The organism is Bradyrhizobium sp. MI1.10 (assembly GCF_055811035.1).
Genome location: NZ_JBVVPN010000002.1, coordinates 288220 through 339118, shown reverse-complemented (window position 1 = coordinate 339118; position 50899 = coordinate 288220). Strand labels below are relative to the sequence as shown.

General features: G+C 64.5%; 50 protein-coding genes (1 of these 50 cut by a window edge). 12 read left to right on the top strand and 38 right to left on the bottom strand.

Annotation, left to right across the window (positions count from 1 at the left end; genetic code table 11):
• Positions 1–215: 215 nt before the first annotated feature.
• From tatC to AC0L3K_RS03670, 9 genes are all read right to left on the bottom strand, one after another.
• Positions 216–1028, bottom strand: coding sequence for a twin-arginine translocase subunit TatC (gene tatC, locus AC0L3K_RS03710; protein ID WP_219683152.1), 813 nt, complete (start codon positions 1026–1028; stop codon positions 216–218).
• Positions 1025–1600: a Sec-independent protein translocase protein TatB gene (tatB, locus tag AC0L3K_RS03705; protein WP_007590657.1), complete on the bottom strand. Its 576-nt coding sequence runs from the start codon at positions 1598–1600 to the stop codon at positions 1025–1027. The genes tatC and tatB overlap by 4 nt, the downstream gene beginning before the upstream one ends.
• Before the next feature lie 88 nt (positions 1601–1688).
• Positions 1689–1925, bottom strand: coding sequence for a twin-arginine translocase TatA/TatE family subunit (locus tag AC0L3K_RS03700; protein WP_007590656.1), 237 nt, complete (start codon positions 1923–1925; stop codon positions 1689–1691).
• Between the two features lie 167 nt (positions 1926–2092).
• On the bottom strand, positions 2093–2845 hold the full coding sequence (gene scpB, locus AC0L3K_RS03695; RefSeq protein WP_007590655.1) for an SMC-Scp complex subunit ScpB: 753 nt from the start codon (positions 2843–2845) through the stop codon (positions 2093–2095).
• A gap of 21 nt (positions 2846–2866) precedes the next feature.
• Positions 2867–3706 (bottom strand): segregation and condensation protein A, encoded by an 840-nt coding sequence (locus AC0L3K_RS03690; RefSeq protein WP_007590654.1) that lies wholly within the window; start codon positions 3704–3706, stop codon positions 2867–2869.
• Positions 3703–4731, bottom strand: coding sequence for a beta-N-acetylhexosaminidase (gene nagZ / locus AC0L3K_RS03685; protein ID WP_007590653.1), 1029 nt, complete (start codon positions 4729–4731; stop codon positions 3703–3705). The genes AC0L3K_RS03690 and nagZ overlap by 4 nt, the downstream gene beginning before the upstream one ends.
• 45 nt (positions 4732–4776) lie before the next feature.
• The gene (locus AC0L3K_RS03680) at positions 4777–6351 is read right to left on the bottom strand and encodes an SPOR domain-containing protein (protein WP_007590652.1); all 1575 of its coding nucleotides are present in this window, start codon (positions 6349–6351) and stop codon (positions 4777–4779) included.
• 139 nt (positions 6352–6490) lie between these two features.
• Positions 6491–8281 (bottom strand): arginine--tRNA ligase, encoded by a 1791-nt coding sequence (gene argS, locus AC0L3K_RS03675; RefSeq protein WP_473365479.1) that lies wholly within the window; start codon positions 8279–8281, stop codon positions 6491–6493.
• A 9-nt stretch (positions 8282–8290) separates the two neighbouring features.
• Positions 8291–9487, bottom strand: a complete 1197-nt coding sequence (locus AC0L3K_RS03670; protein ID WP_246649028.1) for a deoxyguanosinetriphosphate triphosphohydrolase — start codon at positions 9485–9487, stop codon at positions 8291–8293.
• A gap of 146 nt (positions 9488–9633) precedes the next feature.
• On the opposite strand from AC0L3K_RS03670, the gene erpA reads away from it, so the two are divergent.
• A complete protein-coding gene (gene erpA / locus AC0L3K_RS03665; protein ID WP_007610737.1) occupies positions 9634–9963 on the top strand; it encodes an iron-sulfur cluster insertion protein ErpA in 330 nt (109 codons plus the stop codon).
• Positions 9964–9969: 6 nt separating this feature from the next.
• Here erpA and AC0L3K_RS03660 read toward each other — a convergent pair whose 3' ends face one another.
• Entirely contained in the window at positions 9970–12300 is a 2331-nt protein-coding gene (locus AC0L3K_RS03660; protein ID WP_035992616.1) for a hybrid sensor histidine kinase/response regulator, read from the bottom strand.
• A 134-nt stretch (positions 12301–12434) separates the two neighbouring features.
• Here AC0L3K_RS03660 and xth point away from each other — a divergent pair, with 134 nt between their 5' ends.
• Complete coding sequence (gene xth, locus AC0L3K_RS03655) at positions 12435–13232, top strand: exodeoxyribonuclease III (RefSeq protein WP_007590647.1); 798 nt, start codon at positions 12435–12437, stop codon at positions 13230–13232.
• 15 nt (positions 13233–13247) lie between these two features.
• Here the strand turns inward: xth and AC0L3K_RS03650 are convergent, their stop codons facing one another.
• The 3 genes from AC0L3K_RS03650 to AC0L3K_RS03640 form a co-directional block, all read right to left on the bottom strand.
• Positions 13248–14069 (bottom strand): tetratricopeptide repeat protein, encoded by an 822-nt coding sequence (locus AC0L3K_RS03650; RefSeq protein WP_007590646.1) that lies wholly within the window; start codon positions 14067–14069, stop codon positions 13248–13250.
• The gene (gene ilvD / locus AC0L3K_RS03645; protein WP_007590645.1) at positions 14056–15780 is read right to left on the bottom strand and encodes a dihydroxy-acid dehydratase; all 1725 of its coding nucleotides are present in this window, start codon (positions 15778–15780) and stop codon (positions 14056–14058) included. The genes AC0L3K_RS03650 and ilvD overlap by 14 nt, the downstream gene beginning before the upstream one ends.
• A 1310-nt stretch (positions 15781–17090) precedes the next feature.
• Positions 17091–17489 (bottom strand): MerR family transcriptional regulator, encoded by a 399-nt coding sequence (locus AC0L3K_RS03640; protein WP_007590644.1) that lies wholly within the window; start codon positions 17487–17489, stop codon positions 17091–17093.
• Between the two features lie 84 nt (positions 17490–17573).
• Between AC0L3K_RS03640 and AC0L3K_RS03635 the strand changes: the two genes are divergently transcribed.
• Together AC0L3K_RS03635 and AC0L3K_RS03630 are read left to right on the top strand one after the other, a co-directional pair.
• Complete coding sequence (locus AC0L3K_RS03635) at positions 17574–18026, top strand: hypothetical protein (RefSeq protein WP_007590643.1); 453 nt, start codon at positions 17574–17576, stop codon at positions 18024–18026.
• Positions 18026–18241, top strand: coding sequence for a hypothetical protein (locus tag AC0L3K_RS03630; RefSeq protein ID WP_007590642.1), 216 nt, complete (start codon positions 18026–18028; stop codon positions 18239–18241). The genes AC0L3K_RS03635 and AC0L3K_RS03630 overlap by 1 nt, the downstream gene beginning before the upstream one ends.
• 25 nt (positions 18242–18266) lie before the next feature.
• Here AC0L3K_RS03630 and AC0L3K_RS03625 read toward each other — a convergent pair whose 3' ends face one another.
• The 5 genes from AC0L3K_RS03625 to AC0L3K_RS03605 form a co-directional block, all read right to left on the bottom strand.
• On the bottom strand, positions 18267–18845 hold the full coding sequence (locus AC0L3K_RS03625; RefSeq protein WP_007590641.1) for a hypothetical protein: 579 nt from the start codon (positions 18843–18845) through the stop codon (positions 18267–18269).
• A gap of 125 nt (positions 18846–18970) precedes the next feature.
• A complete protein-coding gene (locus AC0L3K_RS03620; protein ID WP_245285850.1) occupies positions 18971–19168 on the bottom strand; it encodes a hypothetical protein in 198 nt (65 codons plus the stop codon).
• Between the two features lie 194 nt (positions 19169–19362).
• Positions 19363–19575, bottom strand: a complete 213-nt coding sequence (locus tag AC0L3K_RS03615; RefSeq protein WP_007590639.1) for a hypothetical protein — start codon at positions 19573–19575, stop codon at positions 19363–19365.
• A gap of 148 nt (positions 19576–19723) precedes the next feature.
• Entirely contained in the window at positions 19724–19900 is a 177-nt protein-coding gene (locus AC0L3K_RS03610; protein ID WP_007590638.1) for a hypothetical protein, read from the bottom strand.
• Positions 19901–20004: 104 nt separating this feature from the next.
• Entirely contained in the window at positions 20005–21741 is a 1737-nt protein-coding gene (locus tag AC0L3K_RS03605; RefSeq protein ID WP_007590637.1) for an adenylate/guanylate cyclase domain-containing protein, read from the bottom strand.
• A 323-nt stretch (positions 21742–22064) separates the two neighbouring features.
• Here AC0L3K_RS03605 and AC0L3K_RS03600 point away from each other — a divergent pair, with 323 nt between their 5' ends.
• Positions 22065–24254: a lytic transglycosylase domain-containing protein gene (locus AC0L3K_RS03600; protein WP_007590636.1), complete on the top strand. Its 2190-nt coding sequence runs from the start codon at positions 22065–22067 to the stop codon at positions 24252–24254.
• A gap of 448 nt (positions 24255–24702) precedes the next feature.
• Here AC0L3K_RS03600 and AC0L3K_RS03595 read toward each other — a convergent pair whose 3' ends face one another.
• A complete protein-coding gene (locus AC0L3K_RS03595) occupies positions 24703–24891 on the bottom strand; it encodes a hypothetical protein (protein WP_007590634.1) in 189 nt (62 codons plus the stop codon).
• 729 nt (positions 24892–25620) lie between these two features.
• Here AC0L3K_RS03595 and AC0L3K_RS03590 point away from each other — a divergent pair.
• The 3 genes from AC0L3K_RS03590 to AC0L3K_RS03580 all read left to right on the top strand — a co-directional run bounded on the left by AC0L3K_RS03590 (position 25621) and on the right by AC0L3K_RS03580 (position 29196).
• Positions 25621–28056, top strand: coding sequence for a PAS domain-containing sensor histidine kinase (locus tag AC0L3K_RS03590; RefSeq protein ID WP_007590633.1), 2436 nt, complete (start codon positions 25621–25623; stop codon positions 28054–28056).
• Complete coding sequence (locus AC0L3K_RS03585; protein WP_007590631.1) at positions 28053–28724, top strand: response regulator transcription factor; 672 nt, start codon at positions 28053–28055, stop codon at positions 28722–28724. Before AC0L3K_RS03590 ends, AC0L3K_RS03585 begins: the two co-directional genes overlap by 4 nt.
• Before the next feature lie 85 nt (positions 28725–28809).
• Positions 28810–29196 (top strand): response regulator transcription factor, encoded by a 387-nt coding sequence (locus AC0L3K_RS03580; RefSeq protein ID WP_007590630.1) that lies wholly within the window; start codon positions 28810–28812, stop codon positions 29194–29196.
• A gap of 32 nt (positions 29197–29228) precedes the next feature.
• Here AC0L3K_RS03580 and AC0L3K_RS03575 read toward each other — a convergent pair whose 3' ends face one another.
• The 16 genes from AC0L3K_RS03575 to eno all read right to left on the bottom strand — a co-directional run bounded on the left by AC0L3K_RS03575 (position 29229) and on the right by eno (position 46008).
• Positions 29229–30197, bottom strand: coding sequence for a tripartite tricarboxylate transporter substrate binding protein BugD (locus AC0L3K_RS03575; protein WP_007590629.1), 969 nt, complete (start codon positions 30195–30197; stop codon positions 29229–29231).
• Positions 30198–30284: 87 nt separating this feature from the next.
• Entirely contained in the window at positions 30285–31526 is a 1242-nt protein-coding gene (locus AC0L3K_RS03570) for a threonine synthase (protein WP_354128852.1), read from the bottom strand.
• A 130-nt stretch (positions 31527–31656) separates the two neighbouring features.
• Positions 31657–33075 (bottom strand): dihydrolipoyl dehydrogenase, encoded by a 1419-nt coding sequence (gene lpdA / locus AC0L3K_RS03565; protein ID WP_007590627.1) that lies wholly within the window; start codon positions 33073–33075, stop codon positions 31657–31659.
• Between the two features lie 17 nt (positions 33076–33092).
• Complete coding sequence (locus AC0L3K_RS03560) at positions 33093–33320, bottom strand: hypothetical protein (RefSeq protein ID WP_473365478.1); 228 nt, start codon at positions 33318–33320, stop codon at positions 33093–33095.
• A gap of 20 nt (positions 33321–33340) precedes the next feature.
• Positions 33341–34690: a pyruvate dehydrogenase complex dihydrolipoamide acetyltransferase gene (locus AC0L3K_RS03555; RefSeq protein ID WP_007590625.1), complete on the bottom strand. Its 1350-nt coding sequence runs from the start codon at positions 34688–34690 to the stop codon at positions 33341–33343.
• Between the two features lie 61 nt (positions 34691–34751).
• Positions 34752–35204 carry a nucleoside deaminase gene (locus AC0L3K_RS03550; RefSeq protein ID WP_007590624.1) on the bottom strand — a complete coding sequence of 151 codons (453 nt, stop codon included), beginning with the start codon at positions 35202–35204 and terminating at the stop codon, positions 34752–34754.
• Positions 35205–35206: 2 nt separating this feature from the next.
• Positions 35207–35509: a DUF5076 domain-containing protein gene (locus tag AC0L3K_RS03545; RefSeq protein ID WP_007590623.1), complete on the bottom strand. Its 303-nt coding sequence runs from the start codon at positions 35507–35509 to the stop codon at positions 35207–35209.
• A 3-nt stretch (positions 35510–35512) separates the two neighbouring features.
• Entirely contained in the window at positions 35513–36895 is a 1383-nt protein-coding gene (locus AC0L3K_RS03540) for a pyruvate dehydrogenase complex E1 component subunit beta (protein ID WP_473365477.1), read from the bottom strand.
• A gap of 29 nt (positions 36896–36924) precedes the next feature.
• Positions 36925–37947, bottom strand: coding sequence for a pyruvate dehydrogenase (acetyl-transferring) E1 component subunit alpha (gene pdhA / locus AC0L3K_RS03535; protein WP_007590620.1), 1023 nt, complete (start codon positions 37945–37947; stop codon positions 36925–36927).
• Positions 37948–38214: 267 nt separating this feature from the next.
• Positions 38215–39732, bottom strand: a complete 1518-nt coding sequence (gene adh / locus AC0L3K_RS03530) for an aldehyde dehydrogenase (RefSeq protein ID WP_007590619.1) — start codon at positions 39730–39732, stop codon at positions 38215–38217.
• 294 nt (positions 39733–40026) lie between these two features.
• On the bottom strand, positions 40027–40989 hold the full coding sequence (locus AC0L3K_RS03525) for a helix-turn-helix domain-containing protein (RefSeq protein WP_007590618.1): 963 nt from the start codon (positions 40987–40989) through the stop codon (positions 40027–40029).
• Between the two features lie 167 nt (positions 40990–41156).
• Positions 41157–41474: an FtsB family cell division protein gene (locus AC0L3K_RS03520; RefSeq protein WP_007590617.1), complete on the bottom strand. Its 318-nt coding sequence runs from the start codon at positions 41472–41474 to the stop codon at positions 41157–41159.
• 236 nt (positions 41475–41710) lie between these two features.
• Positions 41711–42262 (bottom strand): NADPH-dependent FMN reductase, encoded by a 552-nt coding sequence (locus tag AC0L3K_RS03515; protein WP_219682164.1) that lies wholly within the window; start codon positions 42260–42262, stop codon positions 41711–41713.
• A 174-nt stretch (positions 42263–42436) separates the two neighbouring features.
• Entirely contained in the window at positions 42437–43435 is a 999-nt protein-coding gene (locus tag AC0L3K_RS03510) for an MBL fold metallo-hydrolase (protein WP_007590615.1), read from the bottom strand.
• A 121-nt stretch (positions 43436–43556) separates the two neighbouring features.
• Entirely contained in the window at positions 43557–44690 is a 1134-nt protein-coding gene (locus AC0L3K_RS03505) for a zinc-binding dehydrogenase (protein WP_007590613.1), read from the bottom strand.
• Between the two features lie 34 nt (positions 44691–44724).
• Positions 44725–46008 (bottom strand): phosphopyruvate hydratase, encoded by a 1284-nt coding sequence (gene eno, locus AC0L3K_RS03500; protein ID WP_007590612.1) that lies wholly within the window; start codon positions 46006–46008, stop codon positions 44725–44727.
• 123 nt (positions 46009–46131) lie between these two features.
• Between eno and queF the strand changes: the two genes are divergently transcribed.
• Together queF and AC0L3K_RS03490 are read left to right on the top strand one after the other, a co-directional pair.
• Complete coding sequence (gene queF, locus AC0L3K_RS03495; RefSeq protein ID WP_007590611.1) at positions 46132–46608, top strand: preQ(1) synthase; 477 nt, start codon at positions 46132–46134, stop codon at positions 46606–46608.
• 16 nt (positions 46609–46624) lie between these two features.
• Entirely contained in the window at positions 46625–47410 is a 786-nt protein-coding gene (locus AC0L3K_RS03490; protein ID WP_007590610.1) for a substrate-binding domain-containing protein, read from the top strand.
• Positions 47411–47474: 64 nt separating this feature from the next.
• Here AC0L3K_RS03490 and AC0L3K_RS03485 read toward each other — a convergent pair whose 3' ends face one another.
• The 3 genes from AC0L3K_RS03485 to AC0L3K_RS03475 form a co-directional block, all read right to left on the bottom strand.
• Positions 47475–48683 carry an MFS transporter gene (locus tag AC0L3K_RS03485; protein ID WP_473365476.1) on the bottom strand — a complete coding sequence of 403 codons (1209 nt, stop codon included), beginning with the start codon at positions 48681–48683 and terminating at the stop codon, positions 47475–47477.
• The gene (gene kdsA / locus AC0L3K_RS03480) at positions 48683–49546 is read right to left on the bottom strand and encodes a 3-deoxy-8-phosphooctulonate synthase (protein WP_035992609.1); all 864 of its coding nucleotides are present in this window, start codon (positions 49544–49546) and stop codon (positions 48683–48685) included. The genes AC0L3K_RS03485 and kdsA overlap by 1 nt, the downstream gene beginning before the upstream one ends.
• Positions 49547–49671: 125 nt before the next feature.
• On the bottom strand, positions 49672–49998 hold the full coding sequence (locus AC0L3K_RS03475; RefSeq protein ID WP_007590607.1) for an NIPSNAP family protein: 327 nt from the start codon (positions 49996–49998) through the stop codon (positions 49672–49674).
• Positions 49999–50195: 197 nt separating this feature from the next.
• Between AC0L3K_RS03475 and AC0L3K_RS03470 the strand changes: the two genes are divergently transcribed.
• Together AC0L3K_RS03470 and AC0L3K_RS03465 are read left to right on the top strand one after the other, a co-directional pair.
• A complete protein-coding gene (locus tag AC0L3K_RS03470; RefSeq protein ID WP_007590606.1) occupies positions 50196–50870 on the top strand; it encodes a response regulator transcription factor in 675 nt (224 codons plus the stop codon).
• On the top strand, positions 50867–50899 hold the beginning of the coding sequence (locus tag AC0L3K_RS03465; protein WP_354128685.1) for a sensor histidine kinase. It continues 1344 nt past the right edge of the window; only the first 33 of its 1377 coding nucleotides appear in the window; it begins with the start codon at positions 50867–50869; its stop codon lies off the right edge, out of view. Before AC0L3K_RS03470 ends, AC0L3K_RS03465 begins: the two co-directional genes overlap by 4 nt.

Sequence of the window (50899 nt, the reverse complement as noted above, 5' to 3'; positions counted from 1 at the left end):
CCGGGCCCGGGGGGGGGGCCCCCCCCCAAAAAACCCCCCCAACCGGTTGTACCCCCCCCGCCCCCCCCCCCCCCTGGCCCCCCCCCCCCACCCGGGCCCGATCCAGTATTCCAGAGACGTCAGTGATTCCCCCGAGAGGCCGCGGCGTACTGGATTCCCCGCCCCAGGGCGCAATTGCGCACAAGGCGGGGAATGACAGCGGAGGTCAGGGCGCCCTACTCCGCCGGATTAGCCGGCGTCGATACGTCAGTGCCGGTGGTGGCCTTTGAAGTTGCCGCCTTCTTCTCCACAATTCCCACCGCGATGATCGAGCCCTCGTAGAGCGCGAGCAAGGGGATCGCGAGCGAGCACTGGCTAAGCACGTCGGGCGGGGTCAGAACGGCCGCGATGACGAAGGCGACGACGATGAAATAGCGGCGCTTCTCGCGCAGCATTTTTGACGTGACGATGCCGATGCGCCCGAGCAGCGTCAGGATCACCGGAAGCTGGAAGGCGATGCCGAAGGCGAAGATCAGCGACATCATCAGCGACAGGTATTCACCGACCTTGGGCAGCAGCTGGATCTGCGCGGTCTCGTCGCTGCCAGCCTGCTGCATGCCGAGCGAGAAGCGGACCAGCATCGGCAGCACGACGAAATAGACCAGTGCTGCGCCCAGCACGAAGAAGAACGGGGTCGCGACCAGATAAGGCAGAAAGGCCTGCTTCTCGTGCTTGTAGAGGCCCGGAGCGACGAACTTGTAGATCTGCGTCGCAACGATCGGGAACGAGATGAAGCCGGCGCCGAACAGCGCGAGCTTGAGCTGAGTAATGAAATATTCCAGCAGCGCAGTGTAGATGAATTTCGAGTTCTCGGGACCCGCGACCCACACGAACGGCCAGACCAGCACGTTGTAGATCTGCTTGGCGAAGAAGAAGCAGAAGATGAAGGCAACGCCGAAGCCAAGGAGCGCCTTGATCAGCCGCGAACGCAGCTCGATCAAATGGTCCATCAGGGGAGCTTTGCTGGCCTCGATATCGGCGGCGCTCATGACGCTTTGGCGTCCTTGATCGCCTCGGCCGGCGCAGTGTCCTGGATGACCGAATCTTGCGTGACCGAACCTTGAGCGACCTGCGCCTGCTCGACCTCACGGGTGATGGCGAGCGGCTCGTTCACCGCCGCATGTGCCTCGGCCTCTACGAAGGTCTCGGGCGTCGGCGCTTCCGGCGTGGTGGGCGTCGCCGGCAATTCGCTTGAAGTCGCCAGCGCTTCGCTTGAAGTCGCCGGCGGCTCAACAGCGGCGGTGGTCGAGGTCTCGGCCGGCTTGTCCAGCGCATCGACGCGGAGCGCGTCGCTGACGTCTTTCTGAAGCGAGGTCATCAGATTGTTGCCGGCGAACCCGGAAGCCGCTTCCTTGACCTCGTCGAAGCTCTTCTTGAGGTCGGCCATTTCGGCCTCGCGCATCGCCTCCTGGAATTGGCCCTGGAATTCGGCGGCCATCTTGCGCGCCTTGCCCATCCACTGCCCGACCATACGCAGTACGCCCGGCAGCTCTTTCGGGCCGATGGCGATCAGGGCCACGACCCCGATCAGGACCAGTTCACTCCACCCGATATCGAACATGAGGTCTTCCGTTCACGCCAGCCGCAGCCAGCCCAATCCCTCGCGCGCAGGATCGGGTCCGCTACCCGCGTCTCGCGTGCTCTCTGGCTCAGACGGCCTTGCTGCCGATGTCGGACCGTGCCGCGGTCGGCGCGGCATTGTTGTGCTCGATGGACTTGGCCGGCTCGGGCTTGTCGGCGACCTTGTCGTCGTCCTGCATGCCCTTCTTGAACGCCTTGATGCCCTGCGCCACGTCGCCCATCAGATCCGAAATCTTGCCGCGACCGAACAGCAGCAGGACCACTGCGATCACCAGGACCCAGTGCCAAATGCTGAGTGAACCCATCCTGCAACCCTCCAAACGCGCATGGCCGGGGACCCGGCCGATCTTCACCGAAACCTAGGCTTGGCAGGTGTCAAAAACAAGGACCAAGGCAGCGCCAATTCGCTGTTGGCGCTACGTAATTTTGCTAGTGTTAACTGGTCGCAGGTGGCCGGTAGAAGGCCGGGACGTCAGTCCTCGCTACCGCCCTCGCCGCCCTCATTGCCGCCTTCCGGCGGCGTCTCGGGCTCGACCGCAGGCGCCAGCGCGAGATCAAGGTCCTCGCCAGGTTCCAGCGGATCCTCGTCCTCACGCAAAGTCGGGTCATCCGACGGCGTCGGCACGCTGAATCCGGTCGGCAGACGCGAATCCAGAAGGCCCGTGCCCTTGAGCTCCTCCAAACCCGGCAGATCGCCGAGCTGTTCCAGAGTGAACTGCGACAGGAAGTCCTCGGTGGTTCCGAAGGTCAAGGGACGGCCCGGCGTCTTGCGACGGCCGCGCGGCTTGATCCAGCCGGTTTCCAGCAGCACGTCCAGCGTGCCTTTCGAGGTGACGACGCCGCGGATCTCCTCGATCTCGGCGCGCGTCACCGGCTGGTGATAGGCGATGATTGCGAGCACCTCGATCGCGGCGCGCGACAGGCGGCGGGTTTCGGTGCTCTCGCGGGTCATCAGCCAGGCGAGATCGCCCGCCGTGCGGAAGGTCCATTTGTTGGCAACCCGGACGAGATTCACGCCGCGCAAGGAATAGTCGGCCTGCAACTGCTCAAGCGCGGCCTTCACGTCCACGCCCTCGGGCATGCGCTTGGCCAGCGTCGCGGTGTCCAGCGGTTCATTCGAAGCGAACAGCAGCGCTTCCAGCAGCCGCAATTCTTCGGGACGTGCCTGGGACTCGTTCTCCATCGGCTCGGCCTCTTCTACCCGCACTTCAGCCAGGCTTGCCATGGCAGATTCTCCTTGTTGCACTTAAGCGACCGGCGCATCGGGCGCAGGAGCTGCGTCCATGACCGGCTTGGGGCGCCCCTTCCGGAAATAGATGGGCGCAAACGCCTCTTTCTGATTCAGCTCGAGCTGACCTTCGCGCACCAGTTCGAGCGCAGCCGCGAAACTCGAGGCGAGCACCGTCGCGCGCTGCGTCGGATCGGCGACGTGCTGCAGCAGAAAATCGTCGAGAACGCCCCAATCGTCTTGCTCGCTGATGCTGCCGACCAGCCGCTCCAGCGTGGCGCGCGCCTCCGCAAGCGACCACACCGTGCGCTTGGCGAGATGCACGCTCGCCAGCACGCGCGACTGGCGCTGCGCGGCATAGGCGGTGAGCAGGTCATAGAGCGTTGCGGTGTATTTCGGATGCTTGATCTCGGCGATCTGCTCGGGCTCGCCGCGCGGGAAGATGTCGCGCAGCAATTGCTGCCGGTTCATCAGCCGGTTGGCGGCTTCGCGAATGGCCTCCAGCCGGCGCAGGCGGTTGGCGAGCGCCGTCGCCATCTGCTCGGCGCTCGGGCCTTCCGCACTCGGCGGCTCCGGCAGCAGCAGGCGCGATTTCAGAAAGGCGAGCCAGGCCGCCATCACGAGATAGTCGGCGGCAAGCTCGAGGCGGATCTTTCGCGCGGCTTCGATGAAGTGGAGATACTGGTCGGCGAGCGCCAGGATCGAGATCTTGGCGAGATCGACCTTCTGCTGCCGCGCCAGTGCGAGCAACAGGTCGAGCGGACCCTCATAGCCCTCGACGTCCACCACCAACGCCGGCTCACCCTCGGCGAGCTCTGCGGGCCGCCCGGTTTCAAACGATAGGATTTCTGCGGTCATGCCGATGCCGTGTTTGCCCGTGCGATCAATGCGTCCAGTTCGGCGCGTGCGGCCGCGCGATCGAACGGTTGCGGTCCTCGACGCGCCGCGAGCGCGGCGTTCGCCCGCTCCAGCGCCCTGCCCGCCAGTTCGGGTGTCTGGCCGGCGACCTCACGCATCTCCTCGATCTTGCCGTTGCAATGCAGGGCCATGTCGCAACCGGCCGCAAAAATCGCGCGGGTCCGCTCGGCGATATTGCCCGACAGCGCGTTCATCGACACGTCATCACTCATTAACAAACCCTGGAACCCGATTGTGCCGCGAATCACCTCAGCGATCATTGTCGCAGATGTCGTCGCCGGATGGGCGGGGTCGACCGCGCTAAACACAACATGTGCAGTCATGGCCATCGGCAAATCCGCCAAAGGCATGAACGCCGCGAAGTCGGTGCGCTCCAGTTCGTCTCGCGACGTGTCGACGGTCGGCAGATTGAAATGGGTATCGGCCGTAGCTCGGCCATGGCCGGGGATGTGCTTGAGCACCGGCAACACGCCCCCCTCTTCCAGGCCCTCGGTGACCGCGCGGGCGATCGCGGCGACTTTTCCCGGTTCGGTGCCGTAGGCCCTGTTCCCGATGACGGCGTTGGCGCCAGCCACCGGCACGTCGGCCAGCGGCAAGCAATCCACGGTAATGCCGAGATCCCCGAGATCGGCCGCGATCAGCCGGGCACTGAGGCGCGCCGCGGTCAGCCCGAGCGCCGAATCAGTATCGTAGAGACCCGCGAAAATAGCGCCCGGTGGATAGACCGGCCAAAGCGGCGGCCCCAGGCGCTGCACCCGTCCACCCTCCTGGTCGATCAGGACAGGGGCATCAGCGAAACCCGCGACCGCCCGCAATTCCGCAACGAGTGCAGCAACTTGAGCTGGCGTCTCGACGTTGCGCTTGAAGAGGATGAAGCCCCATGGGCGTTCGCTGCGGATAAACTCCCGCTCGGCGGCAGTTAGTTCCGTTCCGGAAACGCCGGTAATGAAGGCCCGCGTGCTCATACGGCCGATTAACCCTGACCCGCGAGACGGTCAAGGAAACGGCCGTTAATTCCTCTGGACGAAGCAGGCAGACAGGCCCGCGGATTTCAAACTGTTGCAGGCCTGGTTCGCCTCTTCGAGCGATCCGTAGGGCCCAGCGAAGGCGCGGTAGACGATTCCCTTGCCCTTGTCGGTCAGGTCGACCCGCTTGACCACCGGAGCGCGGGAGCCCAGCACGCTGCCGTACTTGCTCTGAAGCACCCGGTAGGAGGCGTGGGCGCTATCCTCGGTCTGCTGCGAGGAGACCTGCACGACGTAGCCACCGCCACCGCTGCTCGCGGGCGCAATTTGCGTCGGATTGGTCGCAGCCATCCGCTGCGGCGGCTCCGCAGCCGGCGCCGATTGCGGCGCCAGCGAGAGCGGCTGATTGGCACTGGCATTGGCCGAGGTCGGCGGCGTGCGTGGTGCAGCGGGTGCCGCAACGGGCTTCAGTGGAGCTGCCGGCTTCGCGACGGCGGCGGCTTGCGACGCGGTGGCGTCGGTCTGATCGCCCTTCACGGCCACGGTCCTGATCGCGCGCGGCGAATTGTTCGGCAGCGTGCCGTTACTCGGATTCGGGCCCGCACTCGATAGCGGAATGCTGGACGGCGACACGCTCGCCACCGGCGGCGGGTTCGCGTTCTGGTTCAGCGGCGGGAACACCACGCGGGGACCTCCCGCCTTGGCGTTGACGTCGACAGGCGCCTCCTCGCGCGGCACGATCTTCTCAGCGCCATCACCGGTGACCATGCGGTCCGGCACCTTGGCCGAGGAGTCCGACGGCGCCGGCACGATTTTGGTCGGCGTGTTGTCGGCCTTGATGATGGGCGGCTCGCCGCTGCGGGGCGAGCCCACATAGGTCTTGTAGGCGAACGCAGCGCCGGTCCCGACCACGGCAAGCGCCAGGATCGCCGCGACCGTCATCATGCCGCCGCGCTGCTTCTTGGGCTCGTCGAGATCGGCCTCGGGATAGTCGCTCTGGAATGCGTAAGGATCGTCGGGATAGGCGGCATCGCGCTGGTAGTCTTGTTCGCCCGCCTCCAGCCGTCCGTAGAGCGCATCGTCGTAGCGCGCCGGATCGGGCTGCTGCTGATAGGCTTGTTCCTGATAAGCCTGATCGTGCTGCTGGTAGGCCTGATCCTGATAGGCAGGAGCTTGATAAGCAGGAGCTTGATAGCCCTGATCCGGATAGGCCTGCGGCTGACGAAAATCAGGTTCGGGCTCGGGCGCAGTCGGCTGGGCTGAATAACGATGCAGTGGATGAACCGGGTTTACGGAAGCGGGATAGGCAGGCTCAGCTGGCGCCGTCTGCGGCTGCACATTGGCGCGCCGCATCCATGAGGGCGGTCCGGGCGGCGGCGGAGGAGCCTGCTCGGCATAGTCCTGCGGGTCATCGTCCTGGCGATAGTCGTCGTCCTGATAGCTCTGGGCAGGCGCGGGCGCTGCTGGCGGGTGCGCACCCGGCCGCCCTTGCGCCGCAAACGGATCGGTCTGCCCGATCAGGCGGGCGAGTTCGGCCAAGGGATCGCCGCTCCCATGCTGATCGCCACCGCGACCATAGTCATCGGAAGGAAACGGTCTGTCCTGATATCGTTCGGCCATCGTGATGATGCGTCCCTTCGGGAAAGCCGCGCGCCCCTCGGCCAAGGCACGGCTTTCGACCCACAAGGCTTTCAACCAAGTCTAAGCGATCCGGCTTCTGCCGGTTACCCCCGAAATCCCTTAAGTAGTTCGCCCCAAACTACCGCATCTCGTCCGGAGCATGGACGCCGAGGATGGCGAGGCCCGATGCCAGGACAGAGACGACGCCCTGGACCATGGCCAGCCGCGCCTTCGTTAGATCTGCATCATTATTGATAATGAAGCGTAAATAGGGCAAATCGCGCCCCTTCGTCCAAAGTGCGTGAAATTCGCTCGCTAAGTCATAGAGATAGAAAGCAATTCGGTGCGGCTCGTGGGCGCTTGCCGCCGCTTCCAGCATGCGCGGAAAAATTGCGAGCCGCTTAAGAAGGTCGAGCTCAGCCGGGTCTGACAGCCGTTCCACCGCCGACTCACCGAGCCAGGCGATGCGCTTTTCGGTTTCCTCGGGGAGTTCCGGGAACACCTCGGCCCGGGCGTTGCGGAAGATCGAATGGCCGCGGGCGTGGCCGTACTGGACATAGAACACGGGGTTGTCGCGCGACTGTTCCATGACCTTGGCAAGGTCGAAGTCGAGCACCGCGTCGTTCTTGCGGTAGAGCATCATGAAGCGGACGGCGTCCTGGCCGACTTCATCTACCACCTCACGCAAGGTGACGAAGTCCCCGCTCCGCTTGGACATTTTCACCGGCTCGCCGTTGCGCAGCAACTTCACGAGCTGGACGATCTTGACGTCGAGCGCCCCCTTGCCGGAGGTCGTCGCCTTCACCGCCGCCTGCATGCGCTTGATGTAGCCACCATGGTCGGCGCCCCAGACGTCGATCATTTCCGCAAAACCACGGTCGAACTTGTTCTTGTGGTAGGCGATATCGGCGGCGAAGTAGGTATAGGAATTGTCCGACTTGATCAGCGGGCGATCGACGTCGTCGCCATAAGCAGTCGCCTTGAACAGCAACTGCTCGCGATCTTCCCAATCCTCGGCCGGGGCCCCTTTTGGCGGCGGCAGACGGCCCTGGTAGACGTCGCCCTTGGCCTTGAGGAAGTCGATGGTCTCGGCGACCTTGTTGTTGCCGGCGTCCTGCAGCGAGCGCTCCGAGAAGAACACGTCGTGGCGGATGTTGAGCGCGCCGAGATCTCCCTTGATCTCGTCCATCATCATCGCGATGGCCTTGGCGCGTACCGTCGGCAGCCACGCGCCCTCGCTCATGGCGAGGAGCTTGTCGCCGTGTTCGTTGGCCAGCGCCTGCCCGACCGGCTTCAGATACTCGCCGGGATAAAGGCCTTCCGGAATCGCGCCGATGTCCTCGCCGAGCGCCTCGCGATACCTGAGGAACGCGGAACGTGCGAGCACGTCGACCTGCGCACCGGCGTCGTTGATGTAATATTCGCGCGTGACGTCACGGCCTGCGAACTCGAGCAGGCTCGCCAGCGCGTCGCCGAACACGGCGCCGCGGCAATGGCCGACATGCATCGGTCCGGTCGGGTTGGCCGAGACATATTCAACGTTGACCTTGGAGCCGCCGCGGACGCGGCCGTAATCGGCGCCCTCGCGCAGCACGGTCCGTAGCGCCTCCGCCCATGCGGCCGGCTTCAGCGTCAAATTGATGAAGCCGGGACCGGCGACGTCGACCTTGGCGATCAGCGCATCCGCGCGCAGCCGTTCGGCGATCTGCTCGGCGAGATCCCGTGGCTTTGCCTTTGCCTCTTTCGCAAGCACCATGGCCGCGTTGGTCGCCATGTCGCCATGGGAGGTATCGCGCGGCGGCTCGACCACCACGCGCGAGAAATCGATGCCCTCGGGCCAGTTGGCGTCCGCCGCAAGCGCGCGGCAGACCGCGTGCACGCGTGCGAGCACGTCGGCGAACAGGTGCAGTGCTGAGGATGTGTCGGGCATGGGCGCCGCCTAACGCAAATCCGGGGTCGAGTCAAAGAGCCGCTGGTGCTCGGTCAGGGCGAAACGGTCGGTCATTCCGGCAATGAAATTCCCGATCCGTCGAGCCCGGTCGCCCTCATTGTCCGCCTCCGCCCCGACCAGCCATTCCGGCGGCAGTTCGCCGGGCGATGTGAGGTATTTCGCGAACAGGTCGAACAGGATCTGTTCCGCCTCGCTCATCACCCGCATGACCCGCTTGTGGCGGTACATGTGCTGATAGAGAAAGCGCTTGATGGCGGCCTCCTCCTCGGCGACCGCGGCGGGGAACGCGATCAGTGCCCGGCTCTGCTGGCGCACGTCCTGGGCGGATTGCGGTTTCACGGCGGCAAGGTTTGTCTGCGCCTCGGCGAACACGGCACCGATCAGGTGCGAGATCAGCTCGCGCACCAGCTCGGCGCCGCGCCTGACGTCTTCGAGATCGGGGTAATGCGCAGACGTCTCGGCGATGATCTCCGCGGTCAGCGGCATGACCTTGAGGTCGTCGAGGTGAAACAGGCCGGCGCGCAGGCCGTCGTCGATATCGTGGGCATCATAGGCGATGTCGTCGGCGATCGCGGCGACCTGTGCCTCCAGCGAGGCGAAACTCCACAACTCGAGATCGTAGGTCTTGATGTAGTCGGCGATGCCGACAGGAATGCCGTGCTCGCGATAACGCCCGACCGGCGCACCGCTGCGATCGGTCAGCGGGCCATTGTGCTTGACGATGCCTTCCAGCGCTTCCCAGGTCAGGTTGAGCCCGTCGAATTCGGGGTAGCGGTGTTCCAGCGCCGCGACGACGCGGAGCGTCTGGGCGTTGTGGTCGAAGCCGCCGAAATCCGTCAGGCAGGCGTCCAGTGCCCGCTCGCCGGCGTGCCCGAACGGCGGATGGCCGAGGTCGTGGGCGAGCGCCAAGGTTTCCGTTAGGTCCTCGTCCAGCCCGAGCTGCCGCGCCAGCGCCCGGGCAATCTGCGCCACCTCCAGCGAATGCGTCAGCCGGGTCCGGTAATGGTCGCCCTCGTGGAACACGAACACCTGGGTCTTGTACTTCAGTCGGCGGAACGCGGTGGAATGGATCACCCGGTCGCAATCCCGCCGGAACGGGCTGCGGGTCCGGCTCGGCGGTTCCGCGACCAGCCGGCCGCGGCTGCGATCGGGATCGCAGGCATAGGGCGCGTGGGGGGCAGCCATTCCGACGGACACGGCGAATTTAGTCCCTATCCATTTGATTCTGCGTATGGTGGCACTTAACTATGCCGGACGCGGGATACCAACTGAATTGGGCAACCGACCTTCGGGCGACCTTGGTGTGACCGCGGGGCTATCGGAGACGAGCGATGACGACTGACGTGACCATCAGTGACAAGGCCGCACGCCGGATTGGGGAGATCCTCAAGGGCGAAGGGTCTGGCGCGATGCTGCGGATCTCGGTCGAGGGCGGCGGCTGCTCCGGCTTCCAGTACAAGTTCGACATTGACCGTGCCCGCACCGACGACGATCTCGTGATCGAGCAGGACAATGCTGTGGTGCTGGTCGATTCCGCCTCGCAGCCGTTCCTGGCGGGCTCGCAGGTCGATTTCGTCGACGATCTGATCGGCGCCTCGTTCCGGGTCAACAATCCCAACGCCACGGCGTCCTGTGGCTGCGGGACCAGCTTCTCGATCTGACAGGCTTTAGGCGCCAGTCATCTGCCTTTCCTCGTCCGTCCACTCCACGTCGACAGGCGTGAGCTCCGGCTGAAGTGGTGCGTCTTCCGCCATCACATGTCCATCGAGCGCGCGCAGCAGAGCCGCCACCAGCGCAGGCTTGCGCAGCGGTTTGGCGAGGAAGTCGGACATCCCCGCCTCGCGGCAGATCTTGACGTCCTCGGGGAAGGCATTGGCGGTCAGCGCGATGATCGGCAAGGCCGCGAAGCATCCGCCCTCGGCGCGGATCGCACGGGTCGCGGCAAGCCCGTCCATCTCGGGCATGCGCACGTCCATCAGCACGATATCGTAATCGTCTTCGGACACGGCCGCGACGGCCTCGACACCGTCGGTCACGACGCGCAACTCGACGTCGAAGGCACCGAGCATCTTGCTCACGACCATGCGGTTGACGGCGTCGTCCTCGGCGACCAACACCTTCAGCGGTCGGTCGAGGCCCGCGATGCGCGCCTTGAGATCGTCGGCTTCCTCGCGGCCTGCGTCGTGATCGGACGTTTGCACCTGACTCCACGGCAGTACCAGCGTGAAGCGGAAGGTCGAGCCTTCGCCCGGCGTCGAGGTGACGCCGATGGTGCCGCCCATCTGCTCGATAATGCGCCGCGAGATCGCTAGGCCCAGCCCGGTGCCGCCGAAGCGGCGGCTGATCGAGGCGTCGGCCTGGGCGAAGTCGGAGAAGAGCTCGCCGAGCTTCTCGGGGGCGATGCCGATACCGCTGTCGGTCACGCTCCATTCGACGGTGGCGAGCAGATCGCGGCGGGCCTGACAGACAGCTGCGATCGTGACTTCGCCTCCGTCAGTGAACTTCACCGCGTTGGATGCGAGATTGAGCAGGACCTGGCGGATACGCGCGACATCGCCGCGCAGCGTCGGCGGCAGGTTGGGATCGAGCTCGACCTTGACGGCGAGCCCCTTGCTCTTGGCGCTCGCGCGCACGATGGTCGCCACGGCTTCGACCATCGCCTGCGGCGCGAAGTCGATCACCTCGAACGCGAAGCGTCCGGCCTCGAGCTTGGACAGGTCCAGGATGTCGTTGAGGATGCGCTGGAGATTGTCGCCGGACTCGCGGATCGTGGTGACAGCCTCGCGCTGCTCCGGATCGAGTTTTGTCTCCAGCAGCACGCTGGCAAGCCCGAGCACGCCGTTCATCGGCGTGCGGATCTCGTGGCTCATCACCGCGAGGAAATCCGATTTGGCACGGCTCTCGGCCTCGGCCTTTTCGGCGCGCCAGCGCTCGGTCACGTCGCGGCCGAAGCCGCGATAGCCGAGGAATTGACCGTCGCGGTCGTAGGCCGGCTTCGCAGTGAGCGACCACAGCCGCGCCTCGCCGCCGGCGACGACCTTGAGGTTCATTTCGTGCAGCGGTTCGGCGTGCTCCATCAGGCCGACGACGTTGTAGGCCGCGCTCTTGTCTTCGGGGCACAGCATGTCGAGCACGTCGGCGAAATGCGAGCCCTTCAGCAACGGCAGTGGCAGCTGTGCGACGGCGGCGAAGCGCTCGGGCACGTCGACCAGATGCCCTTCGGCGTCGGTCTGCCATAGCCAGTCGCTGGCGTTCTCCTGAAAATCCTTCAGCAATAGCGAAATGATCTCGGTCTGGCGCTCGAGCTCGAGCCGGGCCTTGAGATTGCCGAGGAACAGATTGCCTTGCGAGACGATGTTGCGCGCCATGAAGAACGCGAACAGCAGCAGAAACACCGCGGTCAGGAGGTAAGGCCCGGTGCCGCACAACAGCAACGCCGCGGCGCAGGCAATCGTCGTCGTCGCGAGATAGACAAGGCCCGCGCGCGGGAAGGTCGAGAGCATGAAGGCGCCGCCGGACATCGTGCCGACCATCAGGCAGGCCAGGACGAGCTGGCTGGTCGGCTCGATGCGGCTGAACAGCGCGATCGGCAGCGTGCCCCAGATTGCGGCGAGGAAAAACGCCTGCCGCAACATCTGCCGCGCGGCGCGGGGCGAGGCTTCCTGCGGCGGGCTCCGGTGGGAGCGCCGCCACGCGCGCACAGCGAGCGAGGCGGCGGTCGCGAGGGTCATGCCCCAGATCGCGAGAAAGTCGTTCCAGCCACGGCCCCAGAACAGGACCAGCACGACTGCGACGTTGAGCATGGTGACGGCCATCGTCACCGGGATCAGGCGTATCACCGCGTCGATCTGCTTGGCGCGGATGCGGCTCAGCTCGCGCTCGCTGAGACCGGCGGTCAGGCCGTCCTCGATCTCGTAGCCGCCGAGCCAGTACAGGAACGCGCCGATCAACCCGTCGCGGGGCTCGGTTCGCTTCATGGATTTGTCCGGCCGTCCCATTCGAAAAACCTTTTCACGATCAATGACCCAGGCCCGACTTAAGCCGGGTTAATTTTGTGGGAGATTTCGCAGCGTCCTTGACGGGCGCGTTTGCATTTTGTTCTAACCATGGCCCCTGCCCGGAGCCCGTCGAAATGCCCATCAGAATAGCCACCTGGAACGTGAACTCGGTCCGGCAGCGGATCGACCTGTTGCTGACCTGGCTGAAGGAGTGCCAGCCGGACATCGTCTGCCTCCAGGAGATCAAATGCGTCGACGAGGCCTTCCCGCGGCTGGAGATCGAGGCGCTCGGCTACAACGTGGTCACCCATGGGCAGAAGACGTTCAACGGTGTCGCCCTGCTCTCGAAGCTCCGGTTCGACGAGACCAAGTCGGGGCTGGCCGGCGACGACGAGGATGCGCATGCCCGCTTCCTCGAAGGCGTGGTGACGCTCAAGAGCGGCGTGCTGCGCATCGCCTGCCTCTATCTGCCCAACGGCAATCCGGTCGGCACCGAGAAATATCCCTACAAGCTCAAATGGATGTCGCGGCTTCTTGAGTATTCGAAGGAGCGCCTCAAGACCGAGGAGCCGCTGATCCTCGCAGGCGACTTCAACGTCATCCCGCATGCCCGCGACGTCCATAATCCCGCCGCCTGGACCGAGGACGCCCTGTTCAAGGCCGAGACGCGGGAGAGTTTTCAGTCCCTGCTCGGCCTCGGCCTGACCGATGCGCTTCGGGCCGTCACCGACGAGCCCGGGCTCTACACCTTCTGGGACTACCAGGCCGGCGCTTGGCAGAAGAACCACGGCCTGCGGATCGACCATCTGCTGCTGTCGCCACAGGCCAGCGACCGGCTCGGCAATGTCGGCATCGACAGTTATGTGCGCAGCTGGGAGAAGCCGTCGGACCATGTGCCGGTGTGGGCGGATCTCGACCTCGAGGCGGCGTGAGGCCGCCTCAACCCATCACTCCCGGCGACCCTGGACCCATTGCTCCAGCATCTGCAGGCACATGGCGCGATCGTCGTCGGAGGCCTTTGCGAAGGCGCGGTTGTAGTTTTCCTTGATCCAGGTCTCGTCGCTACCTGCGCTGTCGCGCGCCAGCGTCAGCCACATCAGGCCGCGCGCGGCCTGCCGCGGCAGGCGGTCGCCGTTGAACAGCATCTGGCCGAGCAGCGCCTGGGCCTCGTGCTGGCCCTTCTGCGCGGCGAGCCCAAGCCAGCGCGCGCCGTAGCGGAAATCCTCGCGCGAAGCGTCTGGTGTCTTCAGGTACAGGCGGGCGAGATCGTATTGCGCATCCGCGTTGCCGAAATAGGACGCGGCATAGGAGAACATCTCCCGCGCCCGCTCCTGGTCCGGCTTGACCTTCGAATTCGGGATGCCACTGAGATAATAGCGGCCGAGCGCCACAAAGGCGTTGGCGACGATCTGCGCCTGGGGCGCGGACGGGCTGTCCTCGGCGTGCGCGTTGGCGATCCGGGTGAAATACTCGAACGCACGAACATCGTCCTGGGCGACGCCGTCGCCATTGGCATACATGCGGCCGAGCTTCCACTGCGCGATGGGGTGGCCCCCTTCCGCGGCATATTGCAGGGCGCTGAGCGAGGTTTCCTGCGGCACGACTGGCGGTACATTGCGCACCTTGCCTGCTGCGCCCGGCAAGGTCGTGACCACCGGGATGGTCGCATCCTTCTGGCTGACGGGTGCGCCGTCAAAGGCGAGCGCCGGCGCGGCCAGCGCAGTAGCCCCCAACACAAACGCAACGATGGTACGCCTAGATGTCCGCATAGCACTGTTTCTCGTGCGCGCCGCCCGGATGGGTCACTGCCCCACCGACCGCTGGTCCAACCTGCTGAGCATATTTCCAGAGCGCGCCCGTCGTGTGGTTAGTCGCGCGAGCGGTCCATTTGGTCTTGCGCTGGGCAAGCTCCTGGTCGCTCAATTTTACGTTAAGGGTACCGGCGACCGCGTCGATCTCGATGATATCGCCGTCCTCGAGCAGCCCGATGGGGCCGCCGATGGCGGCTTCCGGCCCGACATGGCCGATGCAGAAGCCGCGGGTGGCGCCGGAGAAGCGGCCGTCGGTGATGAGCGCGATCTTGCCGCCCATGCCCTGGCCGGTCAGCGCCGCGGTGGTCTGGAGCATTTCCCGCATGCCGGGACCGCCCTTGGGCCCCTCGTAGCGGATCACGATGACTTCGCCTTCGCGGTAAGTGCGGTTCTGGACGGCCTCGAAAGCATCCTCCTCACGGTCGAAGCACCTGGCCGGACCGGTGAACCTGAGGTTGGACATTCCCGCGACTTTCACGATCGCACCTTCTGGCGCCAGATTGCCCTTCAGACCGACCACACCGCCGGTGACGGTGATGGGTTTGTCTGCCGGGTGCACCACGTCCTGGTGCGGATTCCACTTCACGCTTTTGAGGTTTTCGGCGATCGTTCGACCGGTGACGGTCATGCAGTCACCGTGGAGAAATCCGTTGTCGAGCAGCGTCTTCATCAGAAGCGGTATGCCACCTACTTCAAACATGTCTTTGGCGACATAACGGCCGCCCGGCTTCAAATCCGCGACGTACGGTGTCTTTTTGAAGATTTCGGCGACGTCGAACAGGTCGAACTTGATGCCGCACTCGTGCGCGATTGCCGGCAGGTGCAGTGCAGCATTGGTCGAGCCGCCGGACGCGGCGACCACGGCGGCGGCATTCTCCAGCGCCTTGAGGGTAACGATGTCGCGCGGCCGGATGTTTTGCGCGATCAGCTCCATGACCTGCTCGCCCGCCGTCATGCAGAAGGCGTCGCGAATTTCATAGGGTGCCGGAGCACCAGCCGAGTACGGCAGCGCCAGCCCGATCGCCTCGGAGACGGTCGCCATCGTGTTGGCGGTGAACTGCGCGCCGCAGGCACCCGCCGAGGGGCACGCCACGCGCTCGATCTCGTCGAGGTCCTCGTCGGACATTGCGCCGACCGAGTGCTTGCCGACGGCTTCGAACATGTCTTGCACGGTCACCTGCTGGCCCCGGAAATTGCCGGGCAGGATCGAGCCGCCATAGATGAAGATCGAGGGCACGTTGAGGCGGACCATCGCCATCATCATGCCCGGCAGCGACTTGTCGCAGCCGGCCAGGCCAACGAGGGCGTCATAGGCGTGACCGCGGATCGTCAGCTCGACGGAATCGGCGATGCATTCGCGCGACGGCAGCGAGGAGCGCATGCCGTCATGGCCCATGGCGATGCCGTCGGTCACGGTGATGGTGCAGAATTCCCGCGGCGTGCCGCCGGCGGCTGCGACGCCCTTCTTCACCGCCTGCGCCTGGCGCATCAGGGAGATGTTGCAGGGCGCGGCCTCGTTCCAGCACGAGGCGACGCCGACGAAGGGCTGGTGGATCTGGTCGGTGGTCAGACCCATGGCGTAGAGGTAGGACCGATGGGGCGCGCGCGCAGGGCCTTCCGTCACGTGACGGCTCGGCAGCCTCTGCTTGATGTTGCTCTTCGCGTCCATCGCAAACCAGTTTCCCCGGCGAACCCTTTCAGACCCGAAAAATCAGTGCCAAGATTTGAATCGACCTTTTGAATCGACCTTGGGGATTTCCGTCGCCTTCCAGGACCACCGCTGCCGCTAAAACATTCGAGTGATTTTATTCATGTTCGGGTGTGGCCAAAAAGCGGCGTTGATGCGAACGGACAGAGATGATGGTTAAATCCGTGACGGGTGTTGCGCGGACGGCACAATCGTGGCTTGGAGGACACGATTGAGCTTACTGCGATACCCCCGGCGGGAGGACAATCCACAACTTCAGGCCAGTAGATGCCCGCACCGCAACTAAGACGCGACGACGAGGCGCAGCCAAGGTGAGTCGGCGCCTTCATCATCCCCCGCGCGTGCCCCTACGCGCTGCAAAGGCCTCTTCGCTGCGCATCGGAGACTCAAGGGTCGAGCGTGGCGCACACTCTCTCAAAGCGTCATTGCGAGCGAAGCGAAGCAATCCAGAATCCCTCCGCGGTAAGACTCTGGATTGCTTCGCTGCGCTCGCAATGACGGCGTATGAGGCGGCAGCGGCACTCTTCCAGCTCGCATTTTTACTTGCAGACACGCCTTTTCGTCCTCGCGGCTGATTTCGCCCGAGCTTTGCTTGTTCACTCCACCCTCTTATCCAAGAGGGCGCAGGGAAGGCCGGGTGCCAGCTGGCACCCGCGGTCCGCTGCGCGAAAAGCACACGCAGAAAAACCGCACAGCAGCATACAGGTGGTGCCAATCACTCGGCCTTCCCTGCGCGATGGTTGGACGGCTTATGCCGTGCTCTCCCGGGAGCCGAACTTTCCTTCTGGCCTCCCTCGCCTCGCGAATTGGATGATGCTGTCTGCCCGGTTGGGCTCGCACACACCTCCGCGACAGCTTGACCGTAGCAACGACGGCCAGGACCACACGGTTTTGCCGTACGCGCATTCGCCATTTCGCCGCAGGGTTCGACGGCCTCGTGCACGTAGCCATCGAAATACCGACGAGACGAACTTCACAGCGCCGCTCGTCCGCACGTGGCCACGGGCTCACAGGGAGTACCCGCCCTGCCCGCACCTCTCATGCCGACGCTGCCGCGTCCACCGCAAGCCCGGCTCGCAATCAAGACGACAACGAGATCGCCCCTCAAGGATGAGCCGGGATGACCGACACATACGCCGTTTCCGAATTTCGGTAAAGTAGAATATTTTAGACACACCGTCTTGACACGAGCATGTCAAGAAATGGTCGGGTGTTTTGCCCGACGGGTCACGGCGACTGCATCGTGAAAGTCAGATCAAGGCGACCCGGGATCACGCGGCCCCGCATCCGGGCTGCAGGATCACGCAATCCGGCGCGGCGCTGCCGCAGCACGTCGTCTCGCAACTGCTGACCAGCGCGGCCACGGTCGCTTCCAGTGCCCGCAGCTCCGCAATTTTCTTCCTGATCGATCCGAGATGCTTCTCCGCAAATGTCTTCGTATCGCTGCAGGGCAAGCGCCGCTGACCCGATGCGAGGATGTCGCGCGTCTCGTCGATGGAGAAGTCCAGTTCGCGGCAGTGCCGGATGAGACTGAGTGCCTTGAAAGCCTCTCCGCCGTAGACGCGCTGGCCGCCCTGGCGCGCTGGCGGCGTCAGAAGACCGATGCTCTCGTAATAGCGGATGGTGGGAACCGAAACGCCGGCCGCCTTGGCGAGGACGCCAATTCTCATGGAGCTCTCACTTTTCGCTTGAACCTCAAGTGGCTTGAGGGCGTAGCGATCCGGTCCGTGGCGCACAAGCATGAGGAGAATCACATGAGCGTTATAGGACCGTCCTGCAACCTTCCGTCCGAGACGTCGCCAGGATGCGGCTGCGCGGCCAAGCTCGAACCAGGGACCGAACCAGGAGGCGGCAAGGCCGCCGGCACGGCGGTCGCGGCCGCGGTTGTCGCTGTAGCCTGCACGGCGTGCTGTGTGCTTCCCTTTACCCTGCCCGCTGTCGTGCTCGCCAGTGCAGGCAGCCTGATCGCCGTGTTCGACCATGCGCACGGGCTGATGACGATACTGTCCATCGCCGTCGTGATCTGCGCCTGGGGCTGGATCGTCTGGCGATCGCGGACGCGCGGCTTGAAAATCCGATCGTCCGTGCTGGCTGCAATGTGCGCCGCGACCGTTCTGACCGCGACAGCCGCGCTGTGGCCAGTGATGGGGCCCGCTGTCTTCCAGGCCCTCGGTCTCGCCAAGAAGCCGAAGCATCCGGCCGGCTGATGGACGCAATCACGATCTTCGGACTGCTGTCGGTCAGTGCGATGCTGTTGTTCTACGCGCTCGAGCCGCGCGGACCGCATTTTGTGCTGGCCTTCGCGGCAGCCTGCGCGCTCAGCGCGGTCTATGGCTTTCTCCAGGGGACCTGGCCGTTTGGGCTTGTCGAGACGGTCTGGACAGCGGTCGCCTTACGGCGCTGGGTCCGGTCATCGCCATGACCGGAACTTAAAGCCTTGGAGGCGCCTACGCGTTCCGCATCGCACGGCCGAACGGATCGACCAGGCGGACGATCTCACAGGCGGCAACGAGGCCGGCGAGCCAGACGGCGCTGGTCAGCCCGATGCGCGCAACGATGGCGGCGGTGAAGGCGCCCTCGCCGCCGAGGACCGGCGTCGCGACAAGCAGCGCGAACTCGTAGACCGCGTAGGCGGCAGCGAACGCAATCGCCAGCATCAGCGGCGTGCGGCCTCGTGGCAGCCTACGGAGGACCGTCGATGCGGCTGCGGTCGATAGCAGCGCAGCCGCGCCGATGACGAAGCCCCAGGCGATGGTGCTGATGTCGATCGGATAGTGCAGCACGCCGAAACCGATGGTCTGGTTGACCAGCCAGGCGCCGGTGACGACGAGCAGCGCCGGACGCAGCGGCAGCATCGCGGCGGCGATAACCGCGAAAGCGGCAAATGGCGTGGCGCAGGCGAATGCAAAGCTTGCCAGCGCGCATGACACCGTCAGCAGCGCGAAGCCGAACAGCGGCGCAAGCCGCGGCGCAACCGGGTACAGACGGAAACGGTCGCCGTGAGAGGGCAGGATCTGACGGGGCATGGATGAACTCCTGCCGGCGATCCTAGCACATTGCATTGGTTGGATCGCCTCCCGCGACAGTTCCAACTGCCCCATCGGAGGTCGTGAGAGATGGTAACGCGCCCTCTTGTCCTAGAACGGGCCGGCTACGCTCGCCCTCTTGCGCGCTGGGCTTGAGCCCAGGCCGCGGTGACGTCGCGCGGCGGGACGTCGACGCGCCGGATCGGCGTCAACTCGCCGGAGGCGGAGATGATCGCGGTCTCCTCGCGGCGGCAACGCGGGCACACGAAGCGGACCTCGTTCGGCGAAGCCGACCAGCTCGAACGTTTTACATTGGCGGCCATCGGCCAGGCTGCGCAGTGAGAGCATGACACCAGGAACCGACCGGGATCGAGCATACCCATTCCAAAGGACTCCGCGTCCTGCCATCCCTTCAATGATTAATCCATGTGAATCGTTCCGGTGCCGAGACACCGCCAAGGACACCGTCAAGGAACCGTCAAGACACCGTCGGCCCCGAACCAGGAGGCGGAGCGGCTCAATGGGCGCCCTTGAGCGTGCACGACGTGGTGCAGGTGACCGTGTTGCCGTGGTCGCACGCCTTGCAGGCGGCAACGCATTGGGTCATGTCGCGGGGATTGAAGGAGCTGTAGTTCCGCATCGCGCAGACTGGGGTCGAGCCGGTGATGTCCTGCTCCTGGTTGCAGGCTGCCGTCATGAGTCCAAACATGATGACCGCGAGGAGGCGCATGGGATCGCCCTGTGAGGCACGACAAAACAATCTCGCGAGGCGCGCTGCACCGCAGCGAGCCTCGGCATTTCCACAGCGGAAATCGCCGCAGGCGTCCCCGCTTCTGCATTGAGGATGCGCGCCAAGTGTTAAGAACGGATTGCCGGCGTCAGGCCGCAGCCTTGCTCGCGATGGCCTGCCGCATGTCCACGGCCAATTGGCGGTACTGCTCCGATAGCTTCAGATAAAACTCGCGCTTGGTGCTGTCGGTGGCCAGCCTGGCGATCAGCTCGCATTCGGCGGTGAGCGTCTCGAACCGTTCGAGCCTGTTCTCAAGTTCTGTCATCGGCGTGTCCCCGTCAAACGCCTCAAGGACATCAAACCTAAGCCCGGGAAATAGGTCACAGCGAACATCGTTATCGAGTAGAATCAATTTTTCCGCGCGGCCGGCTATTTCTGCTCCAACCGCCACGCGCCGTCCCAGCCCTCGTCCGGCGGATTGGCCTCGAACCGCGCAATACGGGCAAGCATTGCCCGCGACGGGCCGTCGCCGGGGACGGCTTCAAGTGCCGCGTTGAAGGCGGTACGGGCCTCGTCGAAGCGGCGGGCGCGATAGGCCGCGAGGCCTTCGGCGTAGTGCGAACGCAGACTCTCATGCGCGGCAGTCAGCGCGCCTGCCCGGCCCATCACCTCGAAAATCGTTTGCGGCACGCTTTGGCCGGCGACCGCAAGACGATCGACCTCGCGCAATTCGAGCTGTGAGCCGATCGCGTCCGCCGTCGCCTGCGAGATCAGGATACGGGTGCCAAAGGTCTTGTTGACGGCTTCCAAGCGCGAGGCGAGGTTCACGGCATCGCCCATCACGGTGAAGCTCATCATCAGCTCGGAGCCGATGCTGCCGGTCAAAACCTCGCCGGTGGCGATGCCGATGCGCAGATCGCATGGCACCGGCATGGCGCGGATGCCGAGGAGATCCGGGAGCTGCTTCTGGAGCGCGGGCACCTGGTCGGCCATGTCGAGCGCGGCGAAGCAGGCAAGCTGAGCCTGCTCCTCCTCCTCGATGAAGGGCGGCCCCCAATAGGACATGATGGCATCGCCGATGTATTTGTCGATGATGCCGCGGTTGCTCCTGATCGGACCGGACATGACGGTGAAATAGTGGTTCATCACCCTGACGAGACCGCGCGGGGTCATGCCCTCGCTCATCGAGGTGAAGCCGCTCATATCGCAGAACATGATGGTCATGACCCGGCGCTGGCCCTCGATGGCGACCTCGGGCCGGTCGATCAGGCCCTGAACCACCTTGGGATCGATATAGCGGCCGAAAGTCTCGCGGATGCGCTCGTTCTGGCGCAACTGCTCGACCATGCGGTTGAAGGCGGCAGCGAGCTCTCCGATCTCGTCCTGGGTCGAGACGCTGATAGTCTTGTCGAAATGGCCTGCCTCGACCTCGCGGGTGCCGGCCAGCAGCAGCCGGACCGGTCGCGTGATCCCGGTGGAGACCATGATCGCAAAGGCAAGTCCGACGATCGCCGCGAGGATGGTCACGATGCCCGAGACGATGATCGCCTGGCGCTGATGGCGGATGACCTGGGCGGTGCTCACGAACACCTGCGAGAGCATGTCGGCTCGGATCGCGTCGATCCGCTGGGTGAAGAGGTCGCGTAGCGCGTCCACATGGACGAGCACGTCGGGCGCGCCCGCAAAGTCCTTGTCATCGAGCAGCCGGAGCAGCTTGGCGTCCTCCTCGTCGAGTTCGCGGCGAAGCTCCTTGACTGCATTCTCGATGCGCGTCTCGATGCGGGCGAGTGCCGCGTTGTCCGACGGTGTGCTCTCATCGTTGATGATCGCGTTGATCAGCTTTCGCGCGGCTTCGGCCTCCTGCTCGACCTGGGCGTCCGTTTCCCTGAAGATCTTCAGCCGCGCCGCAAAGCCCTCCTCGTCCGGCGGCGTTTGCATTTTGGCGATCACCATGCGCCGCATCGCCAGCGCCCGCTCCAACGAACGCACATTGGACCGCGCCAGGTGGCCGTAAGCCGGAATATACCGGGCGGTCAGCTCATCCAGAAGATGGCCGACGCGGCTCGACATCACCATCGACAGGATCGCGGTGACGACCATCAGGATGATGAGGCCGAGCGCAATCCCGACGATCTTGCGCCGGATCGACTGGTTGAAAATCGGCATGGGCGCGGGACAATGGGCTGAAGGGGAAAGGCCTTGGAACCAATACAACGGATTTGCCGCCGGGAATACTCGCAATTTGGCCGCTTGTGGCGTCCTGAACCGCCGCAACCGTCGCGCGAGCCTTGTTCGTTAATGAAGGTTAAGAAACCCGCTCGACCCGCCGTTGCACAAGTTCCCTCGCTCCATCCGTATTTCGCCGCATTGTTGGAACAGCTTGAGGATGCGAAACGATGTCGTGTCACCGTTTTTGACGCCGTTTTGATTCTCGAACCGCATCTCGTCGCGGACTTTGGTTTGTACTGGTTTCGCAGGGGGACCACGGAATGAACCAGTGCCTACGCTCGCTTGCGTGCGTCGTTGCCGTGGCCGCTTTGGCCTTCATCCCTACCGAGCTGGCAGCGAAGAGCAGTCAGAAATCGTCCGCGCCGAAGAAGACGCATGAGGCGAAAGCCGGCAAGCAGCGCCACGCCTCCGCCAGCAAGGCGCGGCACGGCAAACGTGCCGAGGCCAAACGCAACTCGAAGAAGCAGGACGACGCGCCCTCGGACAATCCGGCAGCCCCGCCACTGACTGGCGATCTCGCCGCGCTGAAGGATGCCATCGATCTCGCGCGGAAGGGCAAGACCGAGGACGCGAGCGCGGCGCGCGACCGCATTGCTGACCCGGCGGGGCAGAAGCTCGCCGACTGGTTCATGCTGCGCCATTCCGAAAGCACGGCCAATTTCAAGCGCTACGCCGCCTTCCTCGCCGCCAATCCGGACTGGCCGAGCAGCGCGCTGCTCCGCCGCCGCGCCGAGGCGCGGCTGTGGCAGGAGAAGGCCGACGCGGCGACCGTGCACAAATTCACGATGGACCGGCCGACCAGCGCCAAGGGCAAGTTCGCACTCGCCCGCGTGCTGATGACCGAGGGCGACAGCGACCGGGCCGAGCGTCTGGTGCGCGATGCCTGGCGCACGGACGAATTGTCCGAACGCAGCGAGGAAGATTCCTACGAAGCGTTTCGCGATCTCCTGACCACTGAGGATCATCGTGCCCGCATGGACAAGCGCCTCGGCGCCAAGGACTACGCAGGTGCGCGGCGCGCAGCCAAGCGGCTCGGCGAGGATGCGCTCGCGATCGTCAAGGCCTGCGCCGCCGTCACCGGCAAGGCCAGCAAGGCCAAGGATTACCTCGAGGACGTCTCGGCCGAGGCGCGCCGCGACCTCGGCTATGTGCTGTGCCGCGCGCAATGGCATCTCCAGAATGACCGCATCGACGACGCGGCCGAGGTGATCCTAGCCGCCGCGCCCGATACGATGGCGGCGCAAGACACCGACGCCTGGTGGCGCGAGCGCCGCCTGCTCGCGCGAAAGCTGCTCGACCAGGGCAAGTTCAAAACCGCCTACGACGTGGTGCGCTCGGCGGCCGTGCCCGCGATGGAAGTCTATCGCGTCGACTATCACTTCATGTGCGGCTGGATCGCGCTGCGCTATCTCGATGATCCCAAGGCGGCGATGACGCATTTCGCCGCGATCGACGAAGGCTCGGCCAACCCGATCGCGCTGTCGCGCGCGCATTATTGGCGCGGTCGCGCGGCGGAGGCGATGAACGCAACCGCCGATGCGCGCCTGAGCTATCAGGCGGCGGCGCGATATCCGACCGCCTATTACGGCCAGCTCGCCCGCGCCAGGCTCGGCCTCGACCGCATCGAACTGCGCGGGCCCTCGCCCGTGCTGGCAGCAGTCGACACGCCGCCCGCGGACGAGCGCGTGCGCGCCGCCGACATGCTCTACGGCGTCGGTGAGCGCGACATGGTGTTTTACTACGCCGAGGATTTCGCCAAGGAGAGCACCGACGTGGCGGCGCTCGAAGCCCTCGGCGAGCTCGCCGGCCGGCGCAACGATGCGCGCGTGATGCTGGAGGTCGGCAAGTCGGCGCTGGCGCGCGGGCTCGCACTCGATCACTACGCCTTCCCGACCATCGGCATCCCTGAACATAAGCAGGTCGCGCCCGCGATCGACCCCAGCGTGATCTATTCGGTGGCGCGCACCGAAAGCTCGTTCGACCAGCGCGACAAATCGGCCGCCAACGCAGTCGGGTTGATGCAGGTGACGCCGGAAGCGGGCCGCGACACCGCAAAGCGCTTCGGCCTGACCTATGACTGGGACAAGATGGTCTCCGATCCCGTCTACAACACGCAGATGGGCGCGGCCGAGCTCAGCGCGCTGATGTCGGAATACCGCGGCAATCAGATCATGACCTTCGCCGGCTATAATGCCGGCCGGGGCCGCGTGCGCGAATGGGTGCAGGCGCGCGGCGACCCCAGGGATCCCAAGGTCGATCCGGTCGACTGGGTCGAGCGCATCCCGCTGTCGGAGACGCGCAACTACGTCCAGCGCGTGATCGAGAACGTGCTGGTCTATCGTGCGAGGTTTGAGGCCAGCAGCGTCGTCGCGGCGAAGTCCGAGCAGCGCGTTACGACGCCGAACGTGGGCGCGATGCCGACGGCATCGGCCGCAGCCGCCGCGCCCTAGCTTCGCGACGCCGGGGCTGGACGCGGCGTGAAGCTGGATGCGGTGACTGCGACCGACCTCTCTGCGCGGGTCCGCATCGTTCGGCGAGCCGTCACCTCCTTCCGTGGTCAGAGGGTTCGTACGCGCGCAGAAATGCTTCCGTCAGCGAGCGCGAGAGCGCACCCGTCTGCAGTATCCAGTTCCAGCTCGACACCGTGATCGCTTCGAGCGAACTGCGGTAAGGCCAGAGCATTTCCACCGTCGTCTGCTGATATCGACGGTAGCAATCATAGTCGCAGTACCGCCGCTCAGCGGGCACATGGCGGACGTAACTCGCGCCCAACGGTTGCGCGCACGCGCTGCAGGTACCGCCGTGGCGAGGCCCTTCCTGATTGACGAGCATGAATCTCATAGCGATGCCCTCTCACCCGGACGGCAAATCCACCGCCCGTTTCGCTCTCCTATCCGCTCAAGACGCCGCTCGTGTGCGTCCCTCGATCAGCGGCGCAGCTTCGCCATGAAGCGCGTAACACTCGTAGCCGCAGTAGGGCAGCAGCGTCTTCGCATCGCGCAGATAGCCGCCGCTGATCTCCTCGCAGCACCACAGGCAGAACGTTTTGCGGAAAGGGGTCCTGCCGTTCACCAATATGAACCTCATGTGGCACCTCCGAGCGCAAAGCAGTAGACCGTGTCGACGGATCCGGTGACTGGTGCTTACGCCGCCTGAGACCGAAACAGCCATCGGCGATCGCGTTCGCGGCGCGCCCTGAAGCGATCGAGACATTTCCGGGAGCAAAGCGGCGCTCGCCAGGAATAATACCGGATCAGGCCGAACTTCCCGCTGCAGACGGCGCAGCTTTTTGCCGCGGAAGGGCGCTCGGAGTGTTCGGGCTTATCGCACATGATCTCTCCTCCTGGCCTCTGATGGGCGCCTCTGACGGTCGAGGATCCCCACGGGCGCTGATGCACAATCATCACGTTCGTCAACGAAATGCGGCTTCTCAATCGTGACCAGCCAGATCATCGGCAAGTCGGACGCCGGCGGAGGCGAAGCTCGCCTCTTGAGCGCACGACGCCGCGCTACTCGACGGTTCGTGCTTCGCGATCGACTTCACTGGATTGCCGGTGAGACTAGTCCGCATGCGACGGGCCGCTCAATTGTACGGAGGTAAATGCAGCGTATGACTAGGGTTGCGCGACCTATACATAGGTTTGTCCGGTAATTTTCCGGAGTTTCGTCTACCCGCAACGAGACGGCGCAACGGCGGCAAGCTGCACGGAGCCCGCGAATTCTCGACTCGGAATCCTGCTTTGGTCGGAGGGAATTGCCCCTCCTGTCGCAAAGTGCTCTACTCGCCCTGCCCCCAAGCGGGCCGGGACGCCTGCGATGATGCCTGGCCAGATCGCAAAATTAGGGAATTCGGCCGCGCAATTCCTGCTCGGCGGCCTTGCGGCGCTTCGATCTCTCGGCAATGCAGCGAAAGACGGACCTGCGGCTGGAGAGGGCCGGCGGCAGGACAATGCCGACCTGCGCGACGCCGTGAAGCAATGGCGACAAGTGTTCGAGCACAATCCGGTCATGTATTTCATGGTCGATCCGGCCGGAACGGTGCTCAACGTGAATACATTTGGCGCCGCGCAACTGGGCTACAGCGTGGCCGAACTGACCGGCCAATCTGTGCTGAACGTCTTTTTCGAAGAGGACCGCGATTTCGTTCGTCGCTGTGTCGGGCTGTGCCTGGAAACCGTGGACCAGTCGCACACCTGGGAGATTCGCAAGATCCGGAAGGACGGCTCGGTTCTCTGGGTCCGTGAGAACGCCAAGGCCATGCGGCGCGGCGACGGCACGCCGATCGTGCTGGTCGCCTGCGAAAACATCACCCAGCGCAAGGAGGCGGAGGATGCGCTGCGCCAGAGCGAGGCCTACCTTGCCCAAGCGCAGGAGTTGAGCCGCACCGGCAGCTTCGGCCTGAGCCTGGCAACCCGCGAGGCCGTCTGGTCCAGGGAGACCTTTCGCATCTTCCAACGTGACCCGCAGGTCAAACCGACGCTCGATTTTGTTTTCCAGCGCATCCATCCGGAAGATCGCAATGCGGTCAGCAAGACCCTTGATCGGGCCTTCCGTGACGTCGGCGATTTCGACCATGAATATCGTCTGCTGATGCCCGATGGATCCATCAAATATCTCCATTCCGTGGCACGCGCGGTGAGACATGGATCCGGCCACATCGAGTTTGTCGGAGCGGTCACTGACGTCACTACGGCAAAGGAAACCGAACAGCGACTGCGTCGCAGCGAAGCCTATCTAACCGAAGCCCAGCGCCTCAGCCATACGAGCAGCTGGGCCTGGGACGTGCGCCGTCAGGAATTCGCTTACCGATCGGCCGAACTCTATCGCCTGTTCGGATTTAACCCGGACCAGATTGATCTGTCGGCGCAGGCCTTCCAACAACGGATCCTCGCCGAAGACTTTAAGCGGATCGTCGATGTGGAACGTCAGGCAATCCGGCAAAAGCAGCCTTTCGAAGTTGATTTTCGGATTGTGCGTCCGGACGGTTCGGTACGACACGTCCATACGGAGGGGCATCCCGTCGTCGGCGGGGACGGCGATGTGACGGAGATCATCGGCACCCACGTCGATGTCACCGAGCAGTTTGCCGCAAGACAAGCGCTGCAAAACGCCTTTGACGAGCTCAAGCTGTCCGAGCAGCGATTTCGCGACTATGCCGAAACCGCCTCGGACTGGTTTTGGGAGAGCGGGCCGGACCACCGTATCACACGGATTTCGGAACATGCCGACACGGCCGGTCCCGTGCCCACGGGCGTGATCGGCCTCGCCCGTTGGGACATTCCGCCCGATGCCGAGCTCGAGCCCGAGAAGTGGGAGCGGCATCGCGCGACACTCGATGCCCACCTTCCGTTTCGCGACCTGGTCTACCGAAGCAAGGATCGCAACGGATCTCCGATCTACGTGCGCACCAGCGGCAAGCCCTTGCACGACGCGAACGGCAACTTTCTCGGCTATCGTGGCGTCAGCAGCGACGTGACGGCGGCGATCCGCGCCGAGCAGGCCGAAGAAGCACTGCGCAAGGCGCAAGCCGAGCTTGCTCACGTCACGCGTGTCACGATGCTCGGCGAACTCACGGCCTCGATCGCCCATGAGATCAATCAGCCTTTGGCCGCCGTGATCTCCAATGCGGATGCCTGCATCGGATGGCTCGACCGCGAACCGGCCGACCTGAATGCCGCGCGCCGTTCCGTGGAATGGATCGTCGAGGACGCCAATCGCGCCAGCGAGGTGATCCGCCGGATCAGAGCGCTTGCGAAGAAGACCGAGATCGAGATGGCTCCGGTCGACATGAACCAGCTCGTCAGGGAGACGGTGGCGCTCGTCCGCCGCGAGCTTGCCACCCATGCCGTGTCGGTGCGAATGGAGCTGGCGTCCGCTCTGCCCAGAGTCTGCGGCGACCGGATCCAACTGCAGCAGGTGCTGATCAACCTGGTCATGAACGGGATTGAAGCCATGCACGCCAATGTGGAACGCCCGCGCGAGCTTGCGATCCGCTCCAGCCAGGTGAGCGAGCACGGCGAAGGCCGCATGCTCCTGATCGTGACAGACAGCGGGGTCGGCCTCGGCAACGGCGCGACGGAGCGCATCTTCACACCTTTCTTCACGACAAAGCCGAGCGGCCTGGGGATGGGACTGTCGATCTGCCGATCGATCATCGAGGCTCATGCGGGCCGGCTCTCGGCCTTCCCCAATGACGGAAGCGGAGCAACATTCCAGATTGCCCTGCCCTTGCCGATCGAGGACACGTCGTGACCGACATTCCCAAGGCGGCGACGGTGCAGACGAGCTCCGACGATCCGATCGTCTTGATCGTCGACGACGATCCATCGATGCGCCGTGCGCTCACCAACCTCTTTCAATCCGTCGGCCTCAAGGTCCAGGCTTTCGGCTCCGCGGCGGAGATCATGGAAGCCAAGCCACCGGCGGTCCCCAGCTGCCTTGTGCTCGACATCCGCCTGCCGGGCTCAAGCGGCTTTGACCTGCAGTCGGACCTCGCGAAGGCGAACATTCACACGCCCATTATCTTCATCACCGGTCATGGTGATATTCCGATGACCGTCAGGGCCATGAAAAGCGGCGCCATCGATTTTCTGACCAAGCCGGTGCGCGACCAGGACATGCTGGATGCGGTTCGGGCCGCGATCGAACGGGATCGCAAGCGACGCAATGCCGAGGAGTCGGTCGCGGGAGTGCGGTCCCGCTTCGAGGGTTTGAGCGCGCGCCAGCGCGACATCCTCACTCTGGTGGCATCCGGCCTGATGAACAAGCAGGTCGCGGCCGAGCTTGGATTGGCCGAGATTACCGTCAAGATCTATCGTGGGCAGATCATGCGGAAAATGGGCGCCAAGTCGTTGGCCGATCTCGTCAGAATGGTGGAGGCGCTCGGAATCTCACGCCCGGGCGGAAAGGTGCAAACCTAAGTATGCTTTTCAAGCTCGCTCCAAGGGCTCACTTTCGCCAAGCGCGGCACCGTGATCGGCGGCTCCCCGATCAGGAGCGATCATCTTGTCAATCCCCTTGGCCATTTCCGTCATTGACGATGATCGATCAGTCCGCCTTGCGACCAATAATCTGCTGACGTCGCGGGGATACACGGTCAACATCTTTCGCTCCGCTGACGAATTTCTTCAATCGGCCGAACTGAAGACGACGTCCTGCGTGATCGCGGATGTGCAGATGTCGTTGATGGGCGGCCTTGAGCTCTTGACGCACATGCGCAGCCTCGGCCACCACACGCCCTTCATCTTCATGACGGCTTTTCCCGACGATGCCGTGCGCGACCGCGCGCTGAAAGCGGGCGCTATCTGCTTTCTCGCGAAGCCGTTCTCCACGCCCGCTCTGCTTGAATGTCTGCGGATGGCCCTGCCCGGCCCCGATCAAACCGAGACGTGATACGCCGGCGCCGAGCCCTGGCGACACGGCGCTCACTCCACCTTGATGTTCGCCGCCTTGATGATCGGCCACCACTTCGCGATCTCCGCCTTCTGGCGCGCGCCGAGGGCTTCGGGCGTGAGCTGATCCTGCGGTGTCATCTCCAACCCCTGGCTTTCGAGCTGCTTCTTCACGCCGGGATCGTTCAGCGCTTCCACGGCTGCGGCATTGAGTTTGGTGACGATCGCCTTCGGCGTGCCCTTGGGCACCCACATGCCGGACCAGAGCGTCATGTTGAAACCCTTCAGGCCCGCCTCCTCCGCCGTCGGGACGTCGGGCGCCGACGCGAGGCGTTTGTCATCGGTGACGGCATAGGCGCGGATGGTGCCGGCGCGGACCTGGTTGATGGAGTTCGAGGTCTGGTCGACGATGACGTCGATCTGGCCAGCGATGAGATCGTTCAGGGCGGGCGCGGTGCCGCGATACGGCACGTATTGCAGCTTGATGCCGCTGACGCTCTCGAAATAGACCCCGGCGATGTGGCTGCCCGAGCCCGCGCCGGCGGTGCCGGCGGTCGGCGGCGAAGGCCGCGACTTCAGCCAGTCCAGCAGCTCCTTCAGCGAGGTCGCGGGCACCGCGTTCTTGCTGACGACGATCATCGGATTGCTCGGCAGCAGCACCACCGGCTCGAGGTCCGCGACCAGGTCGTAATTGAGCTTGTAGACGGCGCCGTTGGCAACGTGGGTGCCGAGATGGCCGAACGAGATCGTGTAGCCGTCGGGGGCCGAATGCACGGCACGGCCGACGCCGATCGAGCCGCCCGCGCCAGTGACGTTCTCGATCACCAGCGGCTGGCCGAGCGCCGTCCGCATCCGCTCGGCAAGCACTCGTGCCATCGCATCTGACGGACCGCCGGCGGCGAAGGGCACGATGATGGTGATAGGACGGGAAGGATAATCGTCGGCGCGCGCGACCCCTGCAAGAGCGAGAATAGCAATCAGCGCAGCCCAGGCGGCCTTCATTGTGTTCTCCCCAGCAATGTCATTGTTGTTTTTGTCTCTTCCCGCGTACGGGAAGAGGGATCGTTCGTGAAGGGACGAAATGCCGCGCTAGAACTGCGAATAGTCGATCGGCTTGTGGCGATCGAGCGTGCGGGTGACCGGCGGCAGCGGGTATTTCAGGCCGGTGGCGCAGTTGAACAGCATCACGCGGTCACCCTTCGAGACGCGGCCGTCGGCGAGGCTGTCCTTGTAGGCGGCGTAGGTCGCAGCACCTTCAGGGCAGAGCAACAGCCCCTCCTCGCGCGCGACCTCGTTCAGCGCGGCAGAGATCTTGTCGTCGTCGACTGCAATGGCAAAGCCCTTGCTCTCGCGCACCGCGCGCAAAATGAGAAAGTCGCCGATCGCCTGCGGCACGCGAATGCCTGACGCGATGGTGTGGGCGTCCTCCCAGCGTGTGGCATGCTCGGTGCCCGCTTCGTACGCGCGCACCATCGGCGCGCAGCCGGAGGCCTGCACCGCGACCATGCGCGGGCGCTTGCTTCCGATGAAGCCGATCTTTTCGAGCTCGTCGAAGGCCTTCCACATGCCGATCAGGCCGGTGCCGCCGCCGGTCGGATAGAAGATCACGTCGGGCACGTCCCAGCCGAGCTGCTCGGCGAGTTCCAGCCCCATCGTCTTCTTGCCTTCGATCCGGTACGGCTCCTTCAAGGTCGAGGTGTCGAACCAGCCGACTTTCGTCTTGCCCTCGCCGACGATCTTGCCGCAATCGTCGATATAGCCGTTGACGCGATAGACGGTCGCGCCCTGAAGCTCGATCTCGCTGACGTTCACCTCGGGCGTATCGGCCGGACAGAAAATCGTGGTCTTGATGCCACAGCTTGTGGCGTAAGCGGCGAGCGCCGCCCCGGCATTCCCGTTGGTCGGCATCGCCATGTGTTTGATGCCGAGCGCCTTGCCCATCGACACCGCCATCACGAGGCCGCGCGCCTTGAACGAGCCGGTCGGCAGCCGCCCCTCGTCCTTGACGATGATCTCGCCGCCGCCGAGCTTTGCGCCGAGCTTGGGCAGGCGGATCAGCGGGGTCGTGACTTCGCCGAGCGAGACGATGTCCTGGCATTTGCGCACGGGCAGCAGCTCGCGGTAGCGCCACATGTCGGCGGGGCGCTGCGCCAACGCGTCCTTGGTCAGCGCCTTCTTCACACCGGCGAGGTCGTAGCGCACCAAAAGGGGCTTGCCGGCCTTGGAGAGGTTGTGGACCTGATCGGCGGCGTAGTGATCGCCCTCCATCGCGCATTCGAGATGGGTGACGAAGGTCGGGCGTTTGATGGTGAGATTGTCGTTGTCTTGCATGGGGTGATTTCCTTCTTGTTTTGCAGGCCCTACTGCTCGTCATTGCGAGCGTAGCGAAGCAATCCAGACTGCCGCTGCGGAAAGATTCTGGATTGCTTCGCTGCGCTCGCAATGACGGCGGCAGTGGTCGTCAAAGATTCAGCACCCGTCCATACGCATCCAGCACGGCTTCCTTCATCATCTCCGACAGCGTCGGATGCGGGAACACGGTGTGCATCAGCTCTTCTTCCGTGGTCTCCAGGTTCATGGCGACGACGTAGCCCTGGATCAGCTCGGTGACCTCCGCGCCGACCATATGGGCGCCGAGCAGCTGACCGGTCTTCTTGTCGAAGATGACCTTGACCATGCCCTGGTCCTCGCCGAGCGCGATCGCCTTGCCGTTGCCGACAAAGGGAAAGCGGCCGACGCGGATCTCGCGGCCATTCTCCTTGGCCTTGGCTTCGGTCAGGCCGACCGAGGCGACCTGCGGGTTGCAATAGGTGCAGCCGGGGATCATCAGCTTGTCCATGGGGTGCGGATGCAGGCCCTTGATGGCCTCGACGCAGATCACGCCCTCATGCTCGGCCTTGTGGGCCAGCATCGGGGGACCCGCGACGTCACCGATGGCATAGATGCCGGGAACGTTGGTCTTGCCGTAGCCGTCGATCACGATGCAGCCGCGCTCGGTTTTGACGCCGAGCTTTTCGAGGCCGAGATACTCGATATTGCCGACCACGCCGACGGCAGAGATCACGCGCTCGAACTCGGCGGTCTGCTTCGCCTTGCCGTCGTCGAGCGTCGCGACCACGCTGTCGCTCTTCTTTTCGAGCTTCGTCACACCCGTGTTGGTGAGGATCTTGATGCCCTGCTTCTCGAGGCGCTTGCGGGCAAGTCCGGCAATCTCCGCGTCCTCGACCGGCAGGATCTGCGGCAGCACCTCGACCACCGTGACATCCGACCCCATCGTCTTGAAGAACGATGCGAACTCGATCCCGATCGCACCCGAGCCCATCACCAGCAGCGATTTCGGCATCCGCTCCGGCACCATCGCTTCAAAGTAGGTCCAGATCAGCTTCTTGTCGGGCTCGAGTCCCGGCAGCACCCGCGGCCGCGCTCCGGTCGCGACGATGATGTGCTTGGCCTGATAAGCCCCCTCGCCGAGCGCGCCCTTGGGCCCCTCGACGTCGGACTTCTTTACCGTCACCTTGCCGGGCGCGTCGATCGAAGCCGCGCCCCAGATCACGCTCACCTTGTTCTTCTTCATGAGGAAGCCGACGCCGTCGTTCAGCCGCTTCGAGACGCCGCGCGAGCGCTGCACCACGGCCTTCGGATCGAACGAGACGTTATCGGCCGACAGGCCGTAATCCTTGGCGTGCTGCATGTAGTGGTAGATCTCGGCGGAGCGCAGCAGCGCTTTGGTCGGGATGCAGCCCCAGTTCAGGCAGATGCCGCCGAGATAGGATTTCTCGACAATCGCGACCTTGAAGCCGAGCTGGGCGGCCCGGATAGCGGTGACATAGCCGCCGGGACCGGAGCCGATGATGATGATGTCGAAGGATGTATCGGCCATGGCGGCTCCCGTTCAACTCAAGAGGTGCCGCGGGCGCGGCGCCTGGAAATCAAAACCCTGACCAGCCATTCGAGCAGGATCGCGCCGGCCATGATAGCCAACGCGATCATAATGACCGCCTGGCCGATGCTCCGTGCCAGCTGCTCGCCGGCAAAGAACGCGGAATGCAGAATATCGAGCCCGACCGGATTGAGTGCAACCACAGCCGAGAGCAACAAGGAGATCGAGGGCCAACGCGTCCGCATTCACCCCGCGCCTCCCCGGGCTACACCATCATCATGACGGGATTTTCGATCAGCTGCTTGAAGGCCCCGATCAGCTCGGCACCGAGAGCGCCGTCGATGGCGCGGTGATCGCACGACAATGTCACGCTCATCATGTTGGCGATCTCGATCTTGCCGCCGCGGACCACAGGCCGCTCCTCGCTGGTGCCGACTGCGAGGATGGTGGCATGCGGCGGATTGATCACGGCGGTGAAGTGGCTGATGCCGAACATGCCGAGGTTCGAGACGGCCGTCGTGCCGCCCTGGTATTCTTCGGGCTTCAGCTTGCGCGAGCGGGCGCGGGTCGCAAAATCTTTCATCTCGTTGGAGATGGTCGACAGCGTCTTGGTCTCGGCCTTGCGGATGATCGGCGTGATCAGGCCGCCGGGCATCGCCACCGCAACGCCGACGTCGGAATGATGGTGCTTGACCATGCCGGATTCGGTCCAGCTCACATTGCAATTCGGGATCTTCTGCAGCGCCACCGCCATCGCCTTGATGACGAAGTCGTTGACCGAGATCTTGTAGAGCGGCTTCTTCTCCTTGTCCTTGGGAGCAGCCGCATTGATCTCCTCGCGCGCGGCGAGCAGCTTGCCGATGTCGCAGTCGATGGTGAGGTAGAAGTGCGGGACGTTCTGGATCGACGCGGTCAGGCGCTGCGCAATCGTACGGCGCATACCGTCATGCGGGACGACCTCGTAGGAGCCGGGTTCGAACAGCGACAGGATCTGCTTGTCCGACATGGTCGGCGCGGTCGAGGGCGCGCCCGACGGCGCCGCCGCGGGTGCCTTCAGGCCCTTGCCGGACTTGGCCTGCTCCACGTCGCGCGCGACGACGCGGCCGTGCGGGCCGGTGCCGGTCACCATCGCAACATCGACGCCGGCTTCCTTGGCGAGCCGGCGCGCCAGCGGCGAGGAGAACACGCGGCCGGCGTGGCCGTTGCTCTGCGCAGCCGGTGCTGCGGCCTGCGGTGCAGGTGCGGCGGCGGGCGCCGGCGCGGCCTTGGGCGCGGCAGGCGCAGCAGCCGGCGCAGCAGCGGGAGCTTCAGCAGCTTTCGGAGGCACGGCCGAAGCGCTGGGCTTGGCGGCGCCTGCCGCCTTCACGTCCTCGCCCTCGCCGGCCAGCACAGCGATCACGTCATTGACCGGCACGTCCTGCGTGCCCTCTGGCACGAGGATCCTGGCGATCGTGCCCTCGTCGATGGCCTCGACCTCCATGGTCGCCTTGTCGGTCTCGATCTCGGCGATGACGTCGCCGGATTTGACCTTGTCGCCTTCCTTCTTCAGCCACTTGGCGAGGTTGCCCTTCTCCATCGTCGGCGAAAGAGCGGGCATCAGGATGTTGATGGGCATGCTGACCTCAAGAAGAACTTTGCAAAAATCCGTCTCCGGACCGGAGACGAACAGACCAGGTTTAGTTGCCGATGTCGCCCTGCCACAGGCGCTCATTGGCCGGGATGGAACGCCAATTCTTCATCATGGTGATGGAGCGGTCGTCGGCAAGGTCGATCCACGGGATGCCGAACTTGTCGAGAATGTCCTTGGAGCCTTCGAAGGTGACGGACTCTCCGATCACCACGAGCTTGACCTTGAACAGCGCGAGCGCACCGGCGCACATCGCGCATGGCGACAGCGTCGTGTACATGACGGTATCGTGGAACGAGATCGCACCCGCCTCGCGCAGGCAACTCATCTCGCCGTGCAGGATCGGATTGTTCTCCTGCACGCGGTTGTTGTGGCCGCGGGCGATGACCTTGTTGTCGCGGGTCAGCACGGCGCCGATCGGCAGGCCGCCTTGCGCGATCGAGGCTTCCGCCTCGCGGATCGCCTCCAGCATGAAATCGAAATGATAGGATTCGATCGCCACGGTCAGTGCCCCTTCCCGCGCGGCGTCGTGGTGCCGGTGTCGGTGGGACGCTCGATCTCGGCCTGGAACATCTCGATGATCCGGTTCAGCGCGTCCTCCTCGGTGTATTCGCTCTCGCGCGCATAGGCGCGCGCGGCGTGACGGGCGAGATCGACGAGCAGCAGGCCCCACATGTCGGGTTCGTCGAAGGCCCGCTGAAACGCCATCGACAGCCCGCCGTCCAGCACGAACACGCGCAGGATCTCGACCGCATCATCGCGGACGAGAACGTCGGGTGGTAGTGGCTGCTCCTTCGGACCCGCCATGGTCTACCTGTAGCAGACGGCTTTGGCGGCCTCGACCACTTCGGCAGCCGAAGGCAGCGCGAGCTTTTCCAGGTTCGCGGCATAGGGCATCGGCACGTCCTTGCCGGAGACGCGGGCTACAGGCGCATCCAGATAGTCGAAGGCATACTCCATGATCCGCGCGGCGATCTCGGCGCCGACACCGCTCTGGGCCCAGCCCTCTTCCACCGTGACGGCACGTCCCGTCTTCTTGACCGAGTCGACGATCGTCTCGGTGTCCATCGGGCGCAGCGTGCGCAGATCGATCACTTCGGCCTCGATGCCGTCCTTGGCGAGTTCGTCGGCGGCCTTCAGCGCGTAGCTCATGCCGTTCGACCACGAGATGATCGTGACATGGCTGCCGGAGCGCACGATGCGCGCCTTGCCGATCGGAATCACGAAATCGTCGAGCTTCGGCACCTCGCCAGTGTGACCGTAGAGCATCTCGTTCTCGAGGAAGATCACCGGGTTGGGATCGCGGATCGCAGCCTTGAGCAGGCCCTTGTAATCAGCGGCCGAGAACGGCGCGACGACCTTGAGGCCCGGGACATTGGAATACCAGGACGAATAATCCTGGCTGTGCTGGGCGGCCACGCGGGAAGCGGCGCCGTTAGGCCCGCGGAACACGATCGAGCAGCCCATCTGGCCGCCGGACATGTAGAGCGTCTTTGCCGCGGAGTTGATGATCTGGTCGATTGCCTGCATGGCAAAGTTGAAGGTCATGAACTCGACGATCGGCTTCAACCCGCTCATCGCGGCGCCGACCCCAATGCCGGCAAAGCCGTGCTCGGTGATCGGCGTGTCGATCACGCGCTTGGCGCCGAATTCCTGAAGCAGCCCTTGCGTCACCTTGTAGGCGCCTTGGTATTCGGCGACCTCTTCGCCCATCACGAAGACGTCGGCGTCGCGGCGCATCTCTTCGGCCATGGCATCGCGCAGGGCTTCACGGATGGTCTGCGTCACCATCTCGGTGCCGGCAGGCACTTCCGGGTCGGGCTCTGCGACGGCCTGCGGTGCCGGCGCAGCCTTGGGAGCTGGCGCTTCGGCTTTTGCAGCGGCGGGCGCTGCGGATTCGGCAGCCTTCTGCTGCGGAGCGGGCGCCTTGGCGAGATCGGCGGCACTCTCGCCATCGGCGAGAATCGTCGCAATCGGCGTGTTCACGGCAACGTCGGCTGTGCCCTCGGGGATCAGGATCTTGCCGAGCGTACCTTCATCGGTCGCCTCGACCTCCATGGTCGCCTTGTCTGTCTCGATCTCGGCGATGACGTCGCCGGACTTGATCGTCTCACCCTCTTTTTTCAGCCATTTGGAGAGGTTGCCCTTCTCCATCGTGGGCGACAACGCGGGCATCAGCACTTGAATTGGCATATCGACTCCAAAAGAAAGCTTGCGCGCGTTCAGCGGTAAATATCGGTCCAGAGCTCGGCGGCATCCGGCTCGGGATCATGCTGGGCGAAATCGGCGGACGCATTGACGATGTCGCGCACCTCGGCGTCGATCGCCTTCAGATCCTGCTCGCTGACCTTGGCGGCCAACAGGCGGTTGCGCACCTGCTCGATCGGATCCTGGTCGTGGCGGACTTTCTCGACCTCCTCGCGCGTTCTGTACTTTGCGGGATCGGACATCGAGTGGCCGCGATAACGGTAGGTCTGCATCTCCAGGATGAAGGGTCCCTTGCCGGCGCGGCACCAGGCCGCAGCTTCGTCGCCGGCGGCCTTGACGGCACGGACGTCCATGCCGTCGACCTGCTGGCCGGGAATGTTGAAGGAGGCGCCGCGCTTAGAGAAATCCTGCTGCGCCGAGGCGCGCGAGACCGAAGTGCCCATGGCGTAGCGGTTGTTCTCGATGACGTAGATCACCGGCAGCTTCCAGAGCTCCGCCATGTTGAAGCTCTCATAGACCTGGCCCTGGTTGGCCGCACCGTCGCCGAAATAGGTGACGCTGACATTGTCGTTGTCGCGATAGTGATTGGCGAAAGCGAGCCCGGTGCCGAGCGAGACCTGGGCGCCGACGATGCCGTGGCCGCCGTAAAAGTGCTTCTCCTTGCTGAACATGTGCATGGAGCCGCCCTTGCCCTTGGAATAGCCGCCGCGACGGCCCGTGAGCTCGGCCATGACGCCGTTGGCCTCCATGCCGGTGGCGAGCATATGGCCGTGATCGCGATAGCCGGTGATGACCTGATCGCCCGGCTTCAGGGCCATCTGCATCCCGACCACCACGGCCTCCTGGCCGATATAAAGGTGGCAGAAGCCGCCGATCGCGCCCATGCCGTAGAGCTGGCCGGCCTTTTCCTCGAACCGCCGGATCAGGAGCATGTCGCGGAGCGCCTTGAGCTCCTGCTCTCTGGTGAATTCCGGGGGCGAACCGCCGTCGGTCTTGTCCTGTGCAGTGCTTGCGGCGGCTTTCTTGGGTGCGGCCATGGGAATTCCGGGTCAGAGAAAACTTCAGCCCTCTCTAACCCAAGTCAAACGCCCTTGGAAAGCACCGCGGCGGCATGGCACGACTTTCATTATGCCGCACTGCAACGTGATCGTAATATTGCAAAATCTTTGACGCGGATCGGGCAACAAATCGACACGGTCGCCGCACGCGCAGATTCGTGGCCGCGTCAAGCAACGTTGAGCCAACGCGGTCCCGACATTTGGAACGGGCGGCGCAGAACGGCGCCGCCCTCTCCGCCCGCCCGATCAGAAGAAGCCGAGCTTCTTCGGGCTGTAGCTGACCAGCAGGTTCTTGGTCTGCTGGTAGTGATCGAGCATCATCTTGTGGGTCTCGCGCCCGACGCCCGACTGCTTGTAGCCGCCGAAGGCCGCATGCGCGGGATAGGCATGGTAGCAGTTGGTCCAGACCCGGCCGGCCTGGATCGCCCGGCCGAAGCGATAGCAGCGGTTGGCGTCGCGGCTCCAGACGCCGGCCCCCAGGCCATAGGGCGTGTCGTTGGCGATCTCGAGCGCCTCTTCGTCGCTCTTGAAGGTCGTGACCGAAACGACGGGGCCGAAGATCTCCTCCTGGAAGACGCGCATCTTGTTGTGGCCCTCGAACACGGTCGGCTGGACGTAGAAGCCGCCGGCGAGATCGCCGCCGAGCTCGGCGCGTCCGCCGCCGGCCAGCACCTTTGCCCCCTCTTGCTTGCCGATGTCGATGTAGGAGAGGATTTTTGCGAGCTGCTCGCCCGACGCCTGCGCACCGATCATGGTGTCGGCCGCGCGCGGGTCGCCCTGCTTGATCGCGGCGACGCGCTTCAGCGCCCGATCCATGAAGCGGTCATAGATATCGGCATGGACCAGCGCCCGGCTCGGACAGGTGCAGACCTCGCCCTGGTTCAGCGCGAACATGACGAAACCTTCGATCGCCTTGTCGAAGAAATCGTCGTCTTCGGCGGTGACGTCGCTGAAGAAGATGTTGGGCGACTTGCCGCCGAGCTCGAGCGTGACGGGAATGAGGTTCTGGCTGGCATATTGCATGATCAGCCGGCCCGTCGTGGTCTCGCCGGTGAAGGCGATCTTGGCGATGCGCGGGCTCGAGGCCAGGGGCTTGCCGGCTTCCAGCCCAAAGCCGTTGACGATGTTGAGGACGCCGGGCGGCAGAATGTCGCCGATGATCTCGGCCCAGACCATGATCGAGGCCGGGGTCTGCTCGGCCGGCTTGAGCACAACGCAATTGCCGGCGGCGAGCGCGGGCGCGAGCTTCCAGCAGGCCATCAGCAGCGGGAAGTTCCAGGGAATGATCTGGCCGACCACGCCGAGCGGTTCGTGGAAATGATAGGCGACGGTGTCGTGATCGATCTCGGAGAGACTGCCTTCCTGGGCGCGGATGGCGCCGGCGAAATAGCGGAAGTGGTCGATCGCCAGCGGCAGGTCGGCGGCGCGGGTCTCGCGGATCGGCTTGCCGTTGTCCCAGGTCTCGGCGATGGCGAGACGCTCGAGATTGTCTTCCATGCGGTCGGCGATCCGGTTCAGCATCGCGGCGCGCTCGGCGACGCTGGTGCGGCCCCAGGCGGCCTTCGCGGCATGCGCTGCATCGAGGGCTGCTTCGACGTCCTGCGCGTCGGAGCGCGCGATCTTGCAGACGATCTGGCCCGTCACCGGCGAGGCATTGTCGAAATACTTGCCGGCGATCGGCGCGACGAACTTGCCGCCGATGAAATTGTCGTAGCGTTCGGCGAAGGGAATTTTGGTGACGCTGAGGAATTCTACCTTGTTCATTGATCACTCCCGATGTTTGCTGTTTGCGCAATTCGTCGCGTGGTCGCGACTTGCATCGACGATGTCCCGGGAGGCGTCTTCTGTCAGCCCTGATGGGAGCGATGACGGAGCCGACCTGTCGCAGTTCTGCGACAGGTGTCGAGGCTGCACGTCATGCCGCCGCACATACTGACCTCATCCTGAGGAGCGCGCTCGTGCGCGCGTCTCGAAGGATGGCTGGTGGTGACAGCAGGGCCTCTTGTGGTTCGTGACGACCGCTTCGCGGTCTCCTCACCATGAATATCTACCAGCAGCTCAATGCGCGTTCAGCTCGAACCGCTTGAGCTTTCTGTGCAGCGTGGCGCGGCTGACGCCGAGGGCCTTGGCGGCCGCCGAGACATTGCCGCCGGCGCGGAGCAGAGCCCGCTGCAACACCGCGCGTTGACCGCCGGCAAGATGGTCGCGCGCGGTGTCGCCGCCAAGGAGATCGGCCGCAGGCACTGGTCGCAACGCCCGACCCGGCGCGAGCCCCAGTCCCGCCCGGGCAGTCCTGGTCGCGCCGATCACGAGATCGTCCGCATCGACCGCAACGAGGCCGCCGCACTGGCCGTCCGCAGCTTGCGTCAGCACGATGCGGGCGTGGGCGAAGGCCCTGCGAAACAGATCGGCCTCGATACGCTTGGCCGCCTCGCCGGCCGCGAGCGCGATCAGATTGGAAAACAAGTCAGTGCGGTCGGCGCGGCAGGAGGAGACGTCGAGCACGCCCGCGAACGCAGCCTCATGGTCGTAGATCGGAACGGCAGTGCAGCTCAGAAGCGTGTTTCGGGTGAAGAAATGCTGGTCGCGGTCGATCGTCAGCGGGCGCTGCTCGACGAGGCAGGTACCAATGCCGTTGGTGCCCTCATGCTCCTCGCTCCAAAGCGCGCCGGTCCAGAGGCCCCAGGACTGAAATGTCGCATCGTCCGCCGGGGTGCCGCGGCGATCGACCGGCACGCCCTCGCCGTCGGCGAGAAGCACGCAGCAGCCGCTGGCGCCGACCGCCTGGTAGAGCCGGTCCATTGCACCTCGCGCAGCGGCGAGCAGCGGCGCGATGCGCTCGCGCGCGTGGTGCAACTCGGCTTCGCTCAGCCGGTTCGGTGAGCTGCGGCCTGCGGGATCGAGACGATGCAATCTGGACGAACGGCGCCACGAGGCCACAAGCGACGAGCGTGCCGCCTGGCCTGACGTAATGGCGGCCTCGACACGGGCCGCGTGATGCCGGGGGGATTGCCCATTCATCACTGTTTCCTCCAGGTGGCAATCTAAACGGTGCCGGCACGGCCCGGTTGATCTGCGTCAACCCTGGCCATGGCGCTGGCAGCCATGAGCCCTTTGCGGCGCTGCCGTCAAGGCGGCAGTCCGGTTCCAGGCTTCAACTTGGAAGTCTTCAACTTTAGGAAGAGTGGTTAGTTCGCCGGGATCGTCCGGACGAGATCGCGCGGATTGACGTAGTCGAGCTGGAAGCGCGCCCGCTCGTCCAGCATGTCGGGGTCGATCTTCGCGGAGCGCAGCAGCGAAACGCGCTGCTCGCTCCTGGCACGCTCGCGCTTGAGCTGAGCCAGCTCGCTGGTCAGCGCCACGATCTCCTGGTCGAGCTCCTGGCGGGCGTTGAGGCCGTATTTGCCGGTATAGGCGTTGACACCGAAATAACCGACGATGGCAGCCGCCATCGCATAGAGGGCAAGACCGGTCAGGATCGATTTCAGGCGCGCGCGGGAGACCATCTTGGGAAGATGGGACAGGTTGGTTAAGGGCGTGCTAATTTCCGGCCGCTGGCCCCGCGCGCGACGCTAGCGGACCCTCATGGCGAGGAGGCGCAAAGCGCCGTCTCGCGGACGATGCTTCGCATCGCCGCGAGAACCATGAAGGCACGGCAGTTTCCCGGAGCCATCCTTCGAGACGAACGCTTCGCGTTCTCCTCAGGATGAGGGCCTATGCTGTGGCTGCGGGCGATTTGGCCTCAGCCGTGATGCTTCGCGACGTGCACCGCAAACGCGTCGATATAGGCCTGGAGCACGGGCTTCAGGGACTCCTTGGTCAGGTTGCCCTCAGCGTCGAACGCGTCGCCCACTCCGTTCAAATAGGCCTCCGGCTGCTGCATGATCGGGCCGGAAATGCCCGGCAGGATGTTCTGCAGCGTCTTGGCGGCGCTGACGCCGCCGAGCGGGCCCGGCGAGTTCGCGATGATGCCGACCGGCTTGCCGTTGAACGAGCTCTTGCCATAGGGCCGCGAGGCGACGTCGATGGCGTTCTTCAGCACGCCCGGGATCGCCCGATTGTATTCCGGCGTGACGAAGATGACGCCGTCCGACTTCTGGATCTTTTCGCGAAAAGACAGCCAGTCGGCCGGCGGCGCGCCCTCGAGGTCCTGATTGAAGAACGAGATGCCGGCCGGCGTGATGACCTCGAGCTTGAGCGAGGCCGGCGCGAGCTTGGCGAGCGCATTGGCGATCTTCAGCGAAAAGCTGTCCTTGCGCAGGCTGCCGGCGATCGTGACAATATTGTAGGCCATGGTGTGTCCTTGAAATCTTCAGCGGGAGTGCCGGGGCGGCACTTAAGCGATCCCGAGTGATGGATGCAAGTGCATGGACCGATCGGATTTGGAAACGCTGGGTTTCTGAACGGTTGCCCAAACCATCAGGCCGCAAGTGGCGGCCTGAGTCGTTGGTACAATCCGCAAATCGGTTCAGATCGTCGGATTCCACGCCGACGGGATCAGGCGATATTTGGCACCGTCCTTCTCGACATGGCCGACCGAGGGGAAGGTGAAGTGGAAGCCGATCACGGTCGCCTTTTCGGCTGCCGCCATGTCATAGAATTTGTGGCGGGTCTCCTGCGCCAGCGCAGCATCGGTGTCGAACACCACATGCCAGTCCGGATTGCGCAGGAAGAATTCGGGAATGTTGGTGACGTCGGACTGGATCAGCACCTTGGCATCGCCCGAGGCCACCGCAAACGAGGTGTGCCCGGGGGTGTGGCCGGGCGTCGCGATCGACGTGATGCCCGGCGCGACCTCCTTGCCCCACTCGTACTTCGTGACCTTGGATTCGAGGCCGGCAAAGGTCTTCTTCACGTTGGCGAAGTAGTTCTTCATCATCGCGTTGGACTCGGCCTTGGCGGCGTTGTCATCGCTGGTCCAGAACTCCCAGTCCTTGCCCGGCACCATGATCTCCGCATTCGGAAAGGCGAGCGCGCCGTCGGCGAGACGAATGCCGTTGGTGTGGTCGGGATGTAGATGCGAGAGCAGCACGACATCGATGCTCTTTGGGTCGACTCCGGCGGCCTGGAGGTTCTGCAGCGTGCGGCCGACCGCGCCCTTGCTGGGCTCGAGATTGGCGACACCGTTGCCGGTGTCGATCAGCACGAGCTTGGAGCCGGTGTTGATGAGCTGCGGGTTGAACGGCACCGTGACCATGCCCTTCGGCATGTAGGCCGCCTCGCCCGCGGCCAGCGCTTCCTCCTTCGACGCGTTGACGACGAACTTGTCCGGCATCGGGAAAGTGCGCGCACCGTCATTGATCGAGGTGCACTCGTAGCTGCCGACCTTGTAGCGGTAGAAGCCCGGCGCCTGCGTGCCGGCTTGCGGCACCGCGGCATTGGCGGTGGTCAATCCAAGCTTGGTCATCGCAGCCGCACCGAGGACGGCGGCGCCTGCGAGCAGATGGCGGCGATTGAGATCGGTCATGGAGAAGTCCCCTTCTGAGCGCGCCTTGCGGTTTTGTCCGCTTTCGATGGCGGCGGAATAATCTCCCGCTTCGCTCAGAAGGCAAGACCTTCTTTGGGTGACGTGCCGTCGCACGTGCCGATTATTTATTTGGGTTGATGAGGAATTTTTCGCCGGTGGCGCGTTTGGCGTAGACCGCGATGTTGACGGGATCGAGCGCCTCAGAAAGCGACACCACCTTGGTGTAGTGGCTGGCAAACGTGGTCTTCAGTTCGTCGACGACGCGCTGGCGCAGCCTGGCCCCGTCCGCCTGCCCGATCTTCATCAGGAACGGAAACAGCAGCCAGCCGCCGACGCCCCAGGCCATGCCGAAGCCGCGCGGCAGCTCGATCGGGCGGACATCGAGCGCGCCATAGACGTAGACCTGCTTGTGCACGTTGGAGCCGTAGCGGCTGTATTCCTTCGCGGTCTTGTTGATCGCGACTTCCATGCAGTTGAGGATGTCGCCGGCGAGCTTGCCGCCGCCGATGGCGTCGAAGGCGATGGTGGCGCCGGTCTCGACCAGCGCATTGGTGAGATCGCCGAGGAAGCTCGGCGCGGTGGAATCGACGACGTATTTGGCGCCGATCTTGTGCAGGATGTCGGCCTGCTCCTTGCTGCGCACGATGTTGACCAGCGGGATGCCGTCCTTGATGCAGATCTTGTTCAGCATCTGGCCGAGATTGGATGCGGCCGCAGTGTGCACCAGCGCCTTGTGACCCTCGCGCCGCATGGTCTCGGTCATGCCGAGCGCGGTCAGCGGATTGACGAAGCAGGAGGCACCTTCGGCCGGCGTGGTGCCTTCCGGCAGCGGCAGGCACTCGCGCACTTTTAACGTGCGATACTGGGTGTACATCGCGCCGCCGATCATGGCGACGGTCTTGCCCATCAGCGCCTTCGCGGCATCCGAGGAGCCAGTCCTGATCACGACTCCCGCGCCTTCGTTACCGACCGGCATGGATTCGTCGAGCCGGCCTGCCATCGCCCGCATCGCGCCTTCCGGCACCTTCGCGGTGATGACGGGAGCACCCTTGTCGCCGGAAGCCTTTGCCGTGCTCATATCGGCTGCGCCGATCAGGAGCCCGAGGTCGGACGGATTGATCGGCGCCGCCTCGACGCGGACGACGACCTCGTCCGCGGCGGGCTCGGGGGTCGGCACGTCGAGCAGCGAGATTTCGAGCTCACCGCTCTTCTTGATCAGCGAACGCAGTTGCAGGCCGTTCTTGCCGTCGCTCATGTCGATCCTCCCCTGTCCTTGTCCGAGCGCTGGCTTATGCCAGCGCCTTCAGTGCCGCCTTGCCGCCGTAGAGCGCCTGCTTGCCGAGCTGCTGCTCGATGCGCAAGAGCTGGTTGTATTTGGCGGTGCGATCGGAGCGCGCAAGGGAGCCGGTCTTGATCTGTCCGCAATTGGTGGCGACCGCGAGGTCGGCGATGGTGGAATCCTCGGTCTCGCCGGAGCGGTGCGACATCACCGAGGTGTAGCCGGCCTTGTGCGCCATCTCGACGGCGGCGAGAGTCTCGGTCAGCGTGCCGATCTGGTTGACCTTGATCAGGATCGAGTTGGCCCGTCCGGCCTTGATGCCTTCAGCGAGCCGCTTGACGTTGGTGACGAAGAGATCGTCGCCGACGAGCTGGCACTTCTTGCCGACGAGGTCGGTCAACTCCTTCCAGCCGTCCATGTCGTCTTCCGACATGCCGTCCTCGATGGTCACGATCGGATAGCGCGAGACGAGGTCGGCAAGGTACTTGGCCTGCTCGGAGATCGAGCGGGTCTTGCCCTCGCCTTCGTAGACGTACTTGCCGTCCTTGAAGAACTCGGTCGAGGCGCAGTCGAGGCCGATGACGATGTCGGAGCCCGCCTTGTAACCGGCCTTGCCGATCGCGTTCATGACGAATTCGAGCGCGGCGTCCGCGGACGGCAGGTTCGGGGCGAAGCCGCCCTCGTCGCCGACATTGGTGTTGTGGCCGGCCTTCTTCAATTCGGACTTCAGAGTGTGGAAGACCTCCGCGCCGTAGCGCAGGCCCTCGGCGAAGGAGGACGCGCCCACGGGGAGGATCATGAACTCCTGGAAGTCGATCGGGTTGTCGGCGTGCATGCCGCCATTGATGATGTTCATCATCGGCACCGGCAAGAGACGCGCGGAGGTGCCGCCGACGTAACGGTACAGCGGCATGTCGAGCGAGTTCGCGGCCGCCTTGGCGCAGGCGAGCGACACGCCGAGGATGGCGTTGGCGCCCAGCCGGCTCTTGTTCGGCGTGCCGTCGAGGTCGATCATGATCTGGTCGAGCTGGGCCTGCTGCTCGACATCGAGGCCGCTCAGCGCCTCGAAGATCTCGCCGTTGACGGCGCCGACCGCCTTGGTGACGCCCTTGCCGAGATAGCGGGCCTTGTCGCCGTCGCGCAGTTCCACCGCCTCATGGGCACCGGTCGAGGCGCCTGACGGCACGGCGGCACGGCCGAGCGCACCATCTTCCAGCACGACGTCGACCTCGACGGTGGGATTGCCACGGCTATCCAGGATTTCGCGTCCGATGATGTCGATGATGGCGGTCATGAGGGCCTCTTTTCGGGGACTAAGCAGTCAGTTGGGGTGCTTCTACCGCAATGCATCGAAACGGAAAAGGCCGGGTGACGGCCGCACGATGATTGGCTAAGAGGGCGCCACGGAGGCGGCCTGATGTCGAAAAAACCCAGCAAATCGAACAACTCCCCTGCTTTGCAGCTTGGCCGCGCCGTGGAATGGCCGGATGCGCCCGAGAAGGCAAAACTCGACCGCGTGCCCAATCCGCAAGGAGGCACCGATTATCTGGTCCGTTTCACCGTGCCCGAGTTCACCTCGCTCTGCCCGGTCACCGGACAGCCGGATTTCGCACATCTGATGATCGACTACGCCCCCGGCCAATGGTTGCTGGAGTCGAAATCGCTCAAGCTCTACATCGCGAGCTTCCGCAATCACGGCGCCTTCCACGAGGATTGCACGGTGATGATCGGCAAGCGCATCGCAAGCGAGATCAAGCCGAAGTTCTTGCGCATCGGCGGCTATTGGTATCCGCGCGGCGGCATCCCGATCGACGTGTTCTGGCAGACCGGCCGCGCGCCCAAGGGATTGTGGGTGCCGGAACAGGGCGTCGCGCCCTATCGCGGAAGGGGTTAGTGGGAGAGGAACAACAATGAAATCGACCTCAGCAACATTCCGAAACCTTGGATTGGGCCTTCTGGGCATCCTGTGGCTGACCGGCGCGGCCGAGGCTGCCGAAGTCCGGGTGATGATCTCGGGCGGCCTGACGGCTGCCTACAAGGCGCTTGTGCCCGAGTTCGAGAAGGCCACCGGCAACAAGGTCTTGACGGAATATGGGCCGTCGATGGGGACCACGACCAATGCGATACCCGTCCGGTTGGAGCGCGGCGAGGCGGCCGATGTCCTGATCATGGTGGGCTACGCCCTCACCGATCTCGCCAGCAAGGGCAAGGTCGTTGCCGGCAGCCAGGTCGACCTGACGAGATCGCCGATCGGCGTCGCCGTGAAATCTGGCGCGCCGAAGCCGGACATCAGCTCGGTGGAGGCGGTCAAGCGCGCGTTGCTCGCGGCGAAGACGATCGCCTATTCCGACAGCGCCAGCGGCGTCTACGTCTCGACCGAAATGTTTGGAAAGCTCGGCATTGCCGATGTCATGAAGGACAAGGCGCGCAAGATTCCGGCCACGCCGGTCGGCGAGATCGTCGCCCACGGCGATGCCGAGCTCGGCTTTCAGCAGATCAGCGAGCTGAAGCCCGTGAAGGGGATCGATATCGTCGGACCGCTGCCGAACGAATTGCAGCAGATCACGATCTTCTCAGCCGGCATCGCAAGCGTTTCCAAAGAGCCCGAGGCTGGCCGGGCCTTGATCAAGTTCCTGGCTTCCCCGGCCGCCCGCGACGCGATCATAGCAAGCGGCATGGAGCCGATCGGAAACTAGCGCCTACGCCGGCCGGCGGCATTGATGCTGCTAAAGCTCAAAGAGCGTTAGCTCGATACTTCCGTCAGGTCCGCGCATCCGCCGGCTCCCGCTGCTTCAACAGCCGCGCGCACACGAAACCGAGCGCCACCATGATGGCGGCGCTCGCGAACAGGGTCGGCATCTTGCCGCCATGCTGCAGGCCAAGGCCATAGGCGAGCGGCCCGACCGTCTGCCCCATGAAGAAGAAGAACGAATGCAGCGACAGCGCGGTCGCGCGTGCCTCGACCGAGAGTTCGCTGGCAAACATCTGAAGGCAGCCATGGGCGATGTAGAAGCCCCATCCCATCACGACGAGATTGAGCGCCTGCACTTCCCAGCGCGGGCCGAAGGCGACGACAACGAGCTGCGAAGCGACCAGCGTCATGCCCGCGATCATCATGCCCTTCATGCCCAGCCATGGCAGCAGGCGCGACACAGTCAGTGTGTAGAACAAGCCGCCGACCGCAAAGCCCGCGATGACCATGCCCGCGATCGAGAACGAGGTCTGACCGAGCTCGAACAGGAACGAAGCGATGTAGGGAAACAGGCCGAGCACGCAACAGCCTTCGACGAACACGGCCGAATAGCACACGTAAGCATTTGGATTGGTGAAGATGGTGCGATAGCCCGCTTTCAGCGCCGACAGGCTCGTCTTCGGCGGATGCTTGACCTTGGCGCCACGAAAGCCGGCGGCAACCGCGATCGACGCAACGATCACGAGCGCGCCGAGCACCGCCAGCACGCCGCGCCAACCGAGGAAGTCGCCGATCAGCCCGGAGGCCGAGGCGCCGAGGAGATTGCCGGTCATCGCGCCGGCGAGCGTGCGGCTGATCGCGACCTGGCGTTTCTCCGGACCGACGAGATCGCTGGTCAGGCTGAGCGCCACCGGAAACACGCCGCCCGAGCCGATGCCGGCGAGGATACGGGTTGCGAACAGAACAGAGAACGAGCTCGAGAGCGCCCCCAGGATATTGGCAAGGCCGAGCAGCGCGAGGCAGCCGATCATCAGCCGCGTCTTGCCGAACAGATCGGCGGCGGCACCGACGATCGGCTGGATGATCGAGAAGGTGAAGGCGAACACCGCGGCAAAGCCCGCAGCCGTCGCGATACTGACGCCAAAATCCTCGGCGACGTGCGGCAGCACCGGATCGAGCGCGCGCGCGGAGAGCGCCGCGGCAAAGCTTGCACCGGAGATGACGTAGAGCGCGGCCGGCAGGCCGTGATCGTGCGCCCGCGCCTCGCCTTGCTGCATCAGCGCGGGTCGGCTTTGGTCGAATCCTTGGCGAGCGTGTCGAACGCCATCAGCCTTCGGATCAGCCCTTCGAACTCGCGCAGCGGCACCATGTTGGGTCCGTCGGACGGCGCGCTGTCGGGGTCGGGATGAGTCTCGATGAAGACACCGGCAACACCGACAGCGACGGCTGCGCGCGCGAGCACCGGCACGAATTCGCGCTCGCCTCCGGAAGACGTCCCCTTCCCGCCCGGCTGTTGCACCGAATGAGTGGCATCGAAGATCACGGGTGCGCCGGTGGTGCGCGCCAGGATCGGCAAGGCGCGCATGTCGGAGACCAGCGTGTTGTAGCCGAAGGACGCACCACGTTCGGTCACGAGCACGTTGGGATTGTTCGCGCTCGTGATCTTGGACACGACATTGGCCATGTCCCAGGGCGCGAGAAACTGGCCCTTCTTGACGTTGACGACCTTGCCGGTTGCGGCGGTCGCCAGCAGCAGATCGGTCTGGCGACACAGGAAGGCCGGGATCTGCAGGATGTCCACCGCTTGCGCCACCTCGGCGCACTGCGCGGCGTCGTGCACGTCAGTCAGGACCGGCAGGCCGAGCGACGATCGGATTTCGGCGAAGATCGGCAGCGACTGGGCAAGCCCGAGGCCACGCGCAGCCGACGCGCTGGTGCGATTGGCCTTGTCGAATGAGGTCTTGTAGACGAGGCCGATCTGCAGTCGCGCGGCGATCTCCTTCAGTGCGGAGGCCACCTCCAGCGCATGCTGGCGGCTTTCGAGCTGACACGGCCCGGCAATGATCGAGATCGGCAGATCATTGCCGAATTTGACCTTGCCAATGGTGACGACCGGCGCCGCTGACGTCGAAGAGCTCAAGGCAAATCCCTCGTTTCGGCGCGACCATAGCCGCGATGAAGGGCGGATCAACCCCATTCGGCCTAGGCTCCCAGAATATCAGGGTTGCGCCCAGGCTCCCGGCGACGCCCGAGCGCCGGCCGCCTCTACTTCACCGCCGAGAAGGCGGTCGGCGCCAGGATCTGGCTGACAATATTGCCGACAATCTGCCCGTCCGCCTCGCTCTCGGCGCGCCCTTTCATCCAGTCCGGATCGGTCATGAAGGCGGCCCACTTCTTCTCGCGCTCGGCGAGCGACTCCCAGGCCAGGAAATAGGTCAGCTCCTGGTTGGATTCACCGATCAGGGTCGTGAAAAACCCGGCCTGCCTGATGCCGTGCTTTTCCCACACCTTCAGCGTGACGGTCTCGAACCGCTTGAGCAGCGCCGGCAGGCGCCCGGGCACGCAGCGATAGATGCGCATTTCATAAATCATTCTTGTTCCTCCCTGATCAGGTCCGGGGGTTATAACGGCTGGCCCTGACGGTGTCTTGAGGCCCGCTCGGCCGCCCCCGGTGGCGTTCCGCGCATGGCTAGGGTCCGCTCAAAGTCCCCGTCCCGCAGCCGGTTCCCGCAATGCTGCCGCAATGATACGGCCGCTAGATTGGCGCGATTGAGGTTGAGGTGCGGATCATGCGGATTTTGCTCGTCGAGGACGAGGCCGAAATGGCGGACGCGCTGGCGTCGGCGCTGAAGCGCTACGACATGGTGGTGGACCACGCCCCCACGCTCGCGGAGGCGGAAGAGGCCATTTCTGCCGACGTCCACGCCGCCGTCCTGCTCGATCGCCAGCTTCCCGATGGCGACGGTCTCACCCTGATCCCGAAACTGCGGGCGCGCGCCGACGGCGTGCCGATCATCGTGTTGACGGCGCGCGGCGAACTCGCCGATCGTGTCGCCGGACTGGACTGCGGGGCGGATGATTATCTGTCAAAGCCGTTCGCGGTGGAGGAATTACTGGCGCGGCTGCGCGCCGTGCTGCGCCGGCCCGCCGGGATGCAGCCCGACATCATGCACGCCGGCCGCCTCGCTTTCGATTTCGGCCATCGCGAGGCAAGCATCGACGGGGCTCCCCTCGAGCTGCCGCGACGCGAGCTCCTCGTGCTGGAAGCCCTGGTCCGCCGCATGGGCCGAACCGTGCTGCGCTCGGCGCTGGAAGAAGCCGTCTACAGTTTCGACGACGAGATCCAGTCGAATGCGCTCGATACACACGTGTCGCGACTGCGCCGCAAACTCTCGGAAGCCGATGCGCGCGTGGAGATCCACGGCATCCGCGGCGTCGGCTATCTGCTGAAGAAGCTGCCATGAGCAAGCACCACGATCCCTATTGCCTGCGC

Coding starts and splice junctions, on each gene's coding strand:
- AC0L3K_RS03520 (WP_007590617.1), bottom strand. CDS start 41,474: ATGGTCTCCCGCGCGCGCCTGAAATCGATCCTGACCGGTCTTGCCCTC.
- erpA (WP_007610737.1), top strand. CDS start 9,634: ATGACGACTGACGTGACCATCAGTGACAAGGCCGCACGCCGGATTGGG.
- AC0L3K_RS03540 (WP_473365477.1), bottom strand. CDS start 36,895: ATGCCAATTCAAGTGCTGATGCCCGCGTTGTCGCCCACGATGGAGAAG.
- AC0L3K_RS03610 (WP_007590638.1), bottom strand. CDS start 19,900: ATGACAGAACTTGAGAACAGGCTCGAACGGTTCGAGACGCTCACCGCC.
- queF (WP_007590611.1), top strand. CDS start 46,132: ATGTCGAAAAAACCCAGCAAATCGAACAACTCCCCTGCTTTGCAGCTT.
- AC0L3K_RS03615 (WP_007590639.1), bottom strand. CDS start 19,575: ATGCGCCTCCTCGCGGTCATCATGTTTGGACTCATGACGGCAGCCTGC.
- argS (WP_473365479.1), bottom strand. CDS start 8,281: ATGCCCGACACATCCTCAGCACTGCACCTGTTCGCCGACGTGCTCGCA.
- AC0L3K_RS03680 (WP_007590652.1), bottom strand. CDS start 6,351: ATGGCCGAACGATATCAGGACAGACCGTTTCCTTCCGATGACTATGGT.
- AC0L3K_RS03545 (WP_007590623.1), bottom strand. CDS start 35,509: ATGGCGGGTCCGAAGGAGCAGCCACTACCACCCGACGTTCTCGTCCGC.
- AC0L3K_RS03605 (WP_007590637.1), bottom strand. CDS start 21,741: ATGCCGATTTTCAACCAGTCGATCCGGCGCAAGATCGTCGGGATTGCG.
- AC0L3K_RS03690 (WP_007590654.1), bottom strand. CDS start 3,706: ATGACCGCAGAAATCCTATCGTTTGAAACCGGGCGGCCCGCAGAGCTC.
- AC0L3K_RS03490 (WP_007590610.1), top strand. CDS start 46,625: ATGAAATCGACCTCAGCAACATTCCGAAACCTTGGATTGGGCCTTCTG.
- AC0L3K_RS03670 (WP_246649028.1), bottom strand. CDS start 9,487: ATGGCTGCCCCCCACGCGCCCTATGCCTGCGATCCCGATCGCAGCCGC.
- AC0L3K_RS03660 (WP_035992616.1), bottom strand. CDS start 12,300: ATGGGACGGCCGGACAAATCCATGAAGCGAACCGAGCCCCGCGACGGG.
- xth (WP_007590647.1), top strand. CDS start 12,435: ATGCCCATCAGAATAGCCACCTGGAACGTGAACTCGGTCCGGCAGCGG.
- AC0L3K_RS03560 (WP_473365478.1), bottom strand. CDS start 33,320: ATGCGGACGCGTTGGCCCTCGATCTCCTTGTTGCTCTCGGCTGTGGTT.
- scpB (WP_007590655.1), bottom strand. CDS start 2,845: ATGGCAAGCCTGGCTGAAGTGCGGGTAGAAGAGGCCGAGCCGATGGAG.
- AC0L3K_RS03555 (WP_007590625.1), bottom strand. CDS start 34,690: ATGCCCATCAACATCCTGATGCCCGCTCTTTCGCCGACGATGGAGAAG.
- AC0L3K_RS03475 (WP_007590607.1), bottom strand. CDS start 49,998: ATGATTTATGAAATGCGCATCTATCGCTGCGTGCCCGGGCGCCTGCCG.
- AC0L3K_RS03620 (WP_245285850.1), bottom strand. CDS start 19,168: ATGGCCGCCAATGTAAAACGTTCGAGCTGGTCGGCTTCGCCGAACGAG.
- adh (WP_007590619.1), bottom strand. CDS start 39,732: ATGAACAAGGTAGAATTCCTCAGCGTCACCAAAATTCCCTTCGCCGAA.
- AC0L3K_RS03590 (WP_007590633.1), top strand. CDS start 25,621: ATGATGCCTGGCCAGATCGCAAAATTAGGGAATTCGGCCGCGCAATTC.
- AC0L3K_RS03630 (WP_007590642.1), top strand. CDS start 18,026: ATGGACGCAATCACGATCTTCGGACTGCTGTCGGTCAGTGCGATGCTG.
- AC0L3K_RS03600 (WP_007590636.1), top strand. CDS start 22,065: ATGAACCAGTGCCTACGCTCGCTTGCGTGCGTCGTTGCCGTGGCCGCT.
- ilvD (WP_007590645.1), bottom strand. CDS start 15,780: ATGGACGCGAAGAGCAACATCAAGCAGAGGCTGCCGAGCCGTCACGTG.
- AC0L3K_RS03470 (WP_007590606.1), top strand. CDS start 50,196: ATGCGGATTTTGCTCGTCGAGGACGAGGCCGAAATGGCGGACGCGCTG.
- tatC (WP_219683152.1), bottom strand. CDS start 1,028: ATGAGCGCCGCCGATATCGAGGCCAGCAAAGCTCCCCTGATGGACCAT.
- eno (WP_007590612.1), bottom strand. CDS start 46,008: ATGACCGCCATCATCGACATCATCGGACGCGAAATCCTGGATAGCCGT.
- AC0L3K_RS03595 (WP_007590634.1), bottom strand. CDS start 24,891: ATGAGGTTCATATTGGTGAACGGCAGGACCCCTTTCCGCAAAACGTTC.
- nagZ (WP_007590653.1), bottom strand. CDS start 4,731: ATGAGCACGCGGGCCTTCATTACCGGCGTTTCCGGAACGGAACTAACT.
- lpdA (WP_007590627.1), bottom strand. CDS start 33,075: ATGGCCGATACATCCTTCGACATCATCATCATCGGCTCCGGTCCCGGC.
- AC0L3K_RS03635 (WP_007590643.1), top strand. CDS start 17,574: ATGAGCGTTATAGGACCGTCCTGCAACCTTCCGTCCGAGACGTCGCCA.
- AC0L3K_RS03485 (WP_473365476.1), bottom strand. CDS start 48,683: ATGCAGCAAGGCGAGGCGCGGGCGCACGATCACGGCCTGCCGGCCGCG.
- AC0L3K_RS03570 (WP_354128852.1), bottom strand. CDS start 31,526: ATGCAAGACAACGACAATCTCACCATCAAACGCCCGACCTTCGTCACC.
- AC0L3K_RS03505 (WP_007590613.1), bottom strand. CDS start 44,690: ATGAGCGACGGCAAGAACGGCCTGCAACTGCGTTCGCTGATCAAGAAG.
- AC0L3K_RS03575 (WP_007590629.1), bottom strand. CDS start 30,197: ATGAAGGCCGCCTGGGCTGCGCTGATTGCTATTCTCGCTCTTGCAGGG.
- pdhA (WP_007590620.1), bottom strand. CDS start 37,947: ATGGCCGCACCCAAGAAAGCCGCCGCAAGCACTGCACAGGACAAGACC.
- tatB (WP_007590657.1), bottom strand. CDS start 1,600: ATGTTCGATATCGGGTGGAGTGAACTGGTCCTGATCGGGGTCGTGGCC.
- AC0L3K_RS03510 (WP_007590615.1), bottom strand. CDS start 43,435: ATGACCGATCTCAATCGCCGCCATCTGCTCGCAGGCGCCGCCGTCCTC.
- AC0L3K_RS03650 (WP_007590646.1), bottom strand. CDS start 14,069: ATGCGGACATCTAGGCGTACCATCGTTGCGTTTGTGTTGGGGGCTACT.
- AC0L3K_RS03625 (WP_007590641.1), bottom strand. CDS start 18,845: ATGCCCCGTCAGATCCTGCCCTCTCACGGCGACCGTTTCCGTCTGTAC.
- AC0L3K_RS03700 (WP_007590656.1), bottom strand. CDS start 1,925: ATGGGTTCACTCAGCATTTGGCACTGGGTCCTGGTGATCGCAGTGGTC.
- AC0L3K_RS03525 (WP_007590618.1), bottom strand. CDS start 40,989: ATGAATGGGCAATCCCCCCGGCATCACGCGGCCCGTGTCGAGGCCGCC.
- AC0L3K_RS03515 (WP_219682164.1), bottom strand. CDS start 42,262: ATGGCCTACAATATTGTCACGATCGCCGGCAGCCTGCGCAAGGACAGC.
- AC0L3K_RS03640 (WP_007590644.1), bottom strand. CDS start 17,489: ATGAGAATTGGCGTCCTCGCCAAGGCGGCCGGCGTTTCGGTTCCCACC.